The sequence below is a fragment of the Haloarchaeobius litoreus genome, from assembly GCF_024495425.1.
GTDB classification, from domain to species: domain Archaea; phylum Halobacteriota; class Halobacteria; order Halobacteriales; family Natrialbaceae; genus Haloarchaeobius; species Haloarchaeobius litoreus.
On sequence record NZ_JANHJR010000002.1, the window covers coordinates 604,755 to 661,059 of the forward strand.

Genomic DNA, 56,305 nt, shown 5'->3' on the forward strand with positions numbered 1-56,305 from the left:
CTGATTTAGCATGGTCATACTCTGTCGAAGTGGTCGTACACTTTCTCCGTCGTCTGAATCGTTGCATGACGGAGCCGGTTCCGCACGTTGTAGAGAGTATTCCCATCCTCGTGGTTTAGCATTCGGTAGGCAACTGAGTGTCGCAGAGTATGCGGCGTCACGTCCGTTGGCTCTCCTCGACCCCGAACAGTATGCGGTTGGACTTTAGCGGCTTCTGCAGCCTGTCTCACAACGCCTCGTACGGCCTCAGTGGTCATCCGCTCCGATTGTAGCGAAGGAAACAGAGCTGGCGAGGCTTTCCATCTGTTACTGAGGTACTGGTCAAGGACTCGGGTCGTTTCCTCTGCCAGCTCTATCTCGGTGTACGTTGGAGACCCGTCAGTGGGGTAGTCTTTCTGAAGGCCGGCGGGAAGGCCTAATACTCCTTCATCCATGTCAAGATGCTCTGTGTCAACTTGCATGCCTTCGCCGACTCGGAGCCCTGTATCATACAGAAATTGTATGAGTGAGTCATTTCGCTGTTTGAGTACACTGCGGGAATCTCTGACGATGTGGTTCCGCATAGCTTCAACCTGTTCGGGCTTCAGCCATACAGTCGCCTGTTGTTTGGAATCCGTTGATGGTGGCATACTGGGATACACCCTACATAAAGCGCCGTCGCCTCTCCCGGCTTATACTTTGGAGTCCATTAACAGTGCCCCAAACGCATATATTGAGTTGGTTGAATCAGTTGAGACATGAGTAAATACAGAGAAGCGGTAGAGAAGATGATCGACTTCGTTCATTTTTTGGAAGACCAGTCACTTCAGATTCCTCGCAAGGAAATTACGGGGAAGATAGGAGAATGGATGGTGATGGATAAGCTCATCCAGCAAGGATACACTCCCACGTTCAAGGCAAAACAACATGAAGTCGACATTGTTCTGAGCGATGGATGTGGCGTAGAAGTCAAGTCCTCAATATTCAACGACGATAAGAGCGCATGGTTGTTCGATGGTGTCAAAGTGAAGAAGTTCGATTACTTGATTTGCGTAAGACTGGCAGATGATTATTCAGAAGCCGAATACTTCGTATTCACCTCAGATGAGGCAGGCCAGATTCCATACAAGACCGCTAAGCAAGACAAGCGACGCCTCAAAATCTACGACGACATCAGTCGAATCAGACCGGGTGAAATGCGAGACATAAACAAGAAGCTAGAAGAGTTTCACCAAGCATGGCAGAAACTCCCTTCTACCTAAGAAGGACTACTCCCGGTTGAGATAGACTATCCTTCAGAACATGGTGTCCTGCATGGTTGCCCTGATAGCTGATTCGAGGAGCGACAGCGGCTTCTTTCGCTTGTGTTTGTACAGGCCATTATCATGGACATGGCTTGTCTTCATCCGCTGATTCGCCAGACTTCTGCGAGTCATACGCTTCGAGAGTAACTACCCGAACCACTTCCAAAGAAGCCACAGTAACCATCACGCTACCTACATTTACGTTGGAGGCCGACGTTCATTCTACCGACACGAGGTGACTACGACGCCAACGGTAAGAATGGTCGATTCACACGAGCTGATCCCAAGAACGGCCCGTGTGGTTGATCGATGCTTGAACTCCTGAGGCAAAGCCCCAGCAGGCTGTACTAAGCCATCATCGGCTATAGTGCTTGGTCCTGCTGTGTACCCTTGAGTATGAACTACAACGAATAGAAACTTGCAACAATCAAATACTAAGAGTTCGAAAACGCGCTGGTCAGCTACTCACCATGACCATGCGCCCGAGACGTATCGGTGGGAAGACATTATCGCTGAGGCCAACAATGACGCACTACCTGATGGCAATGCGTTCAAGACAGCCGTCATCGAGACGATGACCGACCGTCGGGATATCCAACCTGAAACTGCCTCGAACGTTATCGGACACGCGATCCACCTCCAACTGCTCGGTGAAATCGACAGCGAACCTATCGTCTACCTAATCGGGTGCCTTGGTGATACAGATGAGTGAGAAACACCCCGAAATAACAGATGCACTAGACTCTACTTGGAGCTATTCGACCAACGAGGAGAGCGACAATCTCGGTGATTCCGCCGAAAAAACTGCCAATGGAGATATATCACCGTCCTTCGATACCATCCGGACGACGGTATTGGACGAGTTTGACGACCGCATCTGGTTGGCTCTTGAAGGAGTGCTTTCAGCACAGGCCACGCTCCTGCTCGCCGACGTTGAGGCATGTACTGGTATCGTGATTACGGGAGCGAGTGGAACGGGTAAGACTACCCTGCTTCGCTTCATCGAGGACATGACCTACGACGGCGAGGATCTCGTGTACAAGTGCGATGATTTCACTCACGCCGCTTTTGTGAGCCATGATACGTCCAAAGATGAAGAGGAGCTGGCCGAGATCGACTTACTACCCCAAATTCAGAATTTGACTTTGGCCGCGATGGACATGAACACGTGGTTCTCGGGAAGTGAAGAGAAAGTCAAGAAAAACCTATCATATTTCGCGAGAGTGATGGATGGCAACGGCCTCACTCGAAACACAGGGGGCCACGGCCAACGTGGCTACGAAGGTGACTATCGGTTTGTACTCGCAGGCGCGACCACTCCCATTCAGTCTCGCGTCTGGGACGTAATGGGCAACGTCGGTAACCGGCTGCTGTTCCACGAAATGCCACGCAAGGACAATCTCGAGGCAGTGACGGATGACGTATTTGGAGACACCGAGTACAAAGAGAAGGTAGCGAGATGCCGGTCGGTCGTGGGGAGTTTCATGAAGGAGCTGTGGCAGACCCACGGCGGATACGGCAGTGTCTCATGGCAAACAAAAGCAAGTAACGAGGTACAGGAAGCTATCGCGTACCTCGCAAACCTGGTCAGCCATGCTCGAGCGCCTGTTGAGCAAGTGGGCGGGCAGGTCGAACCCCAACGTGAAGGTGCCCATCGAGTGATGATGGCACTCAAGCATTTGGCCCGGGGTCATGCCTTTCTGTGCGGTCGTACAAGGGTGAAGATGGACGACGTCGAAGTGTGCGCTCGGGTCGCATTGAGTACCATGCACAGAAAGCGCCGCGGCATCATTAGGGCCGTCGTGGATCCCACAACAGCGCCCGAGATGACCGCATCGGAAATTGAAACCCACGACGCGACAGAAGCATCGCGGAAGACGATATTAAAGCGGATGAACCTACTGAACGACCTCGATATCGGACTTGTGACGAAGAGAAACACCGGCCGTGATACGACGGTATTCGTGCTGGCAGCTGACTTCGCTTGGCCCGACCAGCTACCGTTCCCTGAGTAGCGAACGGGCCGATTTCTAATCTCGTCTAACCTTGTAAATTCCTCAACCCCATACAGTGAGACCCCAAGAACGCGATCTAGCGTATACTGCGTGTACTCTAGGATTTTACAAGGTTAAGTAACCAAACACGGTCAACTATTGTCGCAGTCGCCAACACGCTCGGATTCGTCGGGGCGGTCCAGAGTTGCTGCTCCGACGAGAAGCCCTTCCACGAAGCCATCCCACAGGGACGAACCGGGGAGTTAGTACTCCTTTTTGAATTTCAGGGGTCAGTCTTGTAATCCGTTGCTGGATCATATGTATGAGGTGCGTAGCCTTGATTCCAGCCCTGAAACTCTGATTGGTTGACGGCTATTGAAACAAAAATGCTCTCTGGGTAATCCCTAAAAGAGAGCTGTTTGACAACATCATCAGATCCGTATCGGTAAAACTCGAACTTTCGCGTATATATTGACCTGTTCAGCAACGGTTCGACCTCTTCTTTCGCCATCTCACGGCCATTAATCACGTACGGGGGTTCGTCATCTCTGTCTGGTGTCCAATCCTTAATTACCTCAAACGTATGTGGTCCTTGGTATTCTACTCCTTTTCGCTCACATAGAGTTCGAATTTGATCAGCCGTTTCATTTACTTCATCATTAACTGGACCAAATATGACGAGGTGGGTCGTTTCCATATCCGATATCTGGTCTCAAGTGCCAAGAGATTACTTGCCAAGAGTTTGGCTCAACCATCGGTCATTCCATTTGTTAATTCAAAAATGAATTGGAGGGATATATTTGAAATGAGGATTTATTATTCTCCAGTTACTCGATAGCTACCATATGACAGACCATCCTGTTCCTAAGACTCAGATCGACTCTCTGAAGACTATTATAGAGGGCTACTATGAGGCAGGGGCCGTTGGAGAGGAAGTTGAGGATGAAGATGTAGCCGAAGAGATAGAATTGAGTAGTGACGTAATCAAACGGCAAAAGCGGTTTTTAGCTGATATCGGTCTCTTAGAGAAAGATGGCTACGATTATACGCTTCTAGAAGAAGGACATGAAGTCGGACGGGGACTAGCATTTGACCGTAATGATGACGCTGTTGAGGCACTGTATGATCTATTAGACGGTTGGGAAGTTACTGAACAATTGATATCGGATATTGACGGAGAGGTCAAGAGCGAGGAAGAGCTTGTAGACTCTTTAGCTTATTTAACTGAAACAGATCCAAATGGCCGGAAGAAGACCGGGCTCACTGCTCTGGTACACTTGTATAGATGGGTTGGGATACTCTCACAAGCAGGCGAAAACAAATACAAGCTGTCAGATCCGGATACTGAACGAAGTGAAGATCAAACTGTGGAAGAAACCTCTACTCCCGACGTGGTAGAGGAGTCAGGAAAAAATACGCCGACTACCAAATCACTATCTGAACCAACTCCTGAAGAACAGGTTCCAGGACATTCAGTCCCGGAAACTACACACAAGGTCCAAACGGAGGAAGGCATCTCAGGAGACATCACGATCGATATCGAACTGAAAGGGGATGATGACCCCGACAATGTCCAGGCTCTTCTTCTGGCCATCCGGAAAGGCCTCCATGATGACTTATCGAAGGAATCTGAAGCAGTGAGCAATGGAAAATCTGAGGAACACAAGTCTCTGGATAAATTTGAGAGCTAATGACTGAGGAATACTATCTCCATTCAAGGCCTGTTAAACCTAAGCCTTTGATTGATGCAGTAATCGGCCTGTCCAATTCTCCTCAGAGACTTGGCAGCTCTGAAGTTGCTGAAATAATTGATATGAGTGAGCCATACGCAAAGGCCGCATTACGGTTGGCGAAGGAACTCAACATGGTAGTGGAACAGGACGGGCAGTTTGAGGTCGTGAAAGGGCTAGAAGAAGAGGCACGGAAGATGAGTCCTGATCAGGGGTTCGTATTGATTAATAGATATGCTCAACGGTATAATCCTTTTATGACATTTCTCTCGTTTATTCACAAGGAGTACGAGCCCGATCGAGCTGCTCAAACAGTGAAGACGGTCTATGACATGGATACCAGCGTAGATGTGATACGAAAGCAGTTCTCATATTTAGGTAAGGCAGCAGACCTACTTGACGACTCAGACGGGTTATCTCTGACAATAGAAGTAGATTCGGTTCCTACGAGTTATGTTGAGGACCTACAGACTGCACTCCAATCGGAAGCGAAAGCCCGCTTGTATATTGTTGAAAAGCTGGGAGACAGGGTAGTAGCATATGCTGATGACGAGTCTATCGAAAAGTTCCAAGAGGCGCTTCTTACCTATCGAGAGTCGCCTGACAACGCAATCGTAAATGCGGTGGTCGGTGCGGAGAATATAACGAGGGAACTGGCGGTCGATGAAGGTGACAAGACTACTGATTACTCTAACGCAAACGGTATCGGAAGTTTGGCGAACATGATGCGGGGAGATGGCCTAATTTTGAAGCGACAATTGCACGGTGCTAACTATTTGGGTGCAATGCGGATTCCTGGCGCCCACGGTAAGGAATCAGAGACTCTGGAGACGTGGCAAGTAGAACCCGAAGTCTCATTAGAAGTAATACTCTCCGCTTTATCCTACACACGGAGTCTATATTTTTGCATCAAGGAAGATAGACAGGTTCTCTAGAATTGCTCGTCAGAATCCTTTTGCTGCCAAGGGGGGGCTATCTAACGATTATGGCCGCTTTGTTTTTGTGATATACTCCGCCAACCCGTAGAAACATTCTGGTGGTGTGGACAGACCTAGTGATGAATTCGTTTTACGTCGGCGCATTTTCTACTTTTAGTCGATAATGGAACGCGTTCATAAGTCGCGTTCCATCGCAACAAGTCGATCCGCTGAAACGCGGGTTGGTAAAGAAGGCTTCTATACCTTTAGTCGCTGATGAACTTGTTGTCCCGCCAGTTCACGCCGCTGTTGGCGGCCTGGCCCTCGGACCGACCTTCGACGACCTCGATGGAGGCCGGGCGGTCCTCGCCGTCGACGATGCGGGTCGCGTCGAGGTCGCCGTCGTGGGCGGTGATGGCGGTCAGCGTCCCCTTCTCGGCCTCGCGGGCGATGGCACACAGGACGAGGAACATCTCGTACTGGAGCAGCGAGTTCTGGAGCACCGTCTCGCGGTCGCCCTTGAACGCGGCGAACTCGACGAGCTCGGAGGGAATCTCCTCCTCCTCCTCTTCCTCGTCGCCCCAGCGCGGGCCGCGATGCTGGTCATCGGGTTCCTCCTCGTACACTCGGTTCTCGACGACACTGGCCTTCAGCTGTGCAGTGGGCGTGTACTTGCTGACCGATTTGTCGGCCGAGATCGCCTTGAGAATGAGGGTGTTGTTGCGTCGTGTGATGTCTACCGATTCGATACCGTCTGGAAGCTCCGGGTCGTTCGAGAGGAACTCTCGAACGTCTTCGAGGGGAAGTTCCAGTGTCGAGTGGAGCCTGAATACCTGACCGGAGTTTTCTGCTGACATGGTAAATGGGGGTGTGACGACGTGTCCGCTGGCCGTTCGCTCGGTTTCTACTAGGGGCGTTGCGCTTAAATGACCTGCTGTTTATTTCCTTGCATTCCTCAGTAAAACTCGACAAATCAGGCGTCGAGCGTGCCTTCGAGCGTGCCTTCGAGCTCGCCGCGCTCGTCGAGTTCCGCGAGCACGTCGCTGCCGCCGACGAACTCGCCGTCCACGAACGTCTGCGGGATGGTCTCCCAGCCCGAGTGCTCCGAGAGCGCCGCCCGGAACTCCTCCAGGGACTCGAGCGTGTCGACCGTCGCGAACTCCTCGCGGTACTGGCCGATGAGCCCGAGCGCTCGGTCCGAGTAGCCACACTGTGGCATCATCTCCGTGCCCTTCATGAACAGGACGACCTCGTTCTCCGCGATGGCCGTCCGCACGCGCTCGTCGACTTCCTCCTGCGGGAGGCTCTGGTTCGGGTCGAACGTCATTGCCAGGTGGTAGGGGTGGCGCGCGGAAAGAAGTTGCGTCGGAAGATGCGGGTGGTCTGCTGGCTCGTGTCGCGCCCCGTCGGCGCGTTTCCCATCGGTTGCGTGGATGGTTCGCGGGTGCTCATCCCTCGCGCGAGCGTGTGCTGGGCATCTCGTTCCTCGACACGCAGCACGGCCGCGCGCCACCTGGCTGGTACGACGCTATCGCCGGCAGAAGTTTACAGTATATGTAAACTCTCCCCGGTCGAATCGCTCGGACAGGCGGCAGCGTTGGCCTCGCGCACCCGGCCCGAATCCAGATACTTGTCTCCGAACGTCGTAGCCATCCCCATGGCGAAGTTCCTGCTCTACGGCGGCAAGGGCGGCGTCGGGAAGACCTCGTGTGCGGCCGCGACGGGCCTCTCCCTCGCCCGACGTGGCGAGCGCACGCTGATCGTCTCGACCGACCCCGCGCACTCGCTGGGGGACGCCCTCGGCGTCGCACTCGGGGGCGAGCCGACGGCGGTCACCGAGAACCTGTGGGCCGTCGAGGCCGACCCTGCGGCGGGACAGGAGCAGTACGAGCGGATCGTCCGCGCGCTGGCGGCGGAGTTCCGGCGGGCGGGGCTGGACCTCTCCGAGGCGGACGTGGACCGGCTGTTCGAGGCGGGGTTCGTCCCGGGGAGCGACGAGGTGGCGTCGCTCTCGTTCTTCCTGGACTACGACGCCGACCGCTGGGACAGGGTGGTGTTCGACACGGCACCGACCGGGCACACGCTGCGGCTGCTGACGCTCCCGGACGTGCTCGGCGAGGGGCTCTCGACGGCGATGCAGATCCGGGGCGAGGTGCGCCAGCTGGTCGACCGCGCGCGCAGCGTCGTCTTCGGCCCGGCGGCGTTCTGGGGGCGGGACGACGACGCCGAGGACATCGAGGCGTTCCGTGCGGACCTGCGCGAGGTGGCCGAACTGCTGCGGGACCCCGAACGCACCGAGTTCCGGGTGGTGCTGCTGCCGGAGACGCTCGCCATCGAGGAGACCGCGCGGCTGGTCGAACGGCTGCGCCAGTTCGCGGTACCGGTCGAGACACTGGTCGTGAACCGGGTGCTGGAGTCGGCTGAGACGGACTGTGCGCGCTGTCGGGCGCGAGCGGAGAGCCACGAGCACCACCTCGACGAGATACGCGAGCGGTTCGACGGGATGGCGGTTCAGGTCGTCCCGGACCTCGGCCCGGAGGCGTACGGCCGGGACGCGCTCGACGAACTGGCCGAGCGGCTGCGGGTCTAAGCTACTCCTCGCTGCCGACGGAGATGACCTGGAACAGCGAGTAGACGGGCACGCCCTCGACCTCGTCGAGTCCCTGCTTGTCGACGAGGACGCAGGCCGCGACGGGGTTGCCGCCCTCGTCCTGGATGGCCTCGATGGTCTCGGTCATCGTCGTCCCCGAGGTGATGGTGTCGTCGACGACGTAGCAGTCGCGGTCTCGGATCTGCGCGAAGTTCCGCGAGAACGAGCCGCCGACGTCGGTGTCGAGCTCGCCCTCGTCCCACTGGTGTTTGCTGGGGGCGTAGCTGGCGAGGTCGGTGTCGAGCTCGCTGGCGATGTGGGTGGCGATGGGCGCGCCAGCCTTCTCGATACCGACGGTGAGGTCGACGTCCTCGCCCTGTTTCGCGAGCAGGTCGGCCATCGCGCTGGTCACGGCTTCGAGCCGGAAGCTGTCGCGGCCGACCGTGGACCAGTCGACGTGGATGTCCTGCGGGCCGCCGGCGGGGGCGGCGGTGTCGTTCGTGGCCGGGGTCGCGGAGCCACCGGCGCGCTCGACCAGCCAGGAGGCGGTCTCGCGGGAGACGTTCAGCTCGTCCGCGATCTCGCCCTTGGAGTGACCGTGCTCGGCCAGCTCCGCGGCGCTCTCGATGAGGTCGTCGACGTTCTTCATATGGAACCGAATTCGACCGCGGTTTTTATAGTGCTGTCGTCGGTCGCAAAAGCGGCGTCGAGTTCGTCGAGACCGTACACGCCGGTGACGAGGTCGTCGACGAACGCGTCGGGCAGGGAGTCGAGCCGGTCGATGGCCGCCCGGAAGTGGCCGACGTGGGAGTTGACGCTGCCGACGAGCGCCTTGTTGTGGAGGACGAACTCGCGGTGGAGCCGGCCGCCGTCGACCTCGAACTGCCAGTCGGTGGGCACGCCGAGCAGCGCACCGACGCCGTTGGGCGCGAGCGCGTCGATGGTCTCAAAGGCGTGCTTCGCGTAGCCGGTCGCCTCGTAGACGAAGTCGACGGGCTCGTGGGTCGACGCGAACGCCGAGACGGGCGTCTCGCGGGAGTCGACGTACGTCGCGCCGAGCTCCTCGGTGATGTCGATGCTGGGGTCCGGCCGGTCACGGCGACCGAGACAGTAGAGCCGCTCGAACTGCTCGCTGCCGTCGAGCATCGCGAGCGTGAGCAGGCCGAGGCTGCCGTTGCCGAGGACGAGCGCAGAGTCGGGCTCCCACTCGAACGCCGAGCGGCTCGCGAACGCGTGCTCGAACGCCTTCTCGGAGATGCTGATGGGCTCGGCGAGGAAGCCGAGGTCGGCCAGCTCGCGGGGGAGAGAGACGAGACAGTCCGCGGGGCTGGTGAAGTACTCGCTCATGAAGCCGTGCGCGCCGACGATGCCGCGCTCGACGTACTCGCCGTCGGGGGCCATGTCGGGCTCGCCGCGCTCGAAGTACTCGTTCGTGCCACCCGGGGGCTCCCGGCGAACCGTCGGGACGACGACGTCGCCCTCCTGGAACCGGGTGCCGTTCGGGTCCTCGACGACGCCCACCGCCTCGTGGCCCAGCACGAGGTGGTCCTCGCCGTCGGGGTAGCCGCCGTGGGCCCCCTCGATGACCTCGTGGTCGGTCCCGTCGATGCCGACCCGGAGCGTGCGGACGAGCGCCTCGCCCGGTCCCGGCTCCGGACGTGGCTTCTCCAGCACTTCGGGTTTGCTTCCGTCACGACGCACTGCGACTGCGTACATGTCACCCCCAACGACCCCCTGAGACAAAAGATTTATTCTGTTGCGAGTAAAGGATTTGTCACGGTGGACGGTCGCCACCTGTGACGCGAGCAAGACATCGGCAGCACCCACAGCCACTCCAGTCACATCCCGTGCCATTCCGACCGCCCACCGGTTTCCCCCAACCGGTTTCATACCACTTCCACCCGATCACAGTCACATGGAACGATACGATCTGCTGTACCGGCTGTACGACGAGTTCGACACCGAGACGCTCCGGGACTACCAGGAGTTCGTCGACCTCTTCCCGGCGGTCGACTCCCGCGTCGCCCTCGAACACTGGCAGGACGCCAGCGAGGAACTGGAGGCGCGCAAGGGCGAGATACGCGACGCGTTCGTGCCCGGCGAGACGTTCGCCGAGGTCGCCGCACACGCCACCCGCGACCAGGCGTTCACCGCGCTCGACCTCCTCTCGACCTACGACCGCGCCATCAACGTCCTCGTGCTCGACGTGGACGAGACGTTGCGCTCCGCCGGAAAGACCGACAACGAGATCCCGCGGGACACGCTCCACCGGCTCACCGAGTTCCACGAGAACGGCGTCCCCATCGTCATCTGCACCGGCCAGACCCTGGAGAACGTCAAGGGCTTCATGATCCAGGGGCTGGGCAGCGAGGTGGTCCACTCCGGCGACCTCAGCATCGTCTACGAGTCCGGCAACGGCGTCTTCACGCCGGGCCACGGCGCGGAGACGAAGCGCCTGCTCTACGAGGGCCTCGACGAGTTCGTCCGCGAGGTGTTCGACGACGTGCGGGCCCGCGCCCTCACCGAGGCCCCCGAGGACGTCCGCCACGGCTGTCACCTCCAGGGGAACGAGTTCAACGTCACGCTCAAGCCGAACTACGAGACCGGCAGCGAGCGCGCCCGCGAGATCATCGACACCGCGCTCGTCTACCAGCTCCACCTGCTCGGCACCGCGGTCGCCCGGGCTGCCGACGAAGACGTCGACGAGGACGACGCCGTCGGGTGGGCGCGGGCGTACTACGCCGACGCCGACCCCGAGATCCGCGGCGTGCTCGAACGCGAGGGCGAGTACGAGGCCCGTGACCTCGACGAGCTGCCCCCGGTCCTCGACGATGCCTTCGAACGCGTCGACGTGGCCTACTACGAGGCCGACGCCGCCGAGATATCGAGTCTGGAGCTCAACAAGGTCGCCGGCGTCGAGGCGGCCCTCGACGTGCTCGGCGTCGACGACCCCTTCGCCCTCGTCATGGGCGACTCCAAGACCGACCTGCGGGTGATGCGCTGGGCGGAGGAGAATCACGCGGGCATCGCGGCCGCCCCCGACCACGCCTCCTCCGACGTGCTCGAACACGTCCTCTCGACCGACGAACTCGTGTTCGACCGCGGGAAGTCCGCCGAGCTGCTCGGGACCGCGTACGCGATGAACTGTCTCGCGAGCCTGGACTGAGCCCGGCGCGTCGTCGTTCTCGGGTCGTCGCCCTGGTCTCGCGCTGTTCTGTTCCCCTGAATCTGCGGCCGAAAATTATTCCGAACAGTCAAACCCGAAGCCGCCGAAACGCCGGGCATGAGCAACCTCTTCGAGTACATGCTGGGGTTCAAACGCCTGCTCGCGACCATCGTGGGGCTTGGGCTGCTGCTGCTGGTGTTGCTCGCGCTCGTCGTCGAGGGTGACACCGCGACGACGGCCATCTACCTGGTCATCTCCGCGGTGCTGTTGCTGTCCGGCATCGCCATCGTCTATCTCCGCGTCATCACGAAGGAGAGCTCCCAGATTCGCGAGCCGCCCGAGGAGTGGGAGCGGCGCGAACCGAAGGAGTAGGGAGATTCGGAGCGAGCGCCAGCGAGCGAGAATCTCCGATTCGCGAGCGGGGAGCGGAGCGACCCGCGAGCAGGGCGCTGTTCGGAGCGAGCGCCAGCGAGCGAGAATCTCCGATTCGCGAGCGGGGAGCGGAGCGACCCGCGAGCAGGAGGGCGGTTCGGAGCGAGCGCTAGCGAGCGCATCGTGGCGACCCAGCGGAGCAAAGTTTTACTAAGGAGCGAGTAAACACACTCACCATGGGCATCGATTACACGCAGCTACACGACCCGAACGCGGAGTACACGATGCGGGACCTCTCCGCGGAGACGATGGGCGTGACACGCGAGCGCGGCGGCGACCGGGACGTCGAGATAACCGACGTGCAGACGACGATGGTCGACGGGAACTTCCCGTGGACCCTGGTCCGGATCTACACCGACGCCGGCGTCGTCGGCACCGGCGAGGCGTACTGGGGCGCTGGCGTCCCCGAACTCATCGAGCGCATGAAACCGTTCGTCGTCGGGGAGAACCCGCTCGACATCGACCGTCTCTACGAACACCTCATCCAGAAGATGTCCGGCGAGGGGTCGGTCGAGGGCATCACCGTCACCGCCATCGCCGGCATCGAGGTCGCACTGCACGACCTCGCCGGGAAGATACTCGAGGTTCCGGCCTACCAGCTGCTCGGCGGGAAGTACCGCGACGAGATGCGCGTCTACTGCGACTGCCACACCGAGGAAGAGGCCGACCCGGAGGCCTGTGCCGACGAGGCCGAGCGCGTCGTCGAGGAGCTGGGTTACGACGCCCTGAAGTTCGACCTCGACGTGCCGTCGGGGCTGGAGAAGGACCGCGCGAACCGGCACCTCCGTCCGGGCGAGATCCGCCACAAGGCGGAGATCGTCGAGCAGGTGACCGAGCGCGTGAAGGACCGCGCGGACGTGGCGTTCGACTGCCACTGGACGTTCTCGGGTGGGTCGGCGAAGCGCCTCGCCAGCGCCATCGAGGAGTACGACGTGTGGTGGCTGGAGGACCCCGTCCCGCCGGAGAACCTGGAGGTCCAGAAGGAGGTCACGGGGTCGACCATCACCCCCATCACGGTCGGCGAGAACCGGTACCGTGTGACCGAGGAGCGCCGCCTCATCGAGGAGCAGGCGGTCGACATCGTCGCGCCCGACATGCCGAAGGTCGGCGGGATGCGCGAGACGCGGAAGATCGCCGATGTGGCGAACCAGTACTACGTCCCGGTCGCGATGCACAACGTCTCCTCGCCGGTCGCGACGATGGCCAGCGCGCACGTCGGCGCGGCCATCCCGAACGCGCTCGCCGTCGAGTACCACTCCTACGAGCTCGGCTGGTGGGAGGACCTCGTCGAGGAGGACGTCATCGAGGACGGCTACATCGAGGTTCCCGAGGAGCCCGGCCTCGGTGTCACCCTCGACATGGACGCCGTCGCGGAGCACATGGTCGAGGGCGAGACGCTGTTTGACGAAGCGTAGTGGAACGGAGCTTCGGCGAGCAGGAGAATCTTCGATCCTCCGAGTTCGACGAGGCGTAAGGAAAGTGAAGTTGTTCTAATTCAACTTAGTTAGCGTTTTGTGCCGTTCCCGTGGAGTCCCTTCTATGCCACAGCAGTGCGGCCGGGAGACGACACTCCGGGAGTCGTTCACCGAGATGAGCGAGATACTGATGCCGAACAGCACGAACAACCTCGGGCGCGCCCTCGGCGGGTCCGTCCTCCACTGGATGGACATCTGTGGGGCCATCGCCGCGCGCCGGTTCTCGCAGCGGCAGGTGGTCACGGCGTCGATGGACCACGTCGACTTCATCGCACCCATCGAGCTGGGGGACATCGTCACCGTCACGGGCTACGTCTTCGACACGGGCCGGACCAGCATGGACGTGAAGGTCGACGTACTGGCCGAACGGCCGAGTCACGGCGAGACGGCCGAGACGGCGAGTTCGTTCTTCAGCTTCGTCGCGCTCGACGCCGACGAGCGACCGACCGAGATACCGGCGCTCCGGTGCCCGACCGAGGAGCAGCGCGAACTCCGCGACGACGCGCTGGCGGAGCGACGGCAGCGGCGGCGCGAGCTCGCGGTGGACGGAAGCCACAAAACAAGCTAGTTTGTATTAGTTCAATTCTGTTGGGGAATCTTTATACCGTCCGCCTCTGACAGCACATATTGCGACTGCCCCGCCCCGTCCCCCGGATGTGGGGGCTCGAAGCGACCCGTAGTGACAACCATGGACTGCCCGGACTGCGGACACGAGCCGACGCGCGTGGTCGACACGGCGACGAGTGCCGACGGGACCGCGGTGCGTCGGCGGCGCGAGTGCACGACGTGTTCGTTCCGGTTCACGACCTACGAGCGGACCGAGTGGGACTCGCTCCGCGTCGAGAAGCGTGACGGGAGCGTCGAGCCGTTCGACCGCGAGAAGCTCCGCGCCGGTGTCGAGCGAGCCGTCGAGAAGCGACCCGTCGGCGCCGACGACGTTGCGACCCTCGTGGACGCCGTGAAGGCGGACCTGCTGGACGACGACGGCCGAGTCGTCACGTCCGAGCGCGTCGGCGCGCTCGTCTCCGAACGACTGCGGTCGCTCGACGGTGTCGCCTACGTCCGCTTCGTCTCGGTGTACCGTGCGTTCTCGGACCCGGCGGCGTTCCGGCGCGAACTCGACGCGGTGCTCGACGAGGCCGACGACGCCGTGGACGGCGACGCCGCTGCAGACGACGGGGCGGGGCAGCCACGCGACCAGACGGAATCCGACACATGAGTCAGCAATCTACACGGACGACGACGGTCCGGTCCATCCTCGACCGGGCGCGACGCGACGACGCACAGGCACTGACCGACGACAGCGTCGACCGACTCGCCGACGAGATAGCGCGCAACCTGTACGACGGAGCCGACCGCGACGAGGTGTACGAGGCGACCATCCAGTCGCTCACGGCCCGAATCGAGCGCGAACCGGCGTTCAAGCGGGTCGCCGCCGACGTGTTCCGGCAGCGCTACTACCGAGAGCTCATCGGGGCCGACGAGACGGGCGAGGAGCTCCACCGGGCCTACCGCCGAACGTTCGTCGAGAACGTCCAGCGCGGGGTCGAACTCGACCTGCTCGACGAGCGCCTCGTGCAGCGGTTCGACCTCGACGTCCTGGCGGGCGAACTCGTCATCGAGCGCGACGAACTGTTCGAGTACATGGCGATGGAGACGCTCGCCCAGCGCTACTTCCTCAAGACGGAGGAGGGCGGCGAGCACCTCGAGCTCCCGCAGGCGTTCTGGATGCGCGTGGCGATGGGGCTGGCCGTCGAGGAGGACGATCCACAGGCCCGCGCGCTGGAGTTCTACGAGGTGCTCTCGAAGCTGGCGTTCACGCCGTCCTCACCCACCCTGTTCCACAGCGGGACGGTCCACCCGCAGCTCTCCTCCTGCTACCTGACGACGGTGGAGGACGACCTCGAGCACATCTTCGACTCGTACAAGCACCACGCCCAGCTCTCGAAGTGGAGCGGCGGCCTCGGAAACGACTGGACGAACCTCCGTGCGGCCGGCGCGCTCATCGAGAGCACGGGCGTCGAGTCCACCGGCACCGTCCCCTTCCTCAAGATATCGAACGACGTGACCGCTGCCATCAACCGGTCGGGCAAGCGCCGCGGCGCGGCGTGTGCCTACCTCGAGTGCTGGCACCTCGACTTCCCCGCGTTCTGTGACCTCCGGCGGAACACGGGCGACGAGCGACGGCGGACCCACGACATGAACACCGCTGCCTGGATTCCGGACCTGTTCATGGAGCGCGTCGAGGCCGGCGAGGAGTGGACCCTGTTCAGCCCCGACGAGGTGCCCGAGCTCCACGGACTCTACGGCAGCGAGTTCGCCGCGCAGTACCGCGAGTACGAGGACGCCGCCGACGCGGGCGAGCTCCGGCAGTTCGAGCGCGTCGACGCCGCGGAGCTGTGGCGCACGATGCTCACGCGCCTGTTCGAGACGGGCCACCCGTGGCTGACGTTCAAGGACCCCTGCAACGTCCGGTCGCCGCAGGACCACGTCGGCACCGTCCACTCCTCGAACCTCTGCACCGAGATCACGCTGAACACGAGCGCCGACGAGCACGCGGTCTGCAACCTCGGCTCGGTGAACCTCGCCACGCACGTCGTCGACGGCGAACTCGACCGCGACCGCCTCGCCGACACCGTCGAGACGGCGATGCGGATGCTCGACAACGTCGTCGACCTCTGTTTCTACCCGACCGAGCAGGCCGAGCACGCGAACATGCAACATCGACCGGTCGGCCTCGGCGTGATGGGCTTCCACGACGCGCTCATGCACCTGGAGATCCCGATGGCGAGCGAGCGGGCGGTCGAGCTCGCGAACCGCTGGCAGGAGTTCGTCTCCTACCACGCAATCCTGAACAGCTCGCGGCTGGCCGCCGACCGAGGCGCGTACCCGAGCTACGAGGGCTCGAAGTGGGACCGCGGGCTGTTACCGCAGGACACCGTCGACCTGCTCGAGGACGAGCGTGGCCGCGACGTCCCGACCGACCGCACTGAGACCCTGGACTGGTCGGTCGTCCGCGAGCACGTCGCCGAGCACGGGATGCGCAACTCGAACACGATGGCAGTCGCGCCGACGGCGACCATCTCGACCATCAACGGGACGACGCCGTCCATCGAGCCCATCTACTCCAACCTCTACGTGAAGTCGAACATGTCCGGCGACTTCACCGTCGTCAACGACCAGCTCGTCGCCGACCTCAGGGAGCGCGGGCTCTGGGACGACGAACTGATCGACCGCATCAAGTTCCACGACGGCTCCGTCCAGGAGATCGGCGAGATTCCGGCGGAGATTCGGGAGCGCTACCGCGGCGCGTTCGAGATCGATCCGCGCCACCAGCTCCGGCTCACGGCCCACCGAGGGACGTGGATCGACCAGTCCGTCTCGCACAACGTCTTCTTCCCATCGACCGACGGCTCGCTGCTCGGCGACGTCTACCGGACCGCGTGGGAGCTCGGCCTGAAGACGACGTACTACCTCCGGACCCTCGGCGCGTCGCAGATAGAGAAGACCACGCTCGACATGGGCGAGTACGGCCGCACGCAGCACCGCGACGGTGGGGCGGGGGGTGGCGACCCGGGGGACGGTGACCGCGACGGAACCGCCGCCGACGGCGGGCGCGACGTGGCCACCGCCGGCCACGCGGAGGACTCGTCCGACCTCTGCCGCGTCGAGGACCCCACCTGCGACGCCTGTCAGTGACCAGCCAACTCCACCGCATCCACAATGCCACTCATCGACACCGACGCCGAACACGACCCGAACAAGATACTGCCCATCGACTACGACTGGGCCCGCGAGTACTACACCGCGGGCGTCGCCAACAACTGGGTGCCCGCCGAGATTCCGATGCAGGACGACGTCTCGCAGTGGAACGGCGATGCGCTCACCGACGCCGAGCGCCAGCTCGTCGAGTGGAACCTCGGCTTCTTCTCGACGGCGGAGTCGCTGACCGCGAACAACATCGTCCTCGCGCTGTACGAGTACGTCACCGCGCCGGAGTGCCGGCAGTACCTGCTCCGGCAGGCCTACGAGGAGGCCATCCACACGGACACGTTCATCTACTGCTGTGACACCCTCGGCTTCGACCCGGACTACCTCTACGGGATGTACGACCGGGTGCCCTCCATCCGCGAGAAGGACGAGTTCGTCGTCGACCTCACGCAGGTACTCGACGAGCCCGGGTTCACCATCGAGAGCGACGAGGACATCCGCGCACTGCTCCGGGACCTCGTCGGCTTCTACGTCGTCATGGAGGGGGTCTTCTTCTACGCGGGCTTCGCGATGATGCTCGGCCTGAAGCGCCAGGGGAAGATGGTCGGTATCGGCCAGCAGTTCGAGTACATCATGCGCGACGAGTCGCTGCACGTCGGCTTCGGGGTCGACCTCATCCAGCAGCTCCGGACCGAACACCCCGGCGTCTGGACCGACGCCTTCGGCGACGAGGTGGTCGACCTCATCACCACGGCCGTCGAGCTGGAGCAGATATACGCCCGCGAGGCGTGCCCCGACGAGATCCTCGGGATGGGGCCGGACCAGTTCGCCGAGTACGTCGAGCACGTCGCGGACCGGCGGCTCGGCCAGCTCGACCTGCCCGAGCAGTACGGCACCGACAACCCGTTCCCGTGGCTGTCGGAACAGGTCGACCTCAACCGGGAGAAGAACTTCTTCGAGACGCAGGTGACGGAGTACCAGAGCGGCGGGAGCCTCGACTGGTAGCGACGCTCAGGTCCCCGCGCCCTCGGCCCGGCCGGTGCCCGGCTGCAGCCCGCCGCCGGTGTACACCAGACTCGCGAGCAGCAGGAGGACACCGAGCGGGAGCAGCCACTCGAACACGGTCAGCAGCGTCCCCGACGCCGAGACCCCGACGGCGATGAGCACGGTCGGCCCGCAGCAGGCTGTCCCCGAGAGGAGCGCGGGGATGGAAGCGAGCGCGCTGCTGCCGGTCCCGCGCGAGCGCTCGACGCCGCAGGCCCGCGGGTAGCGCCACGCGAGGTAGGTGAGCCCGACGTTCGCGCCGACGAGCAGCGCGAGCACCGCGCCCACGGCGACGTTCAGCGGGGAGACCAGCCAGCGGGCGACGCCGAGGTCGACGAGCGCGACGGGCTCCCAGGCGAACGGGCCGGTCCGTTCGAGCATCCGCGAGACGGGGTCGGCGACGACTGTGACGACCTCGACCGGCAGGCCGGTCCGGACCGCGAGGTCACCGAGTGCGACGAGGTAGACCAGGAGGTACGCGGCCGCGAGCAGCACCGAGACCGCGAGCGCGTCGCGCTGCCGGCCGAGCAGGCCGAGCGAGCGACCGGTCCGGCGCAGACGGTCAGGCATGGACCTCCGTCGACGGGTAGAACGCGAACCACGCGAACCACATCGCGTCGAACGACGGCACCGGTTCGAGCGGCAGGTCGCCCGCGACGTAGGTCTCCCCGTCGAGTCGGTAGCCGCCGTCGACGGCTGTCGGTGCGGGCGCGTCGGTGGACGGCAGCCGGTAGCCGTGACCCGTATCGAGCACGTCGTCGTGGACGAAGACCACGGGCACCTCGCCCGCCGTGCCGCTGACGACCCGTTGCTCGCGGAGCAGTCGTCCGTGGACCGCGCTCGCGCCGGACGGCGTTCGTGCCCCGTGGAAGACGTCCTTCGCGGGGTGCCGGTTGTCCGCCCGCTGGGGGTCGAACAGCGTGCTCTCGCGGGCGTAGTAGCCGCCACGGGGATTGTACGTCCCGTAGGGGTCGCGGTCGTAGTCACGGACGTAGCCGGTGTCCCGGGTGAGCACCCGGCCGTCGGGGTGGGCGTCGCGCCAGCGTCTCCACGTCGTCCACCGGACGGGGACGTGCTGGAGGCTCCGGCCCTCGTGCTCGCCCTCGATGGCGGTGCCGAGTACCTGGGGCCACCGGATGTCGGTCCCGCGGTCGTACATCACGAGGTTCGAGTTGAGCAGGTTGCCCGAGACGCCGAACTCGACGCCGGCCCGGCGGTAGCCGATGGCGGTGCCGGTGAGCGGGCAGTACGTGACCGCGATCGGGTCACCGCCCACGGTGTCGTTGACGACCTCGTGCCAGACGAGAATCGACTGGGGGTACGCGCGGGCGTCGCCGTCGACCACGACGGAGAACACGGGGTCGCCGCCGCCGATCCTGTCGCCGACCTCGCCGGCCGGCTCGAACGACGGCTCGTCGATGGACGGGATGCCGTCCTTCGGCGGGCCCCCGGAGCGGACCCAGTCCCGCAGCTGGGCGAACGACCCCTCGACGACGAGGGACTCGCTCGCGAGCGGGAGCGTGCCGGTGGCGTCGCCGGCCCCACCGTCGGTGGTCGACGGAGCCGAATCCGTCGCGGCTCCGCCGCCGTCGCCCTCGCCCGAGCCGGCGTCCAGACAGCCGGCGAGCGCGGCGAGTGTAGCGCCGCCGCTGGCGAGCACGCGGCGTCGCGTGCGATTCGATACCATACCGGGAAGAAGGGGGAGTGCCGGATTAACCGTACCCTGGCCGTGCGTCAGTGCTGCACAGGCGGCCGGTTACATGTAGCCGAGGTCGCGCAGGCGCTCCATCAGGTCCTCCTTGTCCTGGGCGCGGCCGGCGCGCTCGGTCGTGTTCTCCAGGTCCTGCAGCCAGGCGGGCTCCTGCTCGGCCTTCTCCGTCGAGACCTCGCTGCCGAGGCTGCGGAAGCCCTCGAAGTACTTCGGCGAGACGGGGATGTCCTCGTGGGTCAGCCCGTTCGGCAGGTCGTCGTAGTCCTGCGGGACGTAGCCCTCCTCGGGGAATCCCTCGACCGTCTCCGGCACCACGAAGTGCCAGAACGCCTCCCAGACGTCGGCCTCGGCGAACTGGAGGATGGGCTGGATGCGGTCGTGGGGCGGGTAGATGTCGGGGTCGTGGCGCGGGCTGAAGAACGTCTCGTCGGCGCGGGCCTCCTGTTCGTCCCAGCGGATGCCCGAGATGATGCCGTCGATGTCCTCCGATTCGAGCGTGTCGTTCAGCGCCACCGTCTTCAGCAGGTGGTTGCCGACGTAGGTGTCGAGCAGGAACGGGAACGTGTCCTCCTCGTACTCGAGGATGTTCCGGATGTGGTGCTGGTTGTGCTCCGAGAGCGCGTCGACCGGGATGTCGTCGCCCGGTTCGAGGTCGTGCTCGTCGACGTAGTCGCCCACGTCGGTGTTGCGGGCGTACACAACTTCGAGGTCCCACTCGTCGGCCCAGTGCTCGACGAACTCCATCAGCTCCTCGAAGTGCTGGAAGTGGTCGATGAAGACCGTCGTCGGCAGGTCGTAGTCGAACCGCTCCGCGACCTCCTTCACGAAGTAGAGGGTGAGCGTCGAGTCCTTCCCGCCCGTCCACATCACGGCGGGGTTCTCGTACTGTTCGAGGCCCTGCTGGGTGACTTCGAGCGCCTTCTCAATCTTGTGCTCGATGGACGGGTAGGTCGCCGGTGTCTCGCCTTCACCGTCCGTGTAGTCGACGTCGAGGTAGTCGGGGAACTCGCTCATGTAATGAGATATAATTACGGACTCGCCAAAGTGTCTTTTGGGTTCGGCCTGATTTGTGGGTACTTTCTCGTCGGAGTTGGTCTGGTCGCTACCGACACTATAGCCGGGTCTGTCGTGGGAACCCGCCGGACCACAAGCAGCCAGAAAGCCCTGGACCTGTCGACTCGGAGGACTCGCTGCACTCCTCGTCCCTGCGGTGCATGCGTCGTCCGCCTTCGTCGACAGGCCCGCCCCTTTCAGTCCCCCCCCGACAGCTCCGCGCCGCACCTCATGCCTCCCCAGCCTCTTGCGCTCCTCAGTCGCTAGCGCTCCCTGCGGTGCTCATCCCTCGCGCGGATGGCTCGACACGCTCGCTGCGCTCGCGGTCTCGCCAGCCGCGCGCCAGTCGGTTGATCGGCTGCCGAAGCACGCAAAAATCTACAATATCTGTAAACTTTCGACGGGCCTGAATCGACAGCCAGGCACCATTTCTCCTGCGCCAGTCGGCTAGTCGGATATCGTCGTCTCGCTTCCGCCACCAGAACCCATTAGCCTCGTCGCCGCCACGTCCGTCGTATGCCATACGACATCGAGCGCTACCTCAACGTCCGGAGCGCCTACGGGGCGTCGTTCGGGCCCGAGGGCGAGCGCGTCTCCTTCCTGATGGACACGACCGGCACGCCGCAGGTCTGGTCGGTCGACGGCCCCGGCGAGTGGCCCCACCAGCGCACGTTCGAGGACGAGCGCGTCGGCTTCGCGTCGTGGTCGCCCGAGCGCGACGAGCTCGTCTACGGGATGGACCAGGGCGGCAACGAGCGCATGCAGTTCTTCCGGATGAGCGGCGACGGCAGCGAGGAGGTGCCGCTCACGGCCCACCCCGACGCCAAGCACCGCTGGGGCGGCTGGAGCCACGACGGCGAGCGCTTCGCGTTCGCGTCGAACCGGCGCGACCAGTCGGTCTTCGACCTCTACGTGCAGGGGAGAGACGAGACGGGCAACGACGCGACGCGCGTCCACGAGGGCGACGGCTGGCTGAGCGTCGGCGGCTGGAGCCCGGACGACGACCGGCTCATCGTCTCGCAGGCGTACTCGAACTACGACCAGGACCTCTATGTGCTGGACCTCGAAACGGAGGAACTGGAACACCTGACTCCCCACGAGGGGAACGTCCGCTACACCAGCGCGTCGTGGGGGCCGGAGGGGGACGCCCTCTACCTCTGTACCGACGCGGACTCGGACACGCTGTACCTCGCCAGACTGGACATCGAGACGGGCGACCTTGCCACCGTGGTCGACGGCGGCGACTGGAGCATCGACGGCGTCGCGCTCGACGACGAGACGGGGCGGCTGGTCTACTCGCGCAACGTCGACGGCTATACCGAGCTCACCGTCGGCGAACTCGCCGGCGAGACCGAGATCGACGAGTTCCCGTCGCCGGACCTCCCCGGTGGCATCGCCGGCGGCGTCTCCTGGGGCCCCGACGCCGAGAAGTTCGCCATCACCGCGACGGGCGCGGCGGTGAACACGAACGTCTACGTCGTCGAGACGGAGACCGGCGAGACCGAGCGCTGGACCTACGCTGCGACGGCGGGCATCCCCGAATCGTCGTTCCGCGAGCCCGAGCTCGTCCACGTCGAGAGCTTCGACGGGCTCGATGTGCCGGGCTTCCTCACGCTGCCCGACGGCGCGTCCGCGGACGACCCGGTCCCGGTCATCGTCTCCATCCACGGCGGCCCCGAGGCCCAGCGCCGCCCGTCGTTCAACCCGGTCAAGCAGTACTACCTGAACCGCGGCTACGGCTACTTCGAGCCGAACGTCCGCGGGTCGGCGGGCTACGGGAAGGCGTACAGCCACCTCGACGACGTGCGCGACCGGATGGACTCCGTGGCGGACATCGACGCCTGCGTCGACTGGCTGGAGGAGCAGGACGCCGTCGACGCGGACCGGCTCGTCGCTATGGGGGGCTCCTACGGCGGCTTCATGGTCCTCGCGAGCCTCGTCGAGTCACCCGACCGGTGGGCCGCGGGCGTCGACATCGTCGGCATCGCCAACTTCGTCACGTTCCTGGAGAACACCGGCGAGTGGCGGCGCGAGCTCCGCGAGGCAGAGTACGGCTCGCTGGAGGACGACCGCGAGTTCCTCCAGTCGATCTCGCCCACGGAGAACGTCGAGGCCATCCGGTCGCCGCTGTTCGTCATCCACGGCGAGAACGACCCCCGCGTCCCGGTCGGCGAGGCCCACCAGATCGTCGAGGGCGCACGCGAGCAGGGCGTCACCGTCCGCGAACTCGTCTTCGACGACGAGGGCCACGGGCTGTCGAAGCTGGAGAACAAGGTCGAGGCCCACACCGCGGTCGCGGAGTTCCTCGACGAGCACGTCTGAGACGCAGGGGCGGGCGACCGGGCGGTCAGCCGACCACTACGCCGATGACCGACGCGATCGAGAGGAAGACGAGGAGTCCGCCGACGACGTAGCACGCGAGCCCCAGCAGGTTGCCCCAGGTCCGCCATTCCACGAAGTCGACGATGACGAGGAGTATCTGGAGCGGGAGCGATGCGTCGTCCCTGTTCTCGATCCCCTCGTAGTCGAGCGTGTTGCGGATGCGACCGAAGCCCAGCACCCCGAGACCGACGCCACCGATAGCGACCGAGAGCATGACCTCTCCCACGACGCGCGGCACAGGCAGTGCTGCCGCGCCGGCGACGAGGATCACGGCACAGAGGACACTGGTCGCCGTGAACGCGAGCACCCGGCGAACGTAGTCCATCGACCGAACCGGCGTTTCACCGATGTTTCCCATACACCGGTTCTGCCATCATTTTACATCAATCGTTCGGGATTAAACCCTCGCCGGGGATGGGTCCGCTTCGGACGTGCCATTATCCCGCTGGCCCGCGAACGGCCCGACATGGACGGACTCCCTCGTCGTCGTCTGCTGACCCGCCAGTCGAGTCTCCTGGCACTCGGCGCGCTGGCGGGCTGTCTGGACGGGGACGACGCCAGTCCGGAGACGGAGACGACCGACGGCACCGGAACTGGCGACAGCCACGGAACCGACGACCTCGACCTGCGCGAGGCCAACGTCGTCGGCGTCTCGTTCGACGGCGAAGACGGGACGTACACCTTCGATGTGACGCTCCACCACGACGACGACGGCGAGGACGGCTACGCGGACTGGTGGCAGGTCGAGCGCCTGGACGGCACCCAGCTCGGCCGCCGCGAGCTCCTGCACGCACACTCCCAGCAACCGTTCACGCGGTCCGAGACAATCGAGATTCCCGGCGAGGTGACCTGCGTCGTCGTCCGGGGTCACGACCGGACGCACGGCTACGGCGGGGTCGCGATGCTCGTCGACCTCGAATCGGGGGCCACGCGACGGGTCGACCAGGGCACCGAGCCCCGGTCGTTCGACGCGAGCGACTGTCCCTGAGTGTCCGCCGTCTCGGCGTGTGCCGGGCGACCCGCGATGCCGACCCGAACACCACACGCGACATCCGGACCGCTACTCGCCGAGATAGTGGCGGTCGTAGAAACCCAACAGCCCGATGAACACGACGACGAAAACGACGCCCGTGAGGATGGCCACCGGGAGACCTCGGCCGAGGCCAGTCCAGGTCACCACCACCTCCGTGACTGCTGCGGCGACCAGTGCCGAGGCGAAGAAGCTCCCGACGAGGAACAGCAGGTTCCCGAGATACGACGGTTCCCCGGCTGCATCCCCGGACATATGCACCGATTGGGGCCCGGGGGACAAAACACCCCTTGCTCGTGGAGGGTCGCGCCGGGTCGATGCTGGACCGGGTCACCGGTCGAGCCGTCCACGTGACCCGTTCGGCAGCCCTCGGACACCCGATGCCCTCTTGTGTGACACGCGCGACTGACCGCACATGGGACTGCGCGAGAACGTCGCGGGCGTGGTCGCCGGGCTCGTGGTCGTCGCCCTGCTCGCGGTCGGTGTCGGCTGGGAGCAGGTGCTCGACCGGGTGCTCGCCGCCGACAAACCCCTGTTCGGGCTGGCGCTGCTCGCCGGCTTCGGCTCCATCGTCGCCTGGGGGCTTTCGGTCTACGCACTCGTTCGCCCGATTCCGGACGCGCCGGGAGCTCGGCGGTTCGGATACCTCTACCTCGCTGCGGTCTTCGTCAAGCAGGCAATCCCGTTCGGTGTCGCGGGCGGCGCGGCCGTCCTCGCGTACATCATCTCGCGGTACTCCGATACGACCATCGAACGGACGCTGCTCGCGACGACGGTCGCCGGCTTCCTCAGCACGATCGCCTCGGCGCTCGTCGCCGGTGTCGGACTGCTGTTCGTCCTGCTCACGCGGCCCGTCCCGCAGTGGATACTCCAGCTGACCGTCGCGCTGGCCATCGCCCTGCTCGTGATGATGGCCGTCGTGACGGCCTTCGCCATCTGGCCGGGCATCCTCCGGCGGGCGACGGTCCGGTTCGCGGGTGCGGTCCACCCGACGGCTGCGGCGCTGTCGACGCGCGTCGGCGCGGTCGTCGATCCGACGAAGGTCCGTGCCCGTCTGGACCGCTTCGTCGAGACCGGCGAGGTGATCGCGAGAGACCCACGGGCCGTCGTGGCGTCGTTCGCCGCGGCGGTGCTCGCGTGGGTGTGCACCGCGGCGGCGTTGAGCTTCTCGCTGGCCGCTGTCAGCAGCCCCGCGCCGCTGTCGGTCTCCGGGTTCGCCGTCACGGTGTCCGGCGTCGCGACGGCTGTCCCGCTTCCGGGTGGCCTCGGCGGCGTGGAGGCCACGATGTCGGCGCTCGTCACCGTGATGAGCGGTGATACGGTGACCAGGGTCGGCGCTGGCGTCGTGCTGTTCCGGGTCGCGACGTTCTGGCTCCGGCTGGTCGTCGGCGGGCCCGCCGGGCTGGCGGTGCTCGGCCGCTACGGCCCCGGGTCGCAGGCGCTCGACGAACTCGACGAGATAGAGGAGGGCGTCGGCGACGCGGGCCCGGCGGGCGAGTAGGCTACTCGATGACGCCGGTCTTCCTGGCTGTCTCCCAGGCGGCCTCCTCGCTCATGCCGTCGCCGAGGATGGTGTAGCGGTCGCGGATCTCGTGACAGGTCGTCAGCGCCTCGACGACCGTCCCGGGTTCGATGCCGAGTTCCGACGCGGTCGTCGGGGCGTCGATGCTCCGGAGGGCGTCGCGGATGTCCGTCCAGAAGCCGCGGTCGCCGCCGTGGAGGTACGCCGTCAGGATGGAGCCGACGCCGACCTGGTGGCCGTGCAGCGCCGGGTTCGGGGCGATGCGGTCGAGCTGATGCGAGAACAGATGCTCCGCGCCCGACGCCGGACGGGACGAGCCCGCGATGGACATCGCCACGCCCGAGGAGACCAGCGCCTTCGTCACGACCCACGAGGACTCCTCCAGCCCCGGGCGCACCGAGTCCGCGTTGTCGACGAGTATCTCGGCGGTCATCTCCGAGAGCGCCGCCGCGTACTCCGAGTAGGGCACGTCCTTCAGCCGGTTCGCGAGCCGCCAGTCCATCACCGCGGTGTAGTTCGAGATGATGTCCGCACAGCCCGCCGTCGTCAGCTCCCACGGGGCCTCCGCGAGCACCTCGGTGTCGGCGACGACCGCCAGCGGCGGGTCCGCCGCGACGCTGTGGCGGGTGTCGCCCTCCGGCACCGACCCCCGGCCGGAGACGATGCCGTCGTGGCTCGCGGCCGTCGGGACCGAGACGAAGCCCAGCCCGACGTGGTCCGCCGCCATCTTCGCGATGTCGATGGCCTTCCCGCCGCCGACGCCGAGCAGGAACCCCGGCTCCGCGGCCTCGACGCGCTCGATGACGCGCTCGACTGATTCGAACGTCGCCTCCTCGACCACCACCACCTCCGAGCCGGCGAACTGTGCCTCGACGGCCTCGCCGACCAGCTTCCAGGGCGTCGGGCTCGTCACGACGAGCGGTCGCCCCTGCAGGTGCAGGTCCTCGACGACCTCCGCCGTCCGGTCGACGACGCCGTGGCCGACCACCACGTTGCGGGGCAGCCGGATCCACGTCGATTTGGTGAACATACCCCAATCGACACCCCCCTCCGGGAAAGGAGTTACGCGACGTGCGTAGGTGCCGTGGAACGGGGAGAGAGGCGCTCGAGTCGGCGAATCGCTTCCGAACCAGCCACGTGGCGCTGTGACGAGGACCGGATGGGGCTGTGGATTCGTCCCCACCGCGAAAGTTTACGATTATCGTAAACCCTCACCGCCGGCGCACGGCCGGCGAGCGTGCCGAACGAAGCGAGGGCGTTCGCGTCGGCAGCGATTCCCACGACTGAAACGAGGAAAGTCGGTCTCGGTCTCCAACCCGAAACAGCCGCACAGACTCAGCCGTCTAGCAGTCCGAGTTCACGAAGCTCGTCCTCTAGCGCCGCCTCGTCAGCAGCATCCATCCGCCGGAGTGGGCTCCGCAACGGCCCAGCGTCGAACCCCTGCAGCGAGAGGGCGGCCTTCACGCCAGCCATGTACGGGCCGCGCTTCAGTGCCGACCGAACGTCGTACACCCTGCTCTGGAGCTCCTGCGCCCGGTCCTCGTCGCCGGCGTCGTAGGCCTCGTACAGGTCGACGACGAGTTCGGGGAAGGCGTTCGCGACGGCCGAGACCATGCCCGAGCAGCCGACCTCCAGCCCGGGGAACAGCAGCGAGTCCGACCCCGAGAGGAACGTCAGCTCGGGGTTGTCGTCGATGGCCTGGCCGAGCCACGGCACGTCCTTGCTGGAGTCCTTGACGCCGACGAGGTTCGGAATCTCGGCGAGCTCGGCGACGGTGTCGAGCGCGAGCGAGTTGCCGGTCTTCGAGGGGATGTGGTAGACGTAGGTCGGGCGGTCGACGGCGTCGCAGACGCGGCGGTAGTGCTCGACGGCACCCTCGCCGTCGAGCGGGTAGTAGAACGGCGTCACCACGACGATGCCGTCCGCACCGGCGTCGGCGGCGGCCTCGGCGCGGGCGACGGTCCGGCGGGTGCTGGGTGCGCCGACGCCCGCGATGACGGGCACGTCGTCGCCGACCTCCTCGACGACCGCACGGACGACGCGGTCGCGTTCCTCGCCGGAGAGCATCGCGAACTCGCCGTTGGTGCCGAGCGGGAAGACGCCGTGTGCGCCGCCCTCGACGACGAACCGGGCGTGGGCGGCCGTCCCCTCGTAGTCGACCGACTCGTCGTCGTGGAACGCCGTCACCGTCGGTGGGACGACGCCGTGGATGCCGAGCGGGTCGGCAGTGCCTGGCGCGGGAGCGTTGGAATCCATGTGTGCAAGATAACGCGGATTCGAGTTAATAGTTGCTACGACGCGCGACGTTCGAGGAACCGGCGGTACAGCGGCCGGGCGACCAGCGCGAGGGCGAGCACGCCGGCACCGACGAGCACGAGCGGGTCGACGGAGCTGCCGGTCGTGACGTTCCGCGCGGAGACGCCGATGGCCATGATGGTGAGGATCCACGGGAGTTCGCCGATGAACGTCCCGAGGAGGAACGTGCCGAGGGGTACGTCCGCGAGTCCGGTGCCGTAGGCCACCGCGTCGGCGGGCGCTGGCGAGAGCCGGCCCGCGATGGTGCCCCGGAGGTCGCCCGTCGCGTCGAAGATCTCGTCGCCGGAGCGCCGCAGCCAGCCGAGGACCCCGTCGTCGCGCTTGTACCACCGGCCCGCGTAGTACGCCGGGAGAGCGGTGAGCACGCCGCCCGCCAGCGCGATGGGGAGGCCGGCCCAGCCGAACCGGTAGCCGACGACGAGGGTGAACGCCGTCACCGGAACGGCGAGGAACGGTCTGACGACGTAGCCCACGGCGAGGATGAGGACGAACAGCACGTCGTTCTCGACGGCCGCGAGGAGGCCCGGCACGTCGCCCCCGACGGTCAGTCGTGCGAGCACGAGCAGCGAGAGCACTGCGACCAGAACGGCCACCTGCCGGTATCTTCGTCGCACTACCTGAGCGAGGGTCAGTTCGCACTTGTGGGTTTCGGGAGCAACCGGGCATCGACCCCGTACTGACGAGTCCTGGCCACCGGGTCAGTTCGCCAGCAGCGCCACGGCGGCGAACGCGAAGCCGACGCCGCCGACGCGCTGGAGGGTGACGGGCTCGTCGAACAGCAGCACGCCGAGCACCGCGGCGACGACGAAGTACAGCGCCGAGACGGTCGTCACGACGCCGGTGCTGCCGCGCTCCAGCCCGGCGTAGAAGGCGACGGCGGCGATACCGGAGAACACGCCCGCCGCGACCGCGAGCAGGACCCCCTCGCGGGTGTACGTGACCGGGTCCGTGCGGGTGAGGACGTACGCGCCGGCGAGCGCGGTGCCGACGAGGTAGGAGACGATCATCGCGACGGTCGGCGAGGTGCTCTGCGTCGCGGCGTCCGCGAGGACCGCCCAGAGCCCCCACGTGACCATCGCGAGCAGGGCGAAGACGACTGGCGAGGTGGACATACGCCCGGCGAGACGCTCCGGGGTCGAAAACGTTCCGAGGCGACGCGTGGCTGAGCGTCGGGACTATTCGACGCTCAGCCGGAGGGTCAGGTTGTGGAGCATGACGGCGTCGGTCTCGCTGGCGAGCTGGACGAGGGCGTACGACGGCCCTTCGACGAGTCTCGGCTCGCCCTGGTCGTCCTCCAAGACCCCCGCGACGGCCTCGGCCAGCCCCGACTCGACGGGTTCGCAGTCGAGCACCGGCGGGTCGGCGGCGTCGGTCGGCTCCAGCGAGAGCACGTACCAGACCCTGTCGGCGAAGAACTCGGCGTCGGTCTGCTGGCGCTCGCGGCCGGCGTACACCTCGCCGTCGAGGCGGACGTAGCCCTCGTCGAGGACGGTCCGGGCCCACGTCCCGAGCTCGGTCTCGGGGTACACCTCGGCGGAGTCGCTCCCGGTCGCGCTCCGGACGAACTCGCGCTGTGCGCCCGTGAGCTCGCTCCCGTCGACGACCGTCGCGTCGTCGGGCACCGACTCGGCGGGTGCGGCATCGAACTGCATCCGGTAGCGCCCGCCCGCCTGCACGTCGACGGAGTACGTGCCGTCGACGCCGTCGGTGTTGCGGAGTTCGACCGTCTCGAAGGCGGCGAGGTCGGGCGACGGCGGCTGGTTCACGAGCATCGGGTAGTGACCGCGGACCGCCTCGTCGTCGTGCGCGGCGTCGAGGAGGAGCGTCCGCAGCCCCTCGGGCAGGACCCGGATGGAGTCGTACGCGCCGAACTCGTCCACTATCGTCGCTCGGACGGCGGGGTCGTCGACGGTCGTCGGTCCCGTCGTCGGGGCCGCGCTCGTCGTGGGCTCCGTCGACGGCGGACTGTCGCCGGTCGGTCGGTCGTCGCCGATGCCGGCACACCCGGCGAGGGTGGTCGCGGCCGCGGCGACGCTCGCGACGAACGCGCGTCTGGAGGGCATCACGTCGAGCAACTGCGAGAACGGGTAAGTGTCTTCTGCCGGGACCGTCGGTCGCGGAAACGCGTTACTTGAACCGGAACGTCTCCAGGTTCTTCGGCGCGAACGTCCGCATGTTGAACTCGTGGTAGAGCGCGGAAGAGAGGTCCTGTACGGAGGACTCGTCGCCGTGGACACAGAGCACCTTCTCGGGGCGGGGGTTCATCGTGCGGACGAAGTCCTCCAGGCCCTGCCGGTCGGCGTGACCGGAGAAGCCGTCGACCGTCTCGATGTCCATCTTCAGCTTCAGCGTGTTCGAGCGGCCGCCGTTGCCGCCGCGGTCGTTGATGGGGATCTCGTCCCAGCCGTTCTGGATGCGGCGACCCAGCGTCCCCTGGGCCTGGTAGCCGACGAACACCATCTTCGAGTCCTCCTGGCTGCCGACGTGGCGGAGCCAGGACATGATGGGGCCACCTTCGACCATACCGGAGGTGGAGAGGATGATGCAGGGGCCGCCGTCGGCGACCTCCTGGCGCTCCTCCTCGCCGCCGTCGATGTGGTTGAACTCCTCGGCGAGGAACGGGTTCTCGTCCTCGTGGAAGATGCGGTCGCGGAGGTCGTCGCGGAGGTACTCGGGGTAGGTGGAGTGGATGGCCGTCGCCTCCCAGATCATCCCGTCGAGGTGGACCGGCATCGAGGGAATCTTCCCCTTGCGCATGGCCTCCTCCAGCACGAGCATGATCTCCTGTGAGCGCCCGACGGCGAACGCCGGGATGAGGACTTTCCCGTCCTGATCGTGGGCCTCGTTGATGACCTCGATGAGCTTGCGCTCGGAGTCCTCCTGGTCGGTCTGGTAGTCGTTCCGGCCGCCGTAGGTGGATTCGAGCACCAGCGTCTCGACCCGCGGGAAGTCGTTCACCGCGCCGTTGAACAGGCGGGTGTCCTTGTAGTGGATGTCGCCGGAGAACGCGACGTTGTAGAGGCCGTCGCCGATGTGGAAGTGCGACACCGCGGAGCCGAGGATGTGGCCCGCGTTGTGGAACGTGAGCTTCACGTCGGGCGCGATGTCGGTCACGTCGCCGTACTCCAGCGGGATGGTGTGCTTGATGGCCTCGCGCACCATCTCGGACTCGTACGGCGGCGCACGGCCCTCCTTCGCGGCCACGTCGAGGTAGTCGAGCGTGAGCAGGCCCATCAGGTCACGGGTCGGCTCGGTCGTGTAGATGGGGCCGTCGTAGCCGTACTTGAAGATGAGCGGCAGCAGTGCGGAGTGGTCGAGATGGGCGTGGGTAAGGACGACCGCGTCGATGTTGGTCGCGCCCGCGCCGAGCGCCTCGGGCACCTGGAGGTACGGAACCTCGTCCTCTGCGCCGGGCTTGTCGCCGCAGTCGATGAGGATGCGCGTCTCCGGGGTCGAGAGGACGAACGCGGCGCGCCCGACCTCGCGACAGCAGCCCAGCGTCGTGATGCGGACGTACTCGTCGTTCGACATCTCCTCGCGGTGGATCTGTCGGCCGACGCGTTCGAGGATCTGGCGGCGTTCGTCGCGCTCCTGCTTGAGGAAGTTGCGGACGTTCGAGACCGTCGAGGACTCGATGGGCGGCGTGCGGACGACCTCCGGTGTCCAGCCGACCTTCTTCGTGATCTCGCGCAGGGTCGAGCCGTGGCGGCCGATGACCATGCCGGGCTTCGCGGCCTCGATGACGACCTCGCCGGTGTCGGCGTGGAAGTCGAGGTCGGTCACGCCCGCGTCCTCGGGGATGACCTCCATGATCTGCTCGCGTGCGGACTCCGGTGGGGAGAGCACGTCGGGGTCCGGTCGGACCGTGATGCGTTTTCTGAGCTTCGAGGCGAGCCGGCGGATGAGGTCGCCCTGCTGGGCGAACTTCTTGGGGTCGCGCGTGTACACCACCAGCTCCGGTCCCTCGTACTTGACGGCGGACACCGAGATGTCGCTCGGTATCTCGCTCTTGATCTCTGCTTCCAGTTCTTCGAGTTGTCGGTCTACGGAACTCATATGTCGAGAAATTCGCTCGCGTCCAGGCGGCGTTGTCCGCCCGTTCCGGCCGACCGTCGGCACGACCCACCCCGTCCGACTCGGACGGGACCGCCACACCTCACGTGGTCCGCACTGCTGTCGGACTGGTGACGTGCGTTGTCGCGCGTGTCGTATCGAGACATTGTCGGTGGAAACTGCGGTTCGAGTCCGTCCCGGGCGCTTGCTGGTCGGGAGGTCTCGGGGAGAACCCGCTTACTCGGTCGTATGCCACCGATGTTATAAAAGCCTTCGCAATACTCAGGGCAGGGCCGTCCGTACCGCCTACCATGCAGGTGACGAAAGCGGTCGTCGAGCGGGAGTACGAGTGGGTCCGCGACCGGGCCGACGAGGTCGTCCCACTGACGAACCGGGTGCGTGGTGACCTCGGCGAGACGTTCGACATCGACGTCGACCCGGTGACCGAACAGCAGTACGTCGCGGTCGTCGACGAGACGTTCGCCGACGGCGACCGGGCGGTTAACGTGGCCGCGCTGGTCGGGCTCCTGCGCGACCTCGACGTCGAGGGGGACTACCCCGGCTTCGTCGTCGACGAGCTGCTCGGGCGGGAGCTGGCGGCGACCATCGCGGGCAGCCAGCCGCTCCGGATGCTCGGCGAGGCGACGTTCCACTACGCCGACATCGTGACCCACGGCGACGCCGGCGAGGCTGCCGGGGCGGACGACCTCGACGCCGCGCTCGCCGCCGGCACCCAGGAGCGCATCCCGGGCTGGGGCTGGAACGAGCGCGAGAGCCCGTTCGCGGTCGACTGACACCGCCGACCCGGTTCCGACCCGAAGGAGCTACCAGCCCCCCGCGAGTAGGAGCGAGACAGATGGAGCGCCCGCTGGTCCGACTCCTCGTGGTCGTCTGCTGTCTCGTCGCCGCCGGCTGGCTGGCCGTCGATTACGCGAGTCAGGCCGACGAGCGCGGGACGTACCCGGGCGACCGGGCGCTCACGGCCGACTTCGACGCGTTCCACGGGGAGGCGGTGTTCCTCTGGCTGGTCGTCGTCGAGGTGACCGACGACGGCTTCGTCGGCACGTTCGGCCCCGAGGACACCGAGGTCGTCGTGACGGGCGTCGACCCCGGCGCGGACATCGGGTCGAACGACCAGGTGCAGGTCGCCGGCACTGTCCGTCCCGACCACCGCATCGCCGCCGAGCGCGTCGTCGTCTCCCACGGCGAGAACCGCACGTACATGTTCGTGGCGTCCGCGCTCGCTGCACTGTGGGCGCTCGGGTCCCTGCTGCTGTACTGGCGGCCCGACCTCGGCCGGGGTGTGCTCACGCCGAGAGTGGGCGGAGGTGACGAGCAGTGAGCGACCTGCTCACCCACGTCCTCGCCGCGTTCGTCGTCGCCACGGTCGCCTCGTGGTACCTGCCGTGGCTGGCCCGTCGGCACGTTCCGCTCGCGGTTGCGGGTGCCGTCGCCCCCGACCTCGCGAAGGGCTCCCTCGTGACCGGCGATACACAGGTGACGCTCGCGGGCGTCACCGGATCGTGGGACGCCCTCCAGACAGTCGGCGTCGTCACCTGCCTCGCGGTTGCGGGTGCGATGCTCGTCGACCGGTCGGAACGCCGTGTCGCGCTCGCCGCACTGCTCGGCGGCGCGTGGCTCCACGTCTCGATGGACTACATGGTCATCCGCGCGGGTGGCGTCGCCCCGCCGTACCTCTACCCGTTGACGTGGGCGCGACTGCCGTCGCTCGACGTCTACCTGAGTTCGAGTCTCTGGCCGTCGCTCGTGGCGGTCCCCGTCGCCGCGCTCGTCTGGTACGTCGACCGGCGCGGGCAGGCCCACGGAAACGGACGGCGGCCGACCAGCGGTGACCGTTCCGAGGGCGACAGAGCTAACTGAGCGACGCGCCGTCAGGCAGGTATGGCCGACGACCGCGACGAGGCGACCGTCTGCTACCCCGTCCGGAGCGACCTCCCGCTCGCGCCCGACGACGAACTCCTGATGATCCGCAAGCGACGCGGGCTCGGGGCCGACCTCTACAACGGGCCCGGCGGGAAGGTCGAACCCGGCGAGACGCCGCGCGAGAGCGCCATCCGCGAGACCCGCGAGGAGACCGGGCTCGACGTCTCCGATCTCACGAAGCGCGCGGAGTTCGACTTCTTCTTCGGCGACGAGCACATCTTCCTCTGTCACGTCTACGTCGCCCGCGAGGTGGCCGGCACGCCCCAGACCACGCCGGAAGCCGTCCCCGAGTGGCGTCCCCGCGAGTCGGTGCCCTACGACGAGATGTGGCCGGACGACGAGCTGTGGCTCCCGCAGGTCCTCGACGGCGGCACCGTCCGGGCGACGTTCCACTTCGACGACGGCGGCGACGAGCTGCTGGACCACGAGCTACGCGAGGGTGTCGAGTTCGGCGAGCAGTAGCGGACTCTATGCGACGACTCTGCCGCCGAGCCCGTCGGCCAGTTCGGCCAGCTCGGCGTCGATGTCGACGTCCTCCCCGACCAGCCCGGCCGCGTGGGCGAGCGTCCGGGCCGTCTCGGTGTCGTGCGCCGAGAACTTCACGACCCAGAAGTACGGGGTGCCGCCGGGGTTACCCGCGACGAACTCTGCCGGGCGACCCGGTGCGGTGTCGAACGACTCGAAGAACGACTCGTCGACACTTCCGCCGACGAACGCCCACCAGAGGTCGTCGTCTCCTCGCGCGGTGGACTGCGCCACGTACACCTCGGCGACCCCCTCGGGGACCGAGAGCGAGCGACTCGCCGCGACGGGGCCGTCGGCGGTGTGTCCCGCGACGGCCTCGTTCCAGAGGTTCACCACGAAGTCCGGCGTGCGGGTCGGCCGGAAGCCGAGGACGAGCCGCTGGTCGTCGGTGCGCTCGACGGTCGTGAACCGTCCCGGCGTGCCCGGGTAGACCCCCGCCTTCACGCGGTTGCCGGGCTCCAGTTCGTCGACCACGTCCTGCATCCCGCCGCCGTAGTTCGTCGTCGAGACCGCGACGGCCTCGCCGACACGGACCGCGGCGGGAATCTCTGTCTCGAACAGCGGGTGGACGAGCATCGTCTTCCCGTCCGAGCGCGTGCCGAGGACGCGCCACTCGCCGGTCAGTACCTTCACGCCGACCCCTCCCCTGTCATCGTTCCCCCGGATGTCATCGTGCGTCTACACGTCTGCAACCGGCTTGGGTATGGTCACCGGGGTGGGGTGGATAGGTGAGCCTACCACGCCAGAAAGCGGCGCACGGCTGGCCATCCCACCACCGGCGCGCGCTGGCGAGACTGTGCGAGCGCAGCGAGCACGTCGAGCCGCCAGCGCGCGAGGGACGAGAAGCGCAGCGAAGCGAGCATCGCAGGAGGCTGGGGAGGTGTGAGGGCGGGGGGCGGTGCGGGGGCGGGACTGAAAGGGGCGAGACGGTCGGCGAACCCCGACGACGCAAGGACCGCAACGGAGTGAGGACCGCAGCGAGTCGCGGGAGCCGAGCGTCTCGGGGCTTTCTGGCTGGTTGCAGCCCAACCGATTCCCACGACAAGCGGGGCTATCCGGCTATTCGAAGTGCTATCGTTTCCGACAACCCAGTCACCGAGCAGACGCAGTCGCACACCTTCAAGGGGTTTATAATCCAGACAGGAGTCCGTACAGACAATGAGTGGAGAACAGGAGCTCGGCATCACCGAGTCCAAGGAGTACAACACGGGCGAGTGGTACGCGGAGGTCGTCCAGAAGGCGAAGCTGGCGGACTACGCGCCGATGGGCGGGTTCATCGTCACGCGGCCGCGGGGCTACGAGCTGTGGGAGCGTCTGCAGGACCACCTCGACGGCTGGTTCAAGGAGACGGGCGTCACGAACGCCTACTTCCCGCTGTTCATCCCGGAGAGCTACCTGGAGCAGGAGAAGGACATCGTCGAGGGGTTCGACCCGGAGGTCGCGTGGGTGACCCACGGCGGCCACGAGGAGCTGGAGGAGCGCCTCGCGGTCCGGCCGACGAGCGAGTCCATCATCACGCCCTATATCAGTGACTGGGTGCGCAGCCACCGCGACCTGCCGATGCGGCTGAACCAGTGGGCGAGCGTCGTGCGGTGGGAGGCGACGGAGACGAAGCCGTTCTTCCGGACGAAGGAGTTCCTCTGGCAGGAGGGCCACACCGCCCACGCCACCGACGAGGGTGCGTGGGACGAGGTGATGACCAGGCTGGACCAGTACGCACAGCTCTACGAGGACGTGCTGGCGATTCCGGTGCTGCGGGGCTGCAAGCCCGACCACGACAAGTTCCCCGGCGCGGACACGACCACGAGCGTGGAGGCACTGATGCCCGACGGGAAGTCGGTACAGGGCGGTACGTCCCACCACCTCGGCCAGTCGTTCGCGAAGGCGTACGACGTGACGTTCACCGACGAGGACGAGGACGAGCAGACCGCGTACACGACCTCGTGGGGGCTGTCGTGGCGGGCGCTCGGCGCGCTCATCATGACGCACTCGGACGACCAGGGGCTGGTGCTGCCGCCCGCGCTCGCGCCCGAGCAGGTCGTCATCGTCCCCATCTACAACGACGAGAACAAGGACGAGGTGCTCCAGTACGGCAGCGAGATCGCCGCGGAGCTGCAGGAGGCGGGCGTGCGCGTCCACCTCGACGACCGCGACGAGCGCAACCCCGGCTTCAAGTTCAACGAGTGGGAGCTCAACGGCGTTCCCGTCCGGTTCGAGATCGGCGGCTACGAGGTCGAGGACGAGGAAGTGACGGTCGTCCACCGGCCCGACGGCGAGGAGGTCGTCGAGGACCGCGCCGACATCGCCGAGGCCGTCGACGAGCACCTCGACGCGGTGTTCGACAAGCTGTACGCCGCGGCGGAGGAGAACCTCGTCGAGAACGTCCGCGCGGTCGAGGACGTCAACGAGATCCTCGGCACCATCGGCCAGCACGGCGGCTACGTGAAGACGCCGTGGTGTGGCGACGAGGCCTGCGAGGAGGCCGTCAAGGAGAAGGTCCACGCCGAGATCGTCCTCGTCCCGATGGACGACGAGGACGTGCCGGAGGCCCAGCTCGAGGACGGTGAGGCGCTCGAACTGGAGAGCAACGAGTGTACGATGTGTGGCGAGCCGGCCGAAGAGGTCGCGTACTTCGCCAAGACGTACTGACTGGCCGGCCACCCGATTCGTTCCAGTTCTCCGTCGAATCACGGTTTAGACTGCTCGCAGCCGCCCGTTCCGTGGTCTCCCACCGGGGAGGGATATCCACAGTTAAATTTGCCTTATATGTGTTATTAATACCCTTAACCATTCAGGAGTAGCCTCTTATACCAGTCAGTGTGCCGTGTACACATGAATCAGCCACAGCGGGTCACCCCTGCCAGCCGGGGGCTCGCGGAGCCGGACGACGAGCGGTCCAACTGCGGGGTCGGGATGGTGATGGATCTGGGCGGCGGCAGCGACCACTCGGTCGTCGCCGACGGGCTCGAACTCCTCGAGAACCTCGAGCATCGCGGGACGACCGGCGCGGAGCCGAACACGGGCGACGGGGCGGGTATCCTGCTCCAGACGCCGCAGGCGTTCCTCGCCGACGAGCTCCCGGTCGACCTGCCGGAGACGTACGCCGTCGGCTCCTTCTTCTTCCCGCAGGCTGCCGAGGAACGCGAACCGATGCAGGAGCTCGTCGAGACCGCACTCGCCGACCGCGGCGTCGACGTGCTCCACTGGCGCGACGTGCCGACGGACAACGAGGGGCTCGGCCAGACCGCACTCGACTCCGAGCCGGACGTCCGGCACGCGGTCGTCGCCCCGGCCGGCTCCGACACCGACGCCGAAACGTTCGACCGAGCGCTCTACGAGGCACGACGCGTCGTCGAGAAGACCGTCGACGAGGCCGAGTTCGAGGGACGTGAGCGCTTCTACGTCTGCTCGCTCGACCGCAAGACGCTCGTCTACAAGGGGCTCCTGACCGGCGAACAGCTCCCGAACTACTACCCGGACCTGCGCGACGAGCGCGTCGCCTCGACGTTCGTCATGGTCCACGAGCGCTTCTCGACGAACACGCTCGGCGCGTGGCACCTCGCGCACCCCTATCGAGGAATCGTCCACAACGGCGAGTTCAACACCATCCAGGGCAACGTCAACTGGATGCGGGCCCGGGAGACGGACCTCGAATCGGCCGAACTGGACCTCGACGCCGTCCGACCCATCATCCAGGACCCGGACCAGTCCGACACCGCGAGCGTGGACAACGCACTCGAACTGCTCACCCAGACGCGGGACCTGCCCCACGCGCTGCGGATGCTCGTCCCCGAGGCGTGGCGCGGCGACGACTCGATGGACCCCGCCCGCAAGGACTTCTACGACTACCACGCGTCGCTGGTCGAGCCGTGGGACGGCCCCGCGCTGGTCTGTGCGACCGACGGCGACCGGGTCGGCGCGGTGCTCGACCGGAACGGACTGCGCCCCTGCCGCTACGACGTGACGACCGACGACCGGCTCGTGATGGCCAGCGAGGCCGGCGCGCTCTCCCTCGACGAGAGCGAGGTCGCAGAGCGCGGCCGCCTCCAGCCCGGCCAGCTGTTCCTCGCGGACCCCCAGGAGGGCCGCGTCGTCCCCGACGACGAGGTGTTCGACGAGCTCGCCGACGAGCGGTACGGCGACTGGGTCACCGAGGAGCAGGTCAGCCTCGCCGACCACGCCGACGACGACCCGCGGCCGACGCCCGCGGACGACGACGCCGCGAGCGAGCTGCGCGCCCGCCAGACCGTCTACGGCTACACCCGCGACGAACTCGACAACCTCATCGAGCCGATGAGCAAGAAGGGGAAAGACCCCGTCGGCTCGATGGGCGACGACACGCCGCTGTCGGTCCTCTCGGACTACAACCGGCCGCTGTTCTCGTACTTCAAGCAGCTGTTCGCGCAGGTGACGAACCCGCCGCTCGACTACATCCGCGAGGAGCTCGTCACCTCGCTGGAGACGCGGATGGGGTTCCAGCGCAACCTGCTCGGCGAGTCGCCCGACCACGCCCGCCAGCTCGTCGCCGACTCGCCCGTCCTCACCGACGCCGAACTCGGCGTGATTCGCGACCTCGACGGGGGCGAGGCGAGCGGTGGCATCGAGAGCCACGTCGTCGACATCACGTTCTCCGTCGACGGCGACCTCGAATCGGCCGTCGAACGCGTCCGTGCGGACGCCGCTGCCGCCATCGAGGCCGGCGCAGACGTGGTTGTGCTCTCCGACCGGGCAGGCGGTGCGGACCGGCTCCACGTCCCGAGCCTGCTGGCGACGGGCGCGGTCCACCACCACCTCGTGCGCAACGGCCTGCGGAACCACGCGGGTCTCGTCGTCGAGTCGGGCGACCCCCGCACCGTCCACCACACCGCGACGCTCGTCGGCTACGGCGCGGACGCCATCAACCCGTACCTCGCGTTCCGCACCATCGCCGACGTGACGAAGGGGCCCGACGGCGCGGACCTCGCCGCGGCCATCGACGCCTACATCGAGGCCGTGGAGGGTGGGCTGCTGAAGACGATGGCGAAGATGGGCATCTCGACGGTCGAGAGCTACCAGGGCGCACAGATATTCGAGGCCGTCGGGCTGGACTCCGACTTCGTCGCCGAGTACTTCGAGGGCACCGAGAACCGCACGGAGGGCATCGGCATCGAGGACATCGAGAGCGACCTGCGTGAGCGCCACGCGACCGCCTACGACGCCGAGGGCGCACCCGCCCTCGAACGCTCCGGCGAGTACGAGAACCGCTCGGGCGGCCTCCACCACCAGTGGAACCCGGGCACCGTCGGCACGCTCCAGCAGTCCGTACGGGCCGGCGACTACGAGGGCTACGGCGAGTTCGCCGAGCTCATCAACGACCAGAACGAGCAGCTCCAGACCCTGCGCGGGCTGCTGGAGTTCGACAGCGACCGCGACCCCATCCCCATCGAGGAGGTGGAGCCGGTTTCGGACATCGTCGAGCGCATCTCGACGGCCGCGATGAGCCTCGGGAGCCTCTCGCCGGAGGCCCACGAGAACAACGCCGTCGCCATGAACCGTCTCGGCGGCAAGGCTAACACCGGCGAGGGCGGCGAGCCCCCGGAGCGCTTCGACACCGAGAAGGAGTGCTCGGTCAAGCAGGTCGCCTCCGGCCGCTTCGGCGTCACCGCGACGTACCTCGCCAGCGCCGACGAGCTGCAGATCAAGATGGCACAGGGCAGCAAGCCGGGCGAGGGCGGCCACCTCCCCGGCGAGAAGGTCAACGAGATGATCGCCCACGTGCGCAAGTCGACCGCCGGCGTCGGGCTCATCTCGCCGCCGCCGCTGCACGACATCTACTCCATCGAGGACCTCAAGCAGCTCATCTACGACCTGAAGGCCGCCAGCCCGGACGCGGACATCAACGTCAAGCTCGTCTCCGAGGCGGGCATCGGCACCATCGCCGCCGGCGTCGCGAAGGCCAACGCCGACGTCATCCACATCTCCGGTCACTCGGGCGGCACCGGCGCGTCGCCGCGCACGTCCATCAAGAACGCCGGCCTGCCGTGGGAGCTCGGGCTCGCGGAGGCGAACCAGACGCTCCGGCGGACCGGTCTGCGCGACCGCGTGCGGCTCACCGCCGACGGCGGCCTGAAGACGGGTCGCGACGTGGCCGTCGCCGCGCTGCTCGGCGCGGAGGAGTACATCTTCGGCACCGCGGCACTCGTCACTGGCGGCTGTGTGATGGCCCGCCAGTGCCACAAGAACACCTGCCCGGTCGGCGTCGCCACCCAGCGCGAGGACCTCCGGGCGCGCTACCCCGGGGTCCCCGACCACGTCATCAACTACGTCACGTTCGTCGTCCAGGAGCTGCGCGAGATCATGGCCGAGCTCGGCTTCGAGACCGTCGACGAGATGGTCGGCCGGGTCGACTGCCTGACCCAGCAGGAGTCCGACCACCCGAAGGCCGGCAAGCTCGACCTCTCCGCCGTCCTCGCCGACGTCGGCGACGGCCCGCGCCGGAAGGTCCGCGAGCAGGACCACGAGCTGGCGGGTCACCTCGACTACGACCTGCTCGAAGGGGCCGAGCCCGCGCTCGACCGGGGCCAGCCCGTCGGCATCGCCACCGAGGTGTCGAACACCGACCGCACCGTCGGGGCCATCCTCTCGAACGCCATCGCGAGCGAGTACGGCGAGGCAGGCCTCCCCGACGGCACGGTCAACGTCTCGCTGCGGGGCACGGCCGGGCAGTCCTTCGGCGCGTTCCTCGCCTCGGGCGTCGCGCTCCACCTCGTCGGCGGCGCGAACGACCACGTCGGCAAGGGCCTCTCCGGCGGCCGCATAGCCGTCGAGACGCCGGCCGACGCCGGCTTCGACCCCGCCGAGAACGTCGCCGTCGGAAACGTCGCGCTGTACGGCTCGACCGACGGCGAGTGCTACGTCAACGGCATGGCCGGCGAGCGCTTCGCCGTCCGCAACTCCGGCGCGACCGCCGTCGTCGAGGGCGTCGGCGACCACGGCTGCGAGTACATGACCGGCGGCGTCGTCGCCGTCCTCGGCGACACCGGGAAGAACTTCGCCGCCGGCATGTCCGGCGGCATCGCCTACGTGCTCGACGAGGACGACTCGCTCGAAACCGACCTGAACACCGGGATGGTCCACCTCGAACGCGACCTCGACGAGCGCGACCGCACGATGCTCCGCCGGCTCGTCGAGAACCACGTCGCCTACACCGACTCCGAGCGCGGCCGCGCGCTCCTGGAGCACTGGGACGCCGCGCTCGACTCGTTCGTGAAGGTCATGCCCGACGCCTACGAGCGCGTGCTCACCGAGGAGGACGCCGCCGACGTGCGCGAGGAGCTGCCCGAGAGCGCCTCGGCCGTCGCGGAGGCGGGGGCGACCGGCTTCGCGTCGAGCGACGACTAGTTGCCGAGGCGGTCCCTCTCCCGTCGGTCGGCGAGACGTGCTCCCTTGCGGCCGCGCGTCTCGACATCGATGGAGAGTTTACACGATACGTAAACTTCCGAGGGGGACGAAGCCACAGCCCTATTCAGTCATCGCCACAGGGCCACCCGGTTGGTTCGACACCGTCACCACCAGCTACACGGACCGGTCTCCCACACGATACCGCAATCACCACGTTCATCCCCCGACCGACCCACCCACAGCACATGGAGACGGCACTCATCATCGGCGGGACGCGGTTCATCGGTCGCCACGCGGTCGAGGAGTTCCTCGACCACGGCTACGAGGTCACGGTGTTCAATCGGGGGAACCACGACAACCCCTTCGAGTCGGACGACCGCGTCGCCCACGTGCAGGGCGACCGCACCGACGACGCCGAGCTCGCCGGCGCGGCGCGCGAGGTCGAACCGGACGTCGTCGTGGACTGCGTGGCGTACTACCCGCGGGACGTCCGCACGGCGTGTCGGATCTTCGACGACGTGGACGCCTACGTCTACATCTCCTCGGGGTCGGCCTACGGCGCGGAGGTCATGCCGAAGCGCGAGGACGAGACGCCGCTCTGTGACTGCACCGCGGAGCAGGCGAAAGACGACTCGCACGAGAGCTACGGCCCGCGGAAGGCCGAAGGCGACCGGGCGGTGTTCGCGGCCGCCGAGGACGGTGTGAACGCGATGGCCGTCCGGCCCTGCATCGTCTACGGACCCCACGACTACACGGAGCGGCTGGACTTCTGGATCGACCGCGTGCGGAACGACGACCGGGTCGTCGTCCCCGGCGACGGGACGAACGTCTGGCACCGGGCGTACGTCGAGGACGTGGCGAGCGCGCTCCGGGTCGTCGCCGAGGCTGGCGACCCCGGCGAGGCGTACAACGTCGGCGACCGCCGGATGGTGACGCTGGAGGAGATGGTCGAGCTCATCGCGGACGCACTGGACACGGAGGTCGAGGTCGTCCACGCCTCCGAGCGCGAGCTCTCCATCGGCGACCTCTCGCTCGACGACTACGTCCTCTACCGCGACTACCCGCACGTGCTCGACACGAACAAGCTCGCCGCGCTGGGCTGGGAGTCGACGCCCGTCGACGAGGCGATGCAGGCGGCCGTCGACGACCATCTCGACTCCGACCGGGACGGGAGCGAGCACGACCCCGGCCGCGAGAACGAGGAGCGCGTGCTCGGCGTGCTGGACACGCTGTAGCGGTTCGAATCGGGTCGTCCGTCACCGCGGCGTCACCGGTCGAGCTTCGACTCCAGGTCGCGCTCAACGTCGGGCCACTCCGAGTCGATGATGCTGTAGAAGGCGCTGTCCTGCGGCTCGCCCTGCACGAGCATGTGCTTGCGGAGGATGCCCTCCTCGACGGCACCGATTCGGGAGAGCGCCGCTCGCGCCGGTTCGTTCGCGGCAGCGGTCTCGAACTCGACGCGGACGCAGTCCCACTGCTCGAACGCGTGCCGCAGTTGCAGGAGCTTCGCCTCGGTGTTGGCCGGCGTCCGCTGCTCGTCGGGGGTGAGCCACGTCCAGCCGATCTCCACGCACCGGTTCTCGCGTCGGATGTTCCCGAAGCGGGTCGAGCCGATGGCCTCACCGGTGTCCTGGCGCACGGTCGCGAACGGGAGCGCGGTCCCCTTCCGTCTGGCATCGAGCGCGTCCGTGACGAACCTGTGCATCGCCTCTGGTCCTGCGTGCTGTGCCCCGAACCACCGGAAAACCCCTTCGTCGCTCCCGGCAGCAATCAGGTCCTGCAGGTGCTCGTCGGCGGACAGCGGCTCCAGCCGTACGTAGTCGCCGTCGAGCGTGACTGGGTCGACGTTCACGAGCCTCGTTGTCCGTGCGGGGAGAAAACAGTTAGCACGGTGTGATTCTCGCGCCGGCTCAGTCTGCCTCGGCCGCGTCCGCCGGGTCCACGAGCTCGCCCGTCTCGGGGTAGACGCCGACCTGGTCGCACAGGTCGGCGAGCGGGCAGGCCTCGGGGTCGTCCAGACACGCCGGCCGTCGTGCGGTGCAGTACTCGCGGCCGAACTGGATCATGGCCGTATGTCCAAACCCACATTTCTCGGCGGGCACCGCGTCCTCGAGCGCTTCCCGAACTTCCTCGTGGTCGGCGTCGGCTGGCGCGAGCCCCATCCGGCGGGCGATGCGGTGGACGTGCGTGTCGACGGGGAAGACACCTCCCCGCCCGCCGGCGAAGAGGAGCACGCAGTCCGCCGTCTTCGGGCCGACGCCGGAGACCGAGAGCAGCGTCTCGCGCACCTCGCCGGGGTCGCCGGCCGCGACGAACTCGTCGAACGCCGCGGTGGAGCCGAACTCGTCGAGCACCCACGCGGCGGCGTCGCGGATGACCTCGCTCTTCTGGTTGTACAGTCCGGCCGAGGAGATGGTCTCGGCGAGCTCGTCGTGGCCGATGTCGGCGAGGTTGGTCGCGAGCTCGGAGACTGGGCCGTACCGTGCCACGAGGTCGTCGTGGGCGGGCTGGCTCGCCACGTCGCTGGTGTTCTGGCTGAGGATGGTGCGGACGAGACACTCGAAGCCGTTCTTGCCGCCGTAGGTCTTCTGCCAGTACCGTTCCCCGAGGCGGTCGACGACGGCCTCGGCGCGGGTCGCGGCCTCGCCGGGGGCGAACTCGGCGGCGACGCCACCGCCGTCGGCGCCGCCGGAGATGTTGACGTCGGGTTCCCGGTCGTCGTCGCTCATGGGTGCCCGTTGGGCCGACGGGGCCAAGTACGGTTCGACCGCGGGGCCGAGGGCGACGCCATTACGGGCACGCCCCGTCACGAAGCAGGTATGAGCGATTCAGACGCGGAGTCGGTGCCAGCGGGCGACGGTGGTGCGGACGGGCCGCCGGACATGGGCGACCTCTACGACGAACTGGAGGCGCTCGCGGCGACGGTGGACGACCCGGAGGAACAGGAACGGGTCGCGTCGGCGATGCGGACCGCCGCCGCAGTCGAGTCCGAGGGCGTGTTCGGGCGGGTCGTACAGGGGTTCGGGCGCGGCGACCTCGCCGAGGTGCTGCTCGGCAGCGCCCTCTTCGGCATCCCGATGCTCGTGGAAGGTGGCACCACGGAGGTCGGCGAGTACATGACAGCGCACCCGGTGTACGTCGCGGGGACGCTCGCGTTCACAGTCGCACTCGTCGTCGGCATCCTCTACGTGAGCGACATCCAGGACGTGCGCGTCACCGACGCATATCTGGGCGTGGTCCCGCGACGGCTCGTGGGGGTCCTCGGTGGGTCGTTCGTGTTCGCCATCACGGCGATGACCGCGTGGGGACGCGTCGTCTGGAGCGACCCGGAACTCGCGTTCGCGTCTGTCACCATCGCGTGGGTGCCGATGGCCATCGGGGCGGCGCTGGGCGACATCCTCCCCGGAACGTGAGTCACTCCACGGCCAGCGTCACGGTCACGTCGGCACCGTCGGCCAGCGCGGCGACGAGCTCGCGGTCGAAGCCCTCGGCCGAGATGCTGCTCGCGAGCATGACGGTCCGGTCGTCGACGTAGTCGGAGGTACGCCCGACCATGCTGCGCTCGCTCTCGAACTCGAGGTCGGGGTGGCCGACGCCGACGGCGGTGTCCGTGTGCCCGTCCGCCTCGACGGTGCAGGTGATGGTCGCGCCGGGTTCGCGGCAGGCTGCGACGAAGCCGTCGGCGAAGTCGGCGGGGGCGCGGTCGGCGTCGACGGCGAGGATGCAGTCGCCCGCCGGCGTGAGGTAGTCGTCGGTCGTCACCTCGAACGTGCTGGCGTGCTCGGCGGTGACGTTCTCGTGGCCGCGGGCGTGGATGACCTCCTCCATGGCCCGCCGTATCCGACGGGCGGCCTTAATCCTCGCGAACGACGGTGACGGTGACCACGCCACAGCCGCACTCGTAGGCGCGACGGGTTCCCGCGTCGGTCCGCATGGTGAGCATCAACTGGTCGCCGTCGAGCGGGCGGTCGCAGCCTTCGCAGGCGGCCGTGAGCTGGTCGAGCATGTCTGGTACTGTGTCGGCATCCCTTATGAACCGCAGCCAACCCCTCGGTGAAAGTGAAAGTGAAACGGATGCCAGACGGGTCCGGGTTCGGCGTGGTTCAGGTTTGCTCTCGGAACGGTCCGTCGGCGAACCGAAGGGACGAACACGGGTCGTGATCTCCGAAAATTCCTGCAACCGGCCGAAGACCTTTCCTCGTCGCGGTCGGTGATTGCGCTCGTATGTCGAGTCAGTGGGAGGGCGGTCGTGTGCTCGCCGACACGGTCGGGGGCGGGCCGCCCGCGGTGCGGTCGTGGGAGCCGGTCTCCGTGCCGGGGCGACCGGCGCGGTTCGCGGGCGCGGACGCGGTGGCGTACCGGCTCCAGTTCGCGGACCCCAGGTCGACGCCCGCACAGCGAGCCCTCCTCGAATTCCAGGGGCTGTACGGGCACGCTCGGGTGTGGCTGAACGGCGAGCTGCTCGGGAGCCACCGGGCGTACTTCGAACCGGCCAGATTCGAGTTCGAGCCGGCGGCCGAGAACGAACTGGTCGTCGAGTGCCACAGACCGGCGGACGGTTTCGGCGGGGTGTACGAGACCGACCACGTGCGCGACGCGCTCGCGGTGCCGGGCATCTGGTGGGGCGTGCATCTGCGCCTGCGCCCACCGGCGTTCCTGCGGGATCTGGTGGTCAACCCGCGGCTCACCGAGGACGGCGGCGCGATCGACGTGGCGGTGTCGGTGGACGCCGCGGAGCCGGTCGCGGAGCCGGTGACGCTGTCGCTGCGCCCGGAGGGGTTCCGCGGTGGCGGGGCGATGGAGCGCGAGCAGGTCGAGGCCGGGCCGGGCGACCGCATCACGGTGACGCGGACGCTGACGCTGCGCGAGCCGTCGCTGTGGTGGCCGCGGAACCACGGCGACCAGCACCGGTACGTCGTCCGCGCGAAGTTCCGCGACCACGAGATAACGACCACGACGGCGCTCCGGACGGTCGACTACAGCGCCGACGGTGACGCCGATGGCGGCGGCCTCCGTGTGAACGGGAAGCGGGTCCGGGCCCGTGGGGTGAACCTGCTCCCGAGCGACGAGCCGCTGGCGGACTTCGACCGCGTCGACGAGGCGGGGTTCACGCTCGCGCGGCTGCACGCCCACGTCGCGCCGCCGGAGCTGTACGAGGCGGCTGACGAGGCCGGGGTGCTGGTCTGGCAGGACTGCCCGCTCTCGGGCAGCGTGCGCGTGGACCCGGAGCGCGGACGGGCGGTCGCGCGGACGCTCGCGAGCACGGTCGACCACCACCCGTCGGTGGCGCTGTTCGGCGTCCACGACGACCCGGAGACGCCGTTCGATGCCCGGATGGGTGGCGGGCGGATGGACCGCCTGCGGTTCCGGCGGCGGGTCGGCGGGGGGACGGACGCACGAGAGACGGCCGAGCACATCGCGGGGGCGCTGCCCGCCGACCGGCCGGTGTTCCCGGTGTGTGGCCAGCCGGGCATCGGTCCCGACGCGGCGCACCTCTACCCGGGCTGGACGTTCGGTGGCCCCGACGCCGTGGACTGGCTCTGTGCGACCGTGCCGGAGCTGGCGCGGGTCGTCACCGAGTTCGGTGCGGGGTCGCTGACGGAGTCGGGGGCGGAGCCGACGGGGCTCGACCGCGATATCCACGACACCGTCGTCGGGAGCGCCGACCCGGCTGTCTCGCAGGCGACCCAGGCCCGGACGCTCAAGCGCGTGGCGGAGACGCTCCGGCTTCAGGGGGCGGACGTGCTCGCCGGATTCTGTCTGCGCGACGCCGACGCCGGTGGCGGGATGGGTGTGCTGGACGTGGACGGCGAGGCGAAGCCAGCCTACGACGCGCTGGCGACCTCGCTGCGGCCAGTGGTGCCGGTGCTCCGCGAGGTGCCCACGCCGGGGAGTCGGGTGGAGGCACGACTGCTCAACGACGCGCCGGCGCAGGTCGAGGGGACGGTCCGCTGGTCGTTCGACGGTCCGCAAGGTGGCGATTCCGGGGCGGGTGACGCGGTGTCGGTCGCGGCACCGGCGTTCGACAGTGTCGCCGCCGGAGAGGTGGCGGTGCCTGCCGACGCGACGGCTATCGAGCTCGCGCTCGAAACCGGAACTACGGCCGTAGTAAATCGATATCGTTTATAACCTGTGAACGGGTGGTTTGGTAGTCGTTTACACGGGTGTGCTCGGCTCCGTCTCCCGATTTCCGCAGTTCTCGCAATCGGCAGATTTAAATTACACAAGGTGGTAGTAGTTGATACCAGAACGCCACCGGTGTTCCGGTAGCATCGCACGCCGACCAGAATGACACGGAACCTTATCACCGCGACGTCTGCAGTCGACAGCGATGCCTACCCTCCGGTGCGGGACGGAATCGAGGTACGAATACAACCATGGCAGAATCGATAGAGACATCCAAGAACGTAGAACTCACCGAAGACGACCTGCAGAACAAATCCAAAGGACAGCTTATCAAGCTCGCAGGACAGCTTCGGGACCGACGTAACGACCTCAACCAGATGGCTTCTGAGCGCGCCTCCGAGCGCGACGACCTCAACGCGAAGACTCGCGAGAAGGTCGACGAGGCACAGGAGCACCGCGAGAAGCGCGACGAGCTCAACGAGCTGGTTCAGGAACACAAGCAGAAGCGCAACGAGCTGAACGCCGAGGCCAACGAGCTCTTCGACAAGGTCGAGGAGATGAAGTCTGACCTCGAGCTCGACGACGGCAAGGACCTCGAACAGCTCGAGAGCGAGATCGAGGACCTCGAGTTCAAGCAGCAGACCGAGGTGCTCTCGTCCGAGGAGGAGAAGGAGCTCATCGAGAAGATCGAGGCCAAGCGCGAGGAGTACCAGTCGCGCAAGGAGAAGATGGGCGACAACGACGGCCTCGACGACCTCGTCGAGGAGGCCGAGGAGGTCCGTTCCGAGGCGTCAACCCACCACCAGAAGGTCACGGAGCTCGCCGACAAGGCCCAGGAGCACCACAACCAGATGATCGAGGCCTACCGCGAGGCCGACGACATCCGTGACGAGGCCGACGACATGCACGAGAAGTTCGTCGAGGCCCAGGAGGCGGCCGACCGCCACCACGAGGACTTCGTCCGCGTCCAGAAGCGGCTCCGGGAGCTGGACAAGCAGGAGGAAGAGCAGAAGCAGTCCAGCCGTGACCAGAAGCGCAAGGAGGCCGAGGAGGAGGCCGAGGAGATCTACCAGCGCTTCAAGGAGGGCGAGACCCTCGACACCGAGGACCTGATGAAGCTGCAGAAGGCGGGTCGTCTCTGATTCCGGTCCGGTAGTTCTGCGGTCTACTTTCCCGTTATTTTTCGAGTTCATAGCCCCTGCTGTTGCTCGGCTCCGGTTCGAGCGGTGTCGCTGCGGCGGAGACTCGTGGGGGAGCCCGGCCATCCCGACAGCTGTCACGAGCTACCAACCAGCACAACGGCTTTGTCCCGATTGGCCCAAGGAACGCCCATGAGTGCAACGACGCGGCTCGGGCGGCTGGTTGTGACGGTTCTCGGGACGGTGTTCGGCGTGCTGGTCGGACTGTTCCTGTTCCAGGTCCTCCCGGACACGGGGTTCGGGACCGTGGAGGTACTGCTGACGCTGGCGACGGCGCTGGCGTTCGCGGTCGTCTCGGGGCGGTTCGCCCGGAACGCGTTCCCGGCGTACAACGTCGCGGAGGTCGCCGTGGAGGGGCCGATCACCCGCGACGGCGGGGGCTCGCTCGTCAGCTCGCCCGTCGGGGCGACGGCGGACGAGATCGTCGAGCAGATCGACCGCGCGGACGACGACGGCGCGGTCGACGCACTGCTGGTGAAGCTGAACACGCCCGGAGGCGAGGTGGTACCGAGCGACGACATCCGACTCGCCGCCGAACGGTTCGAGGGACCGACGGTGGCGTACACGAACGACCTCTGTGCCAGTGGTGGCTACTGGATCGCGAGCGGCTGTGACGAGTTGTGGGCGCGCGACGGCACACTCGTGGGTAGCATCGGGGTCCGGATGGGCAACCTGAACCTCAAGGAGTTCGGCGACCGCGTCGGCATCGACTACAACGAGCTGACCGCCGGCGAGTACAAGAACGCGGGCTCCCCGTTCGAGGAGTTCACCGAGGACGACCGGGAGTACCTCCAGGACCTCGTCGACAGCTGGTACGACGAGTTCGTCGACGTGGTCGCCGAGGGCCGCGGGCTGGAGGACGAGCTGGTCCGGGAGACCGAGGCGCGGGTGTACCTCGGCGAGGAGGCCAGCGAGCTGGGGCTCGTGGACGACCTCGGCACCAGCGACGACGTGGAAGCTCGCGTCGAGACGTTGCTCGGCGAGCCGGTCACCGTCGAGGAGTTCCGCCCGCATCGCCGCCTCCGGGCCCGGGCGATGCTGGGTGCCACGCGGGTGGCCTACGCCGCGGGCGCAGGCGTCGCGAGCGTCGTCGGTGGGGACGACGGGGTCGAGCTACGGCTGTAGCGGGAGGCAGATTTTTATTCCCAACGTGTGTCGCTACACGTAGTGGCTACCCTGGTCGTCTGCGTCGACCGCACCGACGATATCGGGCGGAAGACGGGGCTGAAGACGCCGGTCGTTGGCTGGGAGGCCGTTCGGTCGCTGGTCACCGACGTGGGGCTCGCCGACCCCGAAGATTCGAGCGTCAACACGCTGCTGGAGACCCTCCGCGTCGCCCGGGACCTCCGTGACGCCGACGAGGAGACGGTCGTGGCGGTCGTCTCGGGGGCGAGCGAGTCGGTCGTCGGTGCCGACCGCGCCGTCGGCCAGCAACTCGACGGGTTGCTGGAGACCCACGACATCGAGTCCGCGGTCGTCGTCATCGACAGCGCGGAGGACGAACGGCTCGTCCCGGTCGTCGAGTCACGACTCCGCGTCGACAGCGTCGACCGCGTCGTCGTCAGGCAGGCCCGGGACATCGAGTCGACGTACTACCTGCTGAAGCAGTTCCTCGCCGACGAGGAGCTCAGACAGACGGTGCTCGTGCCGCTGGGCGTCGCGCTCGTCGCGTTCCCGGTGCTGGCGCTCTGGCGCGGCCCCGCCGTCGGTGCGGCGACCATCACCGCCGTCGTCGGCCTGTTCCTGCTGTACAAGGGCTTCGCGGTCGACGACGTGGTGAAGGGCGTCGCCCAGCGCACACAGACCGCGCTCTACTCCGGCAACGTCTCCGTCGTCACCTACGTCGTCGCGGCGGGGCTGACGATGGTCGGGCTGTTCGTCGGTGCGCTCGCCGTCTCGGACCTGGAGAACGCCGAGGGCGTCGTCATCCCGGCGATGCAGTTCGTCTTCGACGCCGTCCCGTGGCTGGCGATGGCGGGCGTCACCGCGAGCGTCGGCCGTCTGCTGGACGAGGCCATCGGCTCCGAGGACGTCCCACGGGCGACGATCAACATCCCGTTCCTCCTCGTGTCGGTCGGGCTGGTCGTCCGCGGCTTCGCGGCGTACTTCCTCGAACGCGCGGCGTACATCGGGTCGGTCCGCATCCCCGAACTGGCTGTCGGCGCGAGCTCGCTGGGGCCGTTCGTCCTCAGCGCTGGTGAGCGCCTCGCCTCGTACGTCGTCGCCGCGGTCCTGCTCGCGCTGGTCGGCGTCCGTGTCGCCTCCGTGCTGTCGAGCAACACCGTCGACGAGGCGGAAGCCGAGGCCGAGCTCGAACACGGTTCGTAGCTGGTTTACCCACCCGGGCGCTACGGAGCGTATGACCGACACCGGCTCGTGGGTGGGGCTGTTCTCCGGCGGGAAGGACTCCTCGTGGGCAGTCTACCGTGCGCTGGCGGAGGGCCTGCCCGTCTCGCACCTGCTGACGGTTCACCCCGAGGGCGACTCCTACATGTACCACGTCCCGGCGACCGAGCTCACCGCGCTGGCCGCCGAGAGCATCGGCATCGAGCACGTGAACGTCTCCCCCGACGACTTCGACGCCGCCAGCGCCGAGGACGCCGGTGCCCAGGGCGACGCCGAGCTCGAACCGCTCGAAGCGGCGCTGACCGACCTCGCGGCCGACCTCGACGGCGGGCTGGCGGGTGTCACTGCCGGGGCCGTCGAGAGCGAGTTCCAGACCTCGCGCATCCAGGCGATGGCCGACCGGCTCGGGTGCGAGGTGTTCGCGCCGCTCTGGCAGGAGGACCCCGTCGAACTCGCCGAGGCGATGCTCGACGCCGGCTTCGAGATCACCGTCCTGCAGGTCGCCGCGCACGGGCTGGACGAGTCCTGGCTGGGGCGCACGCTGGACGGCGAGGCGTTCGCGGAGCTGCAGGAACTCCACGAGGAATACGGCGTCCACGTGCTCGGTGAGGGCGGCGAGTTCGAGACGTTCGTGACGGACGGGCCGCACATGGAGCGGGCCATCGAACTGACGTACGAGACGGTGTGGGAGGGGACGCGGGGGCACATCGAGATCACCGATGCGCGGCTGGCGTAGATCACTGATGCGCGGCTGGCGTAGTCCTTGTCCGTCCACTCCGCTGTCTGTTCGGCACAGTGTTCCGCCGACGAGTGGGGGGCCGCAGAAGTGGCGAACTGGCGGTCGTCGACGTTCAGTGCCCGTTCGTGATCCTCGTGTGCGCACCGATGAGCGCGCCGGCGAGGTCGAGGTTGTCGAGGTGGGTCTCCTCGTCGATGATGGAGTCGCGGATGTCGGACTCGACGATGGTCGCGGTGGGGAAGACGACCGAGTTGTCGACGTGACTGTCGACGAGTTCGGCGTCCCCCATGATGTGGACGTTCTCGCCGAGGCTGCTCCCGGAGAGCGTCGCTGATTCGGCGACGTGGTTCTCGCCGTCGAGGTACCAGGCGACGGCGTCGAGGTAGGACTCGGGCGTGCCGATGTCGAACCACGCGCCCTCGAAGGTGAAGGCGTAGGTGGGCTGGCGGGCCTGGAGCCACTGGACGAACCAGCCCGGCTCGTCCGGGTTGTTGTCGCCGGCGAGGTACTCCTCCAGCAGCCCGACGGACTCGGCGGTGAAGCCGTAGCAGGCGATGGAGACGAGCGTGCTCTTGGGGTCGTCGGGCTTCTCCTGGAAGTCGACGACGCGGTCGCCCTCGAGGTCGACGAGGCCGTAGGACTTCGCCCGCTCCTTCGAGCCGACGTCGTAGGCGGCGATGGTCGGGGCCGCCTTCGCCTGGAAGAAGTCGATGAACTCGCTCACGTCGAAGCTGATGAGGTTGTCCCCGGCGATGACCAGCAGGTCGTCGTCGACGCCCTCGCGGTCGACGAGCTGCGCGAGCGCGCCGATGACACCGAACTTCTCGTCCTCCTCCGTGGTCTCCTCGACCGAGAGGGTCGGCTTCTCGAACTCGCTCTCCGCGAGATGTGTCTCGAACTCGCCGGCGAAGCGTTCGTTCGTGCTGACGAACACCTCGTCGACGCGGTCGTCCCGTTCGAGCTCCTCGAATATCTGGTCGATGACCGTCGAGTCACCGACCGGGAGGAACATCTTCGGCCGATGTTTCGTGATCGGCCAGAGACGCGTCGCGTACCCACCAGCAAGGACGACTGCTTTCATACCCCCGGTTTCAGTAGCCGGTAGTAAGTCCTTTGTCTTTCTCGGTGACCCGTCCGCCCGAAAAGACGTTTATCCGGCCGGTTCCGAATGCACGGTATGCGTGAAGCAGACGAGACGACGCGACAGCGCATCACCGATCGGCTCCGGGCGGAGGCGGCCACGCCGAGCGTGCTGGCGACGGAGTTCGACGTGACTGCCGGTGCCGCGCTCCGGCACGTCGAACACATCTCGCAGTCGCTCGGGCCGACAGACGAGCAGCTGCTCGTCGCGCCGCCGGAGTGTCGGGAATGCGGGTTCACCGACTTCGACGACCTGCTCAACCGACCGTCGCGCTGCCCCGAGTGCAAGAGCGAGTCGGTGGCCGAGCCGACGTTCACCGTCCGGTAGCGCGTCCGTCGGTGTCGCGAGTGCGGTCAGAAAGGGGGGAAAGGGGGGAGTTCGAAGTGGCCGAGGCCACGACCGCAGTAGGAGAGTCAGTGCTGCGGATAAAGTTTCTTACGGCCGACTGGTACCGGTGAGAACCGACGCAGCCGATCAGAACTCGACGTTCGACGTCGAGGTCAGGTCGGCCGACCCGTCCGCGTCGACGCCGCCGAGGCCGACGAGCTCGTGGTCCTCCTCGTCGAGGTACACCGCGCCGTCGGCGACGGTCACGTCGAGCGCGTTGAGGTACGCACCTTCGCACGGTCCGTAGGTGCACAGACCGCTCTCCGACTCGAACATCGCGCCGTGGTTCGCGCAGACGAGCTCGTCGTCCCGCATCGGTGCACCCGAGCCCTTGTCGATCTTGATGTGGGTGAGGTGCTGGCAGTAGTTGAGCCAGGCGACGACCCCGTCGTCGCGGCGGTGGAGGATGGCCTCGCGCTCCTCGTCGGCGTCCAGCTCCCGGACGGTGAACAGGAGCGTCGACTCGCTGGGCACGTCCTCGACCGGTGCGATGCGGCGTGTTTCGTCCATCGCACTGCTGTACCGGTGCAGCCGGTTTGAACGCCACGGTCTCCGCCGGACTTTATGCTCCCGGCGCGCGGCGTGGTATCCATGAGCGAACTCCTCGTCTACGGCTCGTACGGCTACACCGGCGCACTCGTCGCGGAGAAGGCGGTCAGGGAGGGGCTGGACCCGATTCTCGCCGGTCGGTCGCGCGAGACGGTCGAGGCACAGGCCGAGGAGCTCGACTGCCGGGAGCGCGTCTTCGAGGCCGAGAACCCCGCGACCGTGGCGGACTACCTGGAGGGCGTCGACGTGGTGCTGAACTGCGCCGGTCCGTTCGTCCACACCGCGGAACCGTTCGTCGAGGCCTGTCTCACGACCGGCGTCCACTACCTCGACATCACCGGCGAGTGGCAGGTGTTCCGCGACATCGCCGAGCGGGACGAGCACGCGAGCGCGACGGGAGTGATGCTCCTTCCCGGCGTCGGATTCGACGTGGTTCCCTCGGACTGCCTCGCCGCGCACCTCCACGACCGACTCCCATCGGCGACGGAGCTATCGCTCGCCCTCGGCGGGATGGGTGGCACCTCCCGCGGGACGGCGATGACGATGGTCGAGAACATCGCCGAGGACGGCGTGGTCCGCCGCGACGGCGAGCTCGTCCGCGTACCGACCGCCCACGAGGACCGTGAGATACCGTTCAGCTACGGCGAGCGCACCGCGATGGCCATCCCCTGGGGCGACGTGGTGACCGCCTACCACTCGACTGGCATCCCGAACGTCACGGTGTACTCCGAGACCCACCCGAAGACGGTCACCCGACTCCGACGGTTCCGGAAGCTGCTCCCGCTGCTCGGGACCACCCCCGCCCAGAAGCTCCTCAGGTGGCTCGTCGACCGACGGATCGATGGCCCCGACGAGCAGCAGCTCGACGAGGGTTCGGGCGAGCTCTGGGGTGAAGCGACCGACGGCGAGGACCGTGTCGTCTCACGACTCAGGACACCGAACCCGTACACGCTGACCCGCGATACAGCACTCCTCACCGCGAAACGTGCACTCGACGGCGACGCCCCTGCCGGGTTCCAGACGCCCTCGACCGCGTACGGGGCCGACCTCGTCCTCGAGGTGTCTGGTGTCGAACGCACCGACGTGGGCGGCGTTTAAGTACGAAGACGGTGCCAGACGCGGCGTGCTCTGATCACTCGACGCGCGGCGGCCGAGGCGGGTGCGTGATGCACCGCCGCGCGAACGACCGCGTCGCCTGTTCGCCCTATTCCCCAGTCGAGTCGTCGGACGGCTCGTCAGCTGCCGTCTCCCCGGGTGACAGCCGTTCGCCGCCGTAGTGGCGACGCTCGACCAGCGCGTCGAACCGCCGCTGCAGCAGCGTCGTCACCGGCCCACCGCCGACGTCGATGCCGTCGACGGTGGCGACCGGCCGCAGCTCCCACGTCGTGTTCGTGAGGAACACCTCGTCGGCCTCGCGGACCTCGCTCGGTTCGTACCGACCCTGCAGCACCGGGATGCTCTCCTCCCGTGCCAGATCGACGACGGCCGAGCGCGTGATGCCCGGCAGCAGCGGCAGGTCCGCCGTCGGCGTGTGCAGCCCGCTGTCGGTGACGAAGAACA

The 56,305-nt window shown here is 66.7% G+C and carries 54 protein-coding genes and 1 pseudogene (1 of these 55 running past the window's edge); 30 read left to right on the forward strand and 25 right to left on the reverse strand.

Going from position 1 to position 56,305, the window contains the following annotated elements; all coding sequences use genetic code 11:
• Positions 1-14 precede the first annotated feature (14 nt).
• Positions 15-629, reverse strand: a complete 615-nt coding sequence (locus NOW55_RS09840) for a tyrosine-type recombinase/integrase (RefSeq protein WP_256399924.1) — start codon at positions 627-629, stop codon at positions 15-17.
• 108 nt (positions 630-737) lie between these two features.
• Here NOW55_RS09840 and NOW55_RS09845 point away from each other — a divergent pair, with 108 nt between their 5' ends.
• Positions 738-1,241: a hypothetical protein gene (locus tag NOW55_RS09845; RefSeq protein WP_256399925.1), complete on the forward strand. Its 504-nt coding sequence runs from the start codon at positions 738-740 to the stop codon at positions 1,239-1,241.
• A 746-nt stretch (positions 1,242-1,987) separates the two neighbouring features.
• On the forward strand, positions 1,988-3,298 hold the full coding sequence (locus tag NOW55_RS09850; protein ID WP_256399926.1) for a hypothetical protein: 1,311 nt from the start codon (positions 1,988-1,990) through the stop codon (positions 3,296-3,298).
• 262 nt (positions 3,299-3,560) lie between these two features.
• Here the strand turns inward: NOW55_RS09850 and NOW55_RS09855 are convergent, their stop codons facing one another.
• On the reverse strand, positions 3,561-3,974 hold the full coding sequence (locus NOW55_RS09855) for a hypothetical protein (RefSeq protein WP_256399927.1): 414 nt from the start codon (positions 3,972-3,974) through the stop codon (positions 3,561-3,563).
• A gap of 148 nt (positions 3,975-4,122) precedes the next feature.
• Between NOW55_RS09855 and NOW55_RS09860 the strand changes: the two genes are divergently transcribed.
• Both NOW55_RS09860 and NOW55_RS09865 read left to right on the forward strand, forming a co-directional pair.
• Positions 4,123-4,968, forward strand: coding sequence for a hypothetical protein (locus NOW55_RS09860; RefSeq protein WP_256399928.1), 846 nt, complete (start codon positions 4,123-4,125; stop codon positions 4,966-4,968).
• The gene (locus tag NOW55_RS09865; protein ID WP_256399929.1) at positions 4,968-5,942 is read left to right on the forward strand and encodes a hypothetical protein; all 975 of its coding nucleotides are present in this window, start codon (positions 4,968-4,970) and stop codon (positions 5,940-5,942) included. Before NOW55_RS09860 ends, NOW55_RS09865 begins: the two co-directional genes overlap by 1 nt.
• A 248-nt stretch (positions 5,943-6,190) precedes the next feature.
• On the opposite strand, the gene NOW55_RS09870 is transcribed toward NOW55_RS09865, so the two are convergent.
• Both NOW55_RS09870 and NOW55_RS09875 read right to left on the reverse strand, forming a co-directional pair.
• Positions 6,191-6,781, reverse strand: coding sequence for a DUF7110 family protein (locus NOW55_RS09870; protein WP_256399930.1), 591 nt, complete (start codon positions 6,779-6,781; stop codon positions 6,191-6,193).
• Positions 6,782-6,897: 116 nt separating this feature from the next.
• Positions 6,898-7,251: a glutaredoxin family protein gene (locus NOW55_RS09875; protein ID WP_256399931.1), complete on the reverse strand. Its 354-nt coding sequence runs from the start codon at positions 7,249-7,251 to the stop codon at positions 6,898-6,900.
• A 330-nt stretch (positions 7,252-7,581) separates the two neighbouring features.
• On the opposite strand from NOW55_RS09875, the gene NOW55_RS09880 reads away from it, so the two are divergent.
• A complete protein-coding gene (locus NOW55_RS09880; protein WP_256399932.1) occupies positions 7,582-8,514 on the forward strand; it encodes an ArsA family ATPase in 933 nt (310 codons plus the stop codon).
• Between the two features lies 1 nt (position 8,515).
• Here the strand turns inward: NOW55_RS09880 and gfcR are convergent, their stop codons facing one another.
• Both gfcR and NOW55_RS09890 read right to left on the reverse strand, forming a co-directional pair.
• On the reverse strand, positions 8,516-9,163 hold the full coding sequence (gfcR, locus tag NOW55_RS09885; RefSeq protein ID WP_256399933.1) for a transcriptional regulator GfcR: 648 nt from the start codon (positions 9,161-9,163) through the stop codon (positions 8,516-8,518).
• The gene (locus NOW55_RS09890; protein ID WP_256399934.1) at positions 9,160-10,230 is read right to left on the reverse strand and encodes a glucose 1-dehydrogenase; all 1,071 of its coding nucleotides are present in this window, start codon (positions 10,228-10,230) and stop codon (positions 9,160-9,162) included. The genes gfcR and NOW55_RS09890 overlap by 4 nt, the downstream gene beginning before the upstream one ends.
• A gap of 199 nt (positions 10,231-10,429) precedes the next feature.
• Between NOW55_RS09890 and NOW55_RS09895 the strand changes: the two genes are divergently transcribed.
• From NOW55_RS09895 to NOW55_RS09925, 7 genes and pseudogenes are all read left to right on the forward strand, one after another.
• Positions 10,430-11,680, forward strand: a complete 1,251-nt coding sequence (locus NOW55_RS09895) for an HAD family hydrolase (protein ID WP_256399935.1) — start codon at positions 10,430-10,432, stop codon at positions 11,678-11,680.
• 117 nt (positions 11,681-11,797) lie between these two features.
• Entirely contained in the window at positions 11,798-12,052 is a 255-nt protein-coding gene (locus NOW55_RS09900; protein ID WP_256399936.1) for a hypothetical protein, read from the forward strand.
• A 236-nt stretch (positions 12,053-12,288) separates the two neighbouring features.
• Complete coding sequence (locus tag NOW55_RS09905; RefSeq protein WP_256399937.1) at positions 12,289-13,527, forward strand: mandelate racemase/muconate lactonizing enzyme family protein; 1,239 nt, start codon at positions 12,289-12,291, stop codon at positions 13,525-13,527.
• A gap of 124 nt (positions 13,528-13,651) precedes the next feature.
• Complete coding sequence (locus NOW55_RS09910; protein WP_256399938.1) at positions 13,652-14,155, forward strand: acyl-CoA thioesterase; 504 nt, start codon at positions 13,652-13,654, stop codon at positions 14,153-14,155.
• A 120-nt stretch (positions 14,156-14,275) separates the two neighbouring features.
• Positions 14,276-14,806 (forward strand): transcriptional regulator NrdR, encoded by a 531-nt coding sequence (nrdR, locus tag NOW55_RS09915; protein WP_256400404.1) that lies wholly within the window; start codon positions 14,276-14,278, stop codon positions 14,804-14,806.
• Positions 14,791-17,286: pseudogene (locus NOW55_RS09920) on the forward strand (ribonucleoside-diphosphate reductase subunit alpha); the annotation flags it as partial. The gene nrdR and the pseudogene NOW55_RS09920, both read left to right, overlap by 16 nt.
• Before the next feature lie 24 nt (positions 17,287-17,310).
• Positions 17,311-18,303 carry a ribonucleotide-diphosphate reductase subunit beta gene (locus NOW55_RS09925; protein WP_256399939.1) on the forward strand — a complete coding sequence of 331 codons (993 nt, stop codon included), beginning with the start codon at positions 17,311-17,313 and terminating at the stop codon, positions 18,301-18,303.
• A gap of 6 nt (positions 18,304-18,309) precedes the next feature.
• Here the strand turns inward: NOW55_RS09925 and NOW55_RS09930 are convergent, their stop codons facing one another.
• The 3 genes from NOW55_RS09930 to NOW55_RS09940 form a co-directional block, all read right to left on the reverse strand.
• Complete coding sequence (locus tag NOW55_RS09930) at positions 18,310-18,912, reverse strand: hypothetical protein (protein WP_256399940.1); 603 nt, start codon at positions 18,910-18,912, stop codon at positions 18,310-18,312.
• Positions 18,905-20,029 carry a DUF3179 domain-containing protein gene (locus NOW55_RS09935; protein WP_256399941.1) on the reverse strand — a complete coding sequence of 375 codons (1,125 nt, stop codon included), beginning with the start codon at positions 20,027-20,029 and terminating at the stop codon, positions 18,905-18,907. Before NOW55_RS09935 ends, NOW55_RS09930 begins: the two co-directional genes overlap by 8 nt.
• Before the next feature lie 69 nt (positions 20,030-20,098).
• Positions 20,099-21,067: a phosphoadenosine phosphosulfate reductase family protein gene (locus tag NOW55_RS09940; RefSeq protein WP_256399942.1), complete on the reverse strand. Its 969-nt coding sequence runs from the start codon at positions 21,065-21,067 to the stop codon at positions 20,099-20,101.
• 555 nt (positions 21,068-21,622) lie between these two features.
• On the opposite strand from NOW55_RS09940, the gene NOW55_RS09945 reads away from it, so the two are divergent.
• Positions 21,623-23,428 carry a S9 family peptidase gene (locus NOW55_RS09945; RefSeq protein ID WP_256399943.1) on the forward strand — a complete coding sequence of 602 codons (1,806 nt, stop codon included), beginning with the start codon at positions 21,623-21,625 and terminating at the stop codon, positions 23,426-23,428.
• A gap of 25 nt (positions 23,429-23,453) precedes the next feature.
• On the opposite strand, the gene NOW55_RS09950 is transcribed toward NOW55_RS09945, so the two are convergent.
• On the reverse strand, positions 23,454-23,846 hold the full coding sequence (locus tag NOW55_RS09950; RefSeq protein ID WP_256399944.1) for a hypothetical protein: 393 nt from the start codon (positions 23,844-23,846) through the stop codon (positions 23,454-23,456).
• 108 nt (positions 23,847-23,954) lie between these two features.
• Between NOW55_RS09950 and NOW55_RS09955 the strand changes: the two genes are divergently transcribed.
• Entirely contained in the window at positions 23,955-24,476 is a 522-nt protein-coding gene (locus NOW55_RS09955) for a hypothetical protein (RefSeq protein ID WP_256399945.1), read from the forward strand.
• A 72-nt stretch (positions 24,477-24,548) separates the two neighbouring features.
• Here NOW55_RS09955 and NOW55_RS09960 read toward each other — a convergent pair whose 3' ends face one another.
• Positions 24,549-24,773 (reverse strand): hypothetical protein, encoded by a 225-nt coding sequence (locus tag NOW55_RS09960; protein ID WP_256399946.1) that lies wholly within the window; start codon positions 24,771-24,773, stop codon positions 24,549-24,551.
• Positions 24,774-24,933: 160 nt separating this feature from the next.
• On the opposite strand from NOW55_RS09960, the gene NOW55_RS09965 reads away from it, so the two are divergent.
• Positions 24,934-26,019, forward strand: coding sequence for a lysylphosphatidylglycerol synthase transmembrane domain-containing protein (locus NOW55_RS09965; RefSeq protein ID WP_256399947.1), 1,086 nt, complete (start codon positions 24,934-24,936; stop codon positions 26,017-26,019).
• A 1-nt stretch (position 26,020) separates the two neighbouring features.
• On the opposite strand, the gene NOW55_RS09970 is transcribed toward NOW55_RS09965, so the two are convergent.
• The 6 genes from NOW55_RS09970 to NOW55_RS09995 form a co-directional block, all read right to left on the reverse strand.
• Positions 26,021-27,070, reverse strand: a complete 1,050-nt coding sequence (locus NOW55_RS09970; RefSeq protein ID WP_256399948.1) for an NAD(P)-dependent glycerol-1-phosphate dehydrogenase — start codon at positions 27,068-27,070, stop codon at positions 26,021-26,023.
• A 305-nt stretch (positions 27,071-27,375) separates the two neighbouring features.
• A complete protein-coding gene (locus tag NOW55_RS09975; protein WP_256399949.1) occupies positions 27,376-28,296 on the reverse strand; it encodes a dihydrodipicolinate synthase family protein in 921 nt (306 codons plus the stop codon).
• A gap of 35 nt (positions 28,297-28,331) precedes the next feature.
• On the reverse strand, positions 28,332-28,970 hold the full coding sequence (locus NOW55_RS09980; protein WP_256399950.1) for a TVP38/TMEM64 family protein: 639 nt from the start codon (positions 28,968-28,970) through the stop codon (positions 28,332-28,334).
• 84 nt (positions 28,971-29,054) lie between these two features.
• Entirely contained in the window at positions 29,055-29,468 is a 414-nt protein-coding gene (locus NOW55_RS09985) for an EamA family transporter (RefSeq protein ID WP_256399951.1), read from the reverse strand.
• Between the two features lie 63 nt (positions 29,469-29,531).
• Positions 29,532-30,419 carry a DUF7979 domain-containing protein gene (locus tag NOW55_RS09990; protein WP_256399952.1) on the reverse strand — a complete coding sequence of 296 codons (888 nt, stop codon included), beginning with the start codon at positions 30,417-30,419 and terminating at the stop codon, positions 29,532-29,534.
• 64 nt (positions 30,420-30,483) lie between these two features.
• Entirely contained in the window at positions 30,484-32,412 is a 1,929-nt protein-coding gene (locus tag NOW55_RS09995) for a beta-CASP ribonuclease aCPSF1 (RefSeq protein WP_256399953.1), read from the reverse strand.
• Between the two features lie 308 nt (positions 32,413-32,720).
• Here NOW55_RS09995 and NOW55_RS10000 point away from each other — a divergent pair, with 308 nt between their 5' ends.
• The 4 genes from NOW55_RS10000 (at position 32,721) to NOW55_RS10015 (ending at position 34,815) form a co-directional block, all read left to right on the forward strand.
• Complete coding sequence (locus NOW55_RS10000) at positions 32,721-33,203, forward strand: DUF7984 family protein (protein ID WP_256399954.1); 483 nt, start codon at positions 32,721-32,723, stop codon at positions 33,201-33,203.
• A gap of 62 nt (positions 33,204-33,265) precedes the next feature.
• Positions 33,266-33,751, forward strand: a complete 486-nt coding sequence (locus NOW55_RS10005; RefSeq protein WP_256399955.1) for an OB-like fold-containing membrane protein — start codon at positions 33,266-33,268, stop codon at positions 33,749-33,751.
• The gene (locus NOW55_RS10010) at positions 33,748-34,290 is read left to right on the forward strand and encodes a hypothetical protein (protein ID WP_256399956.1); all 543 of its coding nucleotides are present in this window, start codon (positions 33,748-33,750) and stop codon (positions 34,288-34,290) included. Before NOW55_RS10005 ends, NOW55_RS10010 begins: the two co-directional genes overlap by 4 nt.
• Positions 34,291-34,311: 21 nt before the next feature.
• A complete protein-coding gene (locus tag NOW55_RS10015) occupies positions 34,312-34,815 on the forward strand; it encodes an 8-oxo-dGTP diphosphatase (RefSeq protein ID WP_256399957.1) in 504 nt (167 codons plus the stop codon).
• 6 nt (positions 34,816-34,821) lie between these two features.
• Here NOW55_RS10015 and NOW55_RS10020 read toward each other — a convergent pair whose 3' ends face one another.
• Positions 34,822-35,511 (reverse strand): hypothetical protein, encoded by a 690-nt coding sequence (locus tag NOW55_RS10020; protein ID WP_256399958.1) that lies wholly within the window; start codon positions 35,509-35,511, stop codon positions 34,822-34,824.
• Between the two features lie 525 nt (positions 35,512-36,036).
• Between NOW55_RS10020 and proS the strand changes: the two genes are divergently transcribed.
• The 3 genes from proS (at position 36,037) to NOW55_RS10035 (ending at position 43,493) form a co-directional block, all read left to right on the forward strand.
• Positions 36,037-37,527 carry a proline--tRNA ligase gene (gene proS, locus NOW55_RS10025; protein WP_256399959.1) on the forward strand — a complete coding sequence of 497 codons (1,491 nt, stop codon included), beginning with the start codon at positions 36,037-36,039 and terminating at the stop codon, positions 37,525-37,527.
• A 183-nt stretch (positions 37,528-37,710) separates the two neighbouring features.
• The gene (gltB, locus tag NOW55_RS10030; protein WP_256399960.1) at positions 37,711-42,258 is read left to right on the forward strand and encodes a glutamate synthase large subunit; all 4,548 of its coding nucleotides are present in this window, start codon (positions 37,711-37,713) and stop codon (positions 42,256-42,258) included.
• 245 nt (positions 42,259-42,503) lie between these two features.
• A complete protein-coding gene (locus NOW55_RS10035) occupies positions 42,504-43,493 on the forward strand; it encodes an NAD-dependent epimerase/dehydratase family protein (RefSeq protein ID WP_256399961.1) in 990 nt (329 codons plus the stop codon).
• Between the two features lie 32 nt (positions 43,494-43,525).
• Here the strand turns inward: NOW55_RS10035 and NOW55_RS10040 are convergent, their stop codons facing one another.
• On the reverse strand, positions 43,526-44,110 hold the full coding sequence (locus NOW55_RS10040; RefSeq protein ID WP_256399962.1) for a GNAT family N-acetyltransferase: 585 nt from the start codon (positions 44,108-44,110) through the stop codon (positions 43,526-43,528).
• A gap of 58 nt (positions 44,111-44,168) precedes the next feature.
• Positions 44,169-44,987 (reverse strand): endonuclease III domain-containing protein, encoded by an 819-nt coding sequence (locus tag NOW55_RS10045; RefSeq protein WP_256399963.1) that lies wholly within the window; start codon positions 44,985-44,987, stop codon positions 44,169-44,171.
• 90 nt (positions 44,988-45,077) lie between these two features.
• Between NOW55_RS10045 and NOW55_RS10050 the strand changes: the two genes are divergently transcribed.
• Positions 45,078-45,671, forward strand: coding sequence for a DUF2391 domain-containing protein (locus tag NOW55_RS10050; RefSeq protein ID WP_256399964.1), 594 nt, complete (start codon positions 45,078-45,080; stop codon positions 45,669-45,671).
• 1 nt (position 45,672) lies between these two features.
• On the opposite strand, the gene NOW55_RS10055 is transcribed toward NOW55_RS10050, so the two are convergent.
• Together NOW55_RS10055 and NOW55_RS10060 are read right to left on the reverse strand one after the other, a co-directional pair.
• A complete protein-coding gene (locus tag NOW55_RS10055) occupies positions 45,673-46,086 on the reverse strand; it encodes a DUF371 domain-containing protein (protein WP_256399965.1) in 414 nt (137 codons plus the stop codon).
• Between the two features lie 25 nt (positions 46,087-46,111).
• Positions 46,112-46,264, reverse strand: coding sequence for a hypothetical protein (locus tag NOW55_RS10060; protein ID WP_256399966.1), 153 nt, complete (start codon positions 46,262-46,264; stop codon positions 46,112-46,114).
• 218 nt (positions 46,265-46,482) lie between these two features.
• Here NOW55_RS10060 and NOW55_RS10065 point away from each other — a divergent pair, with 218 nt between their 5' ends.
• The 5 genes from NOW55_RS10065 to NOW55_RS10085 all read left to right on the forward strand — a co-directional run bounded on the left by NOW55_RS10065 (position 46,483) and on the right by NOW55_RS10085 (position 52,665).
• Positions 46,483-48,387: a glycoside hydrolase family 2 protein gene (locus NOW55_RS10065; protein ID WP_256399967.1), complete on the forward strand. Its 1,905-nt coding sequence runs from the start codon at positions 46,483-46,485 to the stop codon at positions 48,385-48,387.
• Between the two features lie 248 nt (positions 48,388-48,635).
• Positions 48,636-49,526 (forward strand): coiled-coil protein, encoded by an 891-nt coding sequence (locus NOW55_RS10070; protein ID WP_256399968.1) that lies wholly within the window; start codon positions 48,636-48,638, stop codon positions 49,524-49,526.
• A 189-nt stretch (positions 49,527-49,715) separates the two neighbouring features.
• Positions 49,716-50,708: a signal peptide peptidase SppA gene (gene sppA, locus NOW55_RS10075; RefSeq protein WP_256399969.1), complete on the forward strand. Its 993-nt coding sequence runs from the start codon at positions 49,716-49,718 to the stop codon at positions 50,706-50,708.
• 42 nt (positions 50,709-50,750) lie between these two features.
• Positions 50,751-51,911: a DUF373 family protein gene (locus NOW55_RS10080; RefSeq protein ID WP_256399970.1), complete on the forward strand. Its 1,161-nt coding sequence runs from the start codon at positions 50,751-50,753 to the stop codon at positions 51,909-51,911.
• A 31-nt stretch (positions 51,912-51,942) separates the two neighbouring features.
• Entirely contained in the window at positions 51,943-52,665 is a 723-nt protein-coding gene (locus NOW55_RS10085) for a diphthine--ammonia ligase (RefSeq protein WP_256399971.1), read from the forward strand.
• Positions 52,666-52,780: 115 nt separating this feature from the next.
• Here the strand turns inward: NOW55_RS10085 and NOW55_RS10090 are convergent, their stop codons facing one another.
• Positions 52,781-53,749 (reverse strand): nucleotidyltransferase family protein, encoded by a 969-nt coding sequence (locus NOW55_RS10090; RefSeq protein ID WP_256399972.1) that lies wholly within the window; start codon positions 53,747-53,749, stop codon positions 52,781-52,783.
• Positions 53,750-53,845: 96 nt separating this feature from the next.
• On the opposite strand from NOW55_RS10090, the gene NOW55_RS10095 reads away from it, so the two are divergent.
• Positions 53,846-54,136, forward strand: a complete 291-nt coding sequence (locus NOW55_RS10095; RefSeq protein WP_256399973.1) for a transcriptional regulator — start codon at positions 53,846-53,848, stop codon at positions 54,134-54,136.
• Between the two features lie 147 nt (positions 54,137-54,283).
• Here NOW55_RS10095 and NOW55_RS10100 read toward each other — a convergent pair whose 3' ends face one another.
• A complete protein-coding gene (locus NOW55_RS10100; protein ID WP_256399974.1) occupies positions 54,284-54,706 on the reverse strand; it encodes a Rieske (2Fe-2S) protein in 423 nt (140 codons plus the stop codon).
• A gap of 81 nt (positions 54,707-54,787) precedes the next feature.
• Between NOW55_RS10100 and NOW55_RS10105 the strand changes: the two genes are divergently transcribed.
• Entirely contained in the window at positions 54,788-55,843 is a 1,056-nt protein-coding gene (locus NOW55_RS10105) for a saccharopine dehydrogenase family protein (RefSeq protein ID WP_256399975.1), read from the forward strand.
• Between the two features lie 106 nt (positions 55,844-55,949).
• Here NOW55_RS10105 and NOW55_RS10110 read toward each other — a convergent pair whose 3' ends face one another.
• Positions 55,950-56,305, reverse strand: partial view of an aminotransferase class IV gene (locus NOW55_RS10110; protein WP_256399976.1) — the end only. 568 nt of this gene lie beyond the right edge of the window; the window shows 356 of its 924 coding nt (coding positions 569-924); the start codon falls outside the window, past its right edge; the stop codon is at positions 55,950-55,952.

Coding starts and splice junctions, on each gene's coding strand:
- NOW55_RS10015 (WP_256399957.1), top strand. CDS start 34,312: ATGGCCGACGACCGCGACGAGGCGACCGTCTGCTACCCCGTCCGGAGC.
- NOW55_RS09875 (WP_256399931.1), bottom strand. CDS start 7,251: ATGACGTTCGACCCGAACCAGAGCCTCCCGCAGGAGGAAGTCGACGAG.
- NOW55_RS09970 (WP_256399948.1), bottom strand. CDS start 27,070: ATGTTCACCAAATCGACGTGGATCCGGCTGCCCCGCAACGTGGTGGTC.
- NOW55_RS09865 (WP_256399929.1), top strand. CDS start 4,968: ATGACTGAGGAATACTATCTCCATTCAAGGCCTGTTAAACCTAAGCCT.
- proS (WP_256399959.1), top strand. CDS start 36,037: ATGAGTGGAGAACAGGAGCTCGGCATCACCGAGTCCAAGGAGTACAAC.
- NOW55_RS10055 (WP_256399965.1), bottom strand. CDS start 46,086: ATGGAGGAGGTCATCCACGCCCGCGGCCACGAGAACGTCACCGCCGAG.
- NOW55_RS10050 (WP_256399964.1), top strand. CDS start 45,078: ATGAGCGATTCAGACGCGGAGTCGGTGCCAGCGGGCGACGGTGGTGCG.
- NOW55_RS09845 (WP_256399925.1), top strand. CDS start 738: ATGAGTAAATACAGAGAAGCGGTAGAGAAGATGATCGACTTCGTTCAT.
- NOW55_RS10070 (WP_256399968.1), top strand. CDS start 48,636: ATGGCAGAATCGATAGAGACATCCAAGAACGTAGAACTCACCGAAGAC.
- NOW55_RS09880 (WP_256399932.1), top strand. CDS start 7,582: ATGGCGAAGTTCCTGCTCTACGGCGGCAAGGGCGGCGTCGGGAAGACC.
- NOW55_RS09935 (WP_256399941.1), bottom strand. CDS start 20,029: ATGGTATCGAATCGCACGCGACGCCGCGTGCTCGCCAGCGGCGGCGCT.
- gltB (WP_256399960.1), top strand. CDS start 37,711: ATGAATCAGCCACAGCGGGTCACCCCTGCCAGCCGGGGGCTCGCGGAG.
- NOW55_RS09900 (WP_256399936.1), top strand. CDS start 11,798: ATGAGCAACCTCTTCGAGTACATGCTGGGGTTCAAACGCCTGCTCGCG.
- NOW55_RS09955 (WP_256399945.1), top strand. CDS start 23,955: ATGGACGGACTCCCTCGTCGTCGTCTGCTGACCCGCCAGTCGAGTCTC.
- NOW55_RS09860 (WP_256399928.1), top strand. CDS start 4,123: ATGACAGACCATCCTGTTCCTAAGACTCAGATCGACTCTCTGAAGACT.
- NOW55_RS09850 (WP_256399926.1), top strand. CDS start 1,988: ATGAGTGAGAAACACCCCGAAATAACAGATGCACTAGACTCTACTTGG.
- NOW55_RS10090 (WP_256399972.1), bottom strand. CDS start 53,749: ATGAAAGCAGTCGTCCTTGCTGGTGGGTACGCGACGCGTCTCTGGCCG.
- NOW55_RS09840 (WP_256399924.1), bottom strand. CDS start 629: ATGCCACCATCAACGGATTCCAAACAACAGGCGACTGTATGGCTGAAG.
- NOW55_RS09940 (WP_256399942.1), bottom strand. CDS start 21,067: ATGAGCGAGTTCCCCGACTACCTCGACGTCGACTACACGGACGGTGAA.
- NOW55_RS09890 (WP_256399934.1), bottom strand. CDS start 10,230: ATGTACGCAGTCGCAGTGCGTCGTGACGGAAGCAAACCCGAAGTGCTG.
- NOW55_RS09950 (WP_256399944.1), bottom strand. CDS start 23,846: ATGGGAAACATCGGTGAAACGCCGGTTCGGTCGATGGACTACGTTCGC.
- NOW55_RS09925 (WP_256399939.1), top strand. CDS start 17,311: ATGCCACTCATCGACACCGACGCCGAACACGACCCGAACAAGATACTG.
- NOW55_RS09910 (WP_256399938.1), top strand. CDS start 13,652: ATGCCACAGCAGTGCGGCCGGGAGACGACACTCCGGGAGTCGTTCACC.
- NOW55_RS09895 (WP_256399935.1), top strand. CDS start 10,430: ATGGAACGATACGATCTGCTGTACCGGCTGTACGACGAGTTCGACACC.
- gfcR (WP_256399933.1), bottom strand. CDS start 9,163: ATGAAGAACGTCGACGACCTCATCGAGAGCGCCGCGGAGCTGGCCGAG.
- NOW55_RS10065 (WP_256399967.1), top strand. CDS start 46,483: ATGTCGAGTCAGTGGGAGGGCGGTCGTGTGCTCGCCGACACGGTCGGG.
- NOW55_RS10035 (WP_256399961.1), top strand. CDS start 42,504: ATGGAGACGGCACTCATCATCGGCGGGACGCGGTTCATCGGTCGCCAC.
- NOW55_RS09975 (WP_256399949.1), bottom strand. CDS start 28,296: ATGGATTCCAACGCTCCCGCGCCAGGCACTGCCGACCCGCTCGGCATC.
- NOW55_RS09985 (WP_256399951.1), bottom strand. CDS start 29,468: ATGTCCACCTCGCCAGTCGTCTTCGCCCTGCTCGCGATGGTCACGTGG.
- NOW55_RS09965 (WP_256399947.1), top strand. CDS start 24,934: ATGGGACTGCGCGAGAACGTCGCGGGCGTGGTCGCCGGGCTCGTGGTC.
- NOW55_RS09870 (WP_256399930.1), bottom strand. CDS start 6,781: ATGTCAGCAGAAAACTCCGGTCAGGTATTCAGGCTCCACTCGACACTG.
- NOW55_RS09990 (WP_256399952.1), bottom strand. CDS start 30,419: ATGCCCTCCAGACGCGCGTTCGTCGCGAGCGTCGCCGCGGCCGCGACC.
- NOW55_RS09945 (WP_256399943.1), top strand. CDS start 21,623: ATGCCATACGACATCGAGCGCTACCTCAACGTCCGGAGCGCCTACGGG.
- NOW55_RS10060 (WP_256399966.1), bottom strand. CDS start 46,264: ATGCTCGACCAGCTCACGGCCGCCTGCGAAGGCTGCGACCGCCCGCTC.
- NOW55_RS09930 (WP_256399940.1), bottom strand. CDS start 18,912: ATGCCTGACCGTCTGCGCCGGACCGGTCGCTCGCTCGGCCTGCTCGGC.
- NOW55_RS09960 (WP_256399946.1), bottom strand. CDS start 24,773: ATGTCCGGGGATGCAGCCGGGGAACCGTCGTATCTCGGGAACCTGCTG.
- NOW55_RS10085 (WP_256399971.1), top strand. CDS start 51,943: ATGACCGACACCGGCTCGTGGGTGGGGCTGTTCTCCGGCGGGAAGGAC.
- nrdR (WP_256400404.1), top strand. CDS start 14,276: ATGGACTGCCCGGACTGCGGACACGAGCCGACGCGCGTGGTCGACACG.
- NOW55_RS09855 (WP_256399927.1), bottom strand. CDS start 3,974: ATGGAAACGACCCACCTCGTCATATTTGGTCCAGTTAATGATGAAGTA.
- NOW55_RS10100 (WP_256399974.1), bottom strand. CDS start 54,706: ATGGACGAAACACGCCGCATCGCACCGGTCGAGGACGTGCCCAGCGAG.
- sppA (WP_256399969.1), top strand. CDS start 49,716: ATGAGTGCAACGACGCGGCTCGGGCGGCTGGTTGTGACGGTTCTCGGG.
- NOW55_RS10105 (WP_256399975.1), top strand. CDS start 54,788: ATGAGCGAACTCCTCGTCTACGGCTCGTACGGCTACACCGGCGCACTC.
- NOW55_RS10005 (WP_256399955.1), top strand. CDS start 33,266: ATGGAGCGCCCGCTGGTCCGACTCCTCGTGGTCGTCTGCTGTCTCGTC.
- NOW55_RS09995 (WP_256399953.1), bottom strand. CDS start 32,412: ATGAGTTCCGTAGACCGACAACTCGAAGAACTGGAAGCAGAGATCAAG.
- NOW55_RS09905 (WP_256399937.1), top strand. CDS start 12,289: ATGGGCATCGATTACACGCAGCTACACGACCCGAACGCGGAGTACACG.
- NOW55_RS10095 (WP_256399973.1), top strand. CDS start 53,846: ATGCGTGAAGCAGACGAGACGACGCGACAGCGCATCACCGATCGGCTC.
- NOW55_RS10045 (WP_256399963.1), bottom strand. CDS start 44,987: ATGAGCGACGACGACCGGGAACCCGACGTCAACATCTCCGGCGGCGCC.
- NOW55_RS10000 (WP_256399954.1), top strand. CDS start 32,721: ATGCAGGTGACGAAAGCGGTCGTCGAGCGGGAGTACGAGTGGGTCCGC.